Genomic DNA, 57,671 nt, shown 5'->3' with positions numbered 1-57,671 from the left:
ACAAAACGTACTGTGTTGACTTTTTAAGCCATTTAAGTTCTTTTTTTGTATATGTGTTAGCAATATTAGAAAAATCAATATCGTTTACATCACCATTGATAACAAGAGCAGTTTTTTGTGAATGGTTAACAATAAAAATATCTGAAAGACCATCTCCGTTATGATCAAAAACAACAACATTAGCAGCTAAGTTATTCCATAGGTGTCCATTAACAATATCAGGTAATGTGATCTCGTTTTCGACCAAATATTGCGTATTCTCATCAATTATTTGACCAAAGACGATTAAAGAAGGAGTCTGTTCAGAAAGGCTTTGAAGGAATAAGTCAGGGACTTTATCTCCATTAAAGTCACCATGAAGATAATGGTATTGCTTATCTTCCCATGTCATGTTCTCTGTAGCGGATACATTTATTGCACACATAAGCATGCACAACATACTGAGTATGTGTTTTTTCATAGATCAACATCCTTGTCAGTCTTTTTAAGAAAATATCATTACAACTATAAGTCAATAATTAACAAAAAGACAACATTTTGATAACAAAAAACTTATGATTTACATTTTAACAATAAATCTAGAGGTTAATGATTGATTCTCTTCGAATAATCCACCTGGATTTGCATCTTCAAATCAATAGGCTCAGAGCATTTAGCATTTTATCGCAATTATGTCTTGTTTCATCTAAGCTGAATGTTATGGAATATTTATATCAGTTTTTCTTCTTCACGGCCGAGGCTTTACTTGTTGGCCTATTTATTATTACGCTTTTTCAATTACGTAATAAATTTGGTATCGCGACGCTTTATATCTCTTTAGGGGTATTTCAGCATATGCAGTCAACCTTAGCGTCTTTCCTCTATTTCGAATTATTGCCAGGCTTTTTTGTCAGCCCTGGCTCTGCAGTCCTTTTTACCGCAGGTCTTTTTGCTATTTTACTTATTTACATTAAAGAAGATGCGGAAGAATCACGTAACTTAGTGTACGGGTTGATATTTGCCAACATAACGTTAAGTTTGTTTACTTTGTTAATTGGAGCCCATGTTGCCGGAACTCCACCTCCCGTGGTGGCAGACGTTCCGTTGGAGTTTTTTATTTATCAGCCTAGAGTGTTATTTTTGGGCACCATAGTATTAGTATTGGATGTCTTTTTAGTAATTCTCAGTTATGAATATCTCGGCCGCTATATAAAACAATTATTTATCCGAATATATTCGACCATGGCTTTTGTTTTAATTTTCGACAGCATTTTATTTATCAGTTTAGCCTTTTATGAACATCCCCAATATTTGTCGATTTTACAAGCCTCATTGATCGGTAAATTATTAGTCTCAGCGCTTTATTCATTATTGTTGTATGTTTTTTTAAAATTTGAAACGCAGCGCTCATTATTTAATGAACGGTCAGGTCACGATTTTAAAGATATGTTTACCTTTCTAACTTACCGTCAAAAGTATGAGCAATTGCGTGAAAAAGCGTTAAGAGATCCATTAACCGGTTTATATAACCGCGGTTATTTAAATGAGTACCTTCCCCAAGAAATTGCTATGGCGACTAGAGCTTGTCGCCCCATGGCTTTATTAATGATTGATATAGATCATTTTAAATTAGTGAATGATACGCACGGGCATCAAGCCGGTGATAAAATTTTAGAATTTGTTGCTCTTGTCATGACAAAAACAGCAAGAGATATGGACGTGGTTTGTCGATATGGAGGGGAAGAGTTCACTATAATTTTACCAGAGACCAATAAAAATAAAGCCAAGGCTTTTGGCGGTCGTTTACAAGAAAATTTAGTGATGCTTTTTCCTCAATTTATTCACGAACTTCCTTGTATCGTCACCTTAACCATTGGCGTTTGTATTGTGCCAGATGAAGCTAGTAATATGAACGATGCTTTAGCTTATGCAGATAAACGTTTATATAACGGAAAATTATCTGGCCGAAACTGTGTAGTGGTTGACGATGACACCTCGGCCGATCCCAATAAAAAAACCATTGATGCTCATTAATTTATACTGGGCATCAGCACAATAAAAAATTTTCCACTATTATCATTTGAATTTCTTAAATGATAACTACAATTGCTCCGAATTCTTTGATGACGTTAGAGAAGCTTGTATTATCGAAATCCATCCCAATTTAATCAGTATAAAAATTTATTAAGGACAGCTTAAAATGGCGCTAATTGCCGAACAAATTGCACAAGAATTAAACGTAAAACCTCAACAAATTAATGCGGCAATTAATTTACTTGATGATGGCGCAACGGTTCCCTTTATTGCACGTTATCGAAAAGAAGCCACGCAAGGGTTAGACGACAATCATTTACGTCATCTTGATCAACGCCTTCGCTATTTACGTGATTTAGCAGACCGTAAAAAAGTTATCTTATTAAATATTGAACAACAAAGTAAATTAACGCCTTCGTTAGCGAATGAGATTAATCAAGCTGACAATAAAACCCGACTTGAAGATTTATACTTACCTTATCGTCCGAAAAGACGCACTAAAGGCCAAATTGCCATTGAAGCAGGTATAGAGCCACTGGCCAACAACCTATACAACAATTGGCAGTTATTGCCAGAAAAAGAAGCCAGTGCATATATTAATGCCGAAGCAGGTTTTGCCGATGTTAAAGCCGTGCTTGAAGGGGCAAGTTATATCCTTATTGAACGGTTTGCCGAAGACGCAAACTTATTACAAAAATTACGAAAACACCTGCTCAAGCAAGCGCACTTAACCAGTACGGTTGCAAAAGGGAAACAACAAGAAGGATTAAAATATAAAGACTATTTTGATTTTTCAGAACGCTTAAATAAAGTACCTTCACATCGTGCACTTGCTATGTTTCGTGGGCGCAATGAAAACATTCTACAGTTAAGTTTAGTAGTTGACCCAAACAACGAAGCAAGTAGCTTTTCCAGTGCAGAACAAATCATTTTTGAACATTATAATTTTAGGCTTACAGGACAAAATGCGGCGGATTTTCTCACGAAAACGATTCGATTAGCATGGAAAGCTAAATTAAGTGTGCATTTAGAAACCGAATTATTAGGACAATTACGAGAGCGCGCCGAAGCTGAAGCAATTAAGGTTTTTGCTACTAATCTATCTGACTTGTTAATGGCTGCACCTGCTGGCGCAAAAACAACGTTAGGCTTAGATCCAGGTTTAAGAACCGGCTGTAAAATTGCCATTGTCGACAGCACAGGAAAATTACTACACACCACCACTATTTTTCCTCATGCACCGCAAAATCACTGGGATAAATCATCGCGTACATTAGTAAATTTATGTCAACAATACAACGTTGAATTAATTGCCATTGGTAATGGTACAGGCTCAAGAGAAAGTGACACTTTAGTGGCTGAAGTGATTCAAAGCCTTGAAAAAGATAAACCACAAAAAATGATCGTCAGTGAAGCGGGCGCTTCAGTTTATTCGGCATCAGAACTTGCTGCTGACGAGTTTCCTGACTTAGATGTTTCTTTACGCGGGGCAGTATCTATTGCTCGAAGGCTACAAGATCCGTTAGCAGAATTAGTAAAAATCGATCCAAAAGCTATTGGTGTCGGACAATATCAGCACGATGTCAATCAAAGTCAATTAAGCCAAATGCTTGATAATGTGATTGAAAATTGTGTTAACAATGTTGGGGTTGATTTAAACAATGCCTCAGCCGCTTTATTAGCACGAGTTTCCGGATTAAATAAAACCATGGCTCAAAATGTTGTGGCATATCGCGATGAACATGGCAGATTTAACAATCGCAAAACCTTAAAAAAAGTGGCGCGTTTAGGACCAAAAGCCTATGAACAAGCGGCAGGTTTTTTACGTATTACCGATGGCGATAATCCGTTAGACAGTTCAGGCGTTCACCCAGAAACTTATCCCGTGGTGGAAAAAATAATTCAACAGTTACAAAGTGATATTCACTCATTAATGGGCGATAAAACGCAATTAAATAAGCTAAGTATCAACGAACTTATCGACGAAAACTTTGGTGAATTAACCATAAAAGACATTGTTAGTGAACTTGAAAAACCGGGCCGTGATCCTCGCCCTGAATTTAAAACGGCGCAATTTAAAGAAGGGATTAACACCATTAACGACCTTAAAGTCGGTATGGTATTAGAAGGGGTTATCTCAAATGTTGCTAACTTTGGCGCTTTTGTTGATTTAGGTGTCCATCAAGACGGTTTAGTACATATTTCAGCGTTAACCGATAAGTTTGTCAGTGACCCACGAGAAATCGTAAAAACCGGTGAAATTGTTAAAGTTAAAGTGATTGAAGTTGACCCTGCACGTAAACGCATTAGCTTAACGATGCGGTTAAATGATGCTATTTTATCTTCAACAGAAAAACAACAAACTCAGCATAAACCTCAGGCTAATCCCACCAAGAAGCCTCAAAAAAATAGTACTAACAAGCCAAATAGAAATAAGCCTAAACCTGTAGAAAATGCAGCCATGGGTAATGCCTTTGCTGACGCTTTTGCGAAGTTAAAAAAATAACACTATTTTGAAAGGCAAACTTGGTTTTTGCCTTTTTGCTTCGCGACATAAAGGGCGCGATCGGCTAAATTTATCATTGGCTCAAGTGCTCTTAATGATAAAGGCTCACCTTGAAAGTAATTTTCGGTTGAGCCGGCAACCCCAAAGCTAGCCGTTATTGACAAAGGTAGTTTAATCACTTGAATTTCGAGCATCTCAATTGCGGATCTAATACGTTCAGCTTGCAAATACGCCTGTTTTTCAGTGGTTTCAGGCAAAAATAGAATAAATTCTTCTCCACCCCAACGTGCAAAAACATCACCTTTTCGTGCCGTTTCTTTTAAACATTGTGCAACTTTTACTAACACTTTATCGCCGATTTCGTGGCCATATTGATCATTAAATCTTTTGAAAAAATCGATATCTAGTAACACTATGGCCGCATCTCTTCTCGTACGAATAATCCCTTGCCAAATAGGTTGTGTTAATTCCTGAAAGCCACGTCGATTATTCAATTGAGTCAACGCATCAGTACGAGCGTAGGTTTCTGCGATCATTTTATCAAGCTTTGCCATACGAAATTGTCTCGCTAAAATAACCGCCAATAAAATAGCCTCAAATGCCATACCCAGTTCAATCGCTTTAAACGTATATCCATTGTAAGGCACTAAAAAACCTGCAACAGCAAGAGTAGATATAGTAATACAAATGGCGGCGGTTACAGATGATAAAATAAAAATGACAGCAAATGGTTTATTTGCCAAGAGCGCTCTAATACCCATTGCAATAAATAGCACTGCAAAACATGTGTTTAGCAAAAAAGCTAACACCATGGAAAAGAACAATTGATCAAACACAAAGCCGATAACCATGCCAACAGGAATAACAATAGTTATACGCACCACAAATTGATCGAGTTTTAGGGCATAAAATTTTGTTTTGAGTAATAAACGAGCAAAGTGCAACCCTGCAACGCTATATGTGATCATTAAAAAGATATCGAGCCAGTCCTGAAAATAAGGACCAAAATCGTAAGTAATAACTGTGTGTAATTGGCCGGTATATGAAAGGCTATTTAACACAAAGCCAAAAAGGTACAAGCTATATAAACCGTATTCTTTTTGCCGAATAAAGACAAATAGCACTAAGTTATATAAAGCCAGTGCCAACATTATTCCGTATAAAAGCCCATATTGAAAACTACTGGTGATATCTCTTTCAATCGCTTTTTTTACCGAACTAAAGTGAACCGGTATGGCTAAAGGTCCTTTGGTTGCAATACGAATATACACCTCAGTTTTACCTTGGTTGAAATGATGTTCAAAAGCATAAAAACGATAAGGCATAGGCCTTTGCGAATAAGGATAAGCATCACCACCTGCTATATGTTTTATGACTTTTCCATCCTGTACTAACCACGTATCAATAACGTCAAGCCACGGTGTTTCAATGGACAGTCGATACAGTTCAGCCAAATCATTAGTATTATTTACCGCAAAATTCATCCATACAGGCGCGACATTAATGCCAAGCGAAATTGAATGGCTTGAGCCTTTTTTAGTCATGGATGAACGAAATTTTTGTTTAGCTTCATCAAGGGTTAACTGCCCATTTAACTCTTGAAAATATTGAAGGTGTTTACCTAATGTACCTTGTTTAAAATCCGGTAACGTTAAGGTTTCCGCACTAACAAAACCGCTAATGCTAAAAATAGCAAAGATGAATAAATGGCGTATAAACATAAAAGGAAAAGACAAATACCAGTGAAAGATGCCACTGAGATAGTGAAAGGAATGCGGGTACAATTTCAACATAGTTAAATGAAAAACCTTAGATTTCAAGTAAAATTAATAATACCCAATCCATGGTCATTGAGTTATGTTCTAGTGCTCTATACGTAAACAATGTTATTTTAACATAAATAACATAATCACTGAAAAATGAACATTTCTACAATACACTGACAATATTAAAGTTAAGGGAAATTATGAGCGAAAATGAAAAATTAAGTTATGTGGAGTTTCCTGCAAAGGATTTACAAGCAACTAAGCAGTTTTTCAGCCAAGCCTTTCAATGGTCGTTTGTAGATTATGGTCCTGACTATACTTCTTTTAGCAATCAAGGGCTTGATGGCGGGTTTTATCGCTCAGAGCTAAAATCAACCACAGCAAGTGGTTCAGCTTTACTGGTGCTAATGAGCGAAAATCTAGAACAAACTCAGCAAAATGTCGAAAATGCTGGCGGTAAAATATCCCAAGCTATCTTTAGTTTTCCCGGTGGGCGACGTTTTCATTTTATTGAGCCAAGCGGTAATGAATTAGCCGTTTGGTCGTTAGTCAATGATTAATCTAAAACGCAGGTTTGCTTTAATTTTCTGCTGAAAACTTAGCTTCTAATTCAGCAATTTTTGTTTCTAATTGGGCTATTTTTTCACGCGTTTTTAATAACACCTGCGTTTGCACATCAAATTCTTCTCGCGAAACGACATCTAATTGTGAAAGTTTGCGCTGTAATACCGTTTTTGTTTTATCTTCAAAATCTGCCGCAATATTTTTCAAACCAGGAGGTATAGCGTCTGTAACTTGCTTAGCAATATCTTCAATTTTTTTAGCATTAATCATTATTTTAACCTGTCAATAACCTATCGGGCTATTGTAATACAAATAACCGTTTTGCCAACGTCTAATTCACTATACGATATATATACCCAAACCACCTCAAGATGCTAGTTTCAAGATTCCTCAAAGGGCTAATTTAGAAGCGCTTTATGCTGCGCTATTGATTTTAACAAGGGAAAAACCATGCTTTTCAATCAATGCCTTGCCTAAAGACGTTTCTAATTTCAGCTGAATCCTAAATCTTGAGGTAGCTTGGGTATAGTAAACAAGGTAAAATCACCGCCCTTTATATTTCATCATTTAAATTTAATAAACATAATGAAACTTAACCCCGGACAAAATGAAGCAGTAAAATATGTCAGTGGCCCTTGCCTTGTATTAGCCGGTGCCGGAAGTGGAAAAACAGGGGTTATTTGCCAAAAAATTGCTTATCTTATCCAAAAGTGCGATTACAAGGCTCGAAACATTGCCGCCGTGACCTTTACGAATAAAGCCGCACGAGAAATGAAAGAACGTGTGGTTAACATGTTAGACAAAGCACTCACTCGAGGCTTAACCGTTTCAACGTTTCATTCATTAGGATTAGATATTGTTCGCAAAGAAATTAAAACCTTAGGTTACAAACCTGGTTTCACCCTCTTTGATGATCAAGACACTTTGGCTTTATTAAAAGAGCTCACCCAAGACGAGTTAGACGGCGATAAAGATTTACTGAACAAATTGCAAAGCATGATTTCAAATTGGAAGAATGATTTATTACTTCCAGATAGCGCGATCAAATTGGCAAGCGATGCTGACACTAAAATGTATGCTGAATTTTATGCTATGTATCAAAAGCATATGAAAGCATATAACGCGCTAGATTTTGACGATTTAATTTTGATCCCAACGTTATTATTGAAAAATTTCCCTGAGGTAAAAGCACGTTGGCAGCAAAAAATACAATATATGTTGGTTGATGAATATCAAGATACCAATGCCAGCCAATATGAATTAGTCAAACTTATCACCGGTGAAAAAGGTTTATTGACTGTGGTTGGTGATGATGACCAATCTATATACTCTTGGCGTGGCGCAAAGCCACAAAACTTAGTGCTTTTAGGGGAAGATTTTCCACAGCTAAAATTAATCAAACTCGAACAAAACTACCGCTCAAGTGGTCGAATTTTAAAATGTGCCAATATTTTAATTGCCAATAATCCACATGTTTATGATAAAGCCTTATTTAGTGAATTAAATTATGGGGTTGAGTTACGCGTTGTACAAACAAAAAATGAAGATCATGAAGTAGAAAGAGTGGTAGGTGAACTCATAGGCCATCGCTTTTTAAACCGTTCTAAATTTAAAGATTACGCCATACTATATCGCGGCAATCATCAATCACGTTTGCTTGAAAAAGCATTAATGACAAACCGGATCCCTTATAAAATCAGCGGTGGTACCTCGTTTTTCTCACGCTCTGAAATAAAAGACATGATGGCCTTTTTACGTGTATTGGTGAACCCTGATGACGATAACGCTTTTCTACGAATCGTCAATGTTCCCCGTCGTGAAATAGGGCCAACTACCTTAGAAAAACTCGGTAGTTACGCAAATATGCGACAAATCAGTATGTTTGCAGCCAGTTTTGAATTAGGGCTTGAACAACATCTTCAAGGTCGAGGTCTAGCTGCTGTACAACGTTTTACGCAATGGATTGTTGAAACCGCAGACCATGCTGAACGTGGCGACACTCCTGCTGTTTTACGCGCGATGGTACGCGAGATTAACTATGAAGATTGGCTGTACGATAATTCTCCCAGTGCAAAAGCAGCAGAAATGCGCATGAAAAATGTCACACAATTGTTTAGTTGGGTGCAACAAATGCTTGAAGGAGATGAAGACGAAGATCCGATGACCCTAGCTCAAGTCGTCACACGATTAACCTTGCGTGACATGATGGAGCGCAATGAAGATGAAGAAGAAAGTGATCAAGTACAGTTAATGACCTTACATGCTTCAAAAGGCTTAGAGTTCCCTTTTGTTTTTTTAATCGGTATGGAAGAAGGTTTACTACCACATCAAACCAGTATCGATGAAGGCAATGTAGAAGAAGAACGTCGACTTGCCTATGTTGGGATCACTCGAGCGCAGCGTGAATTGATTTTTACGTATGCTCGTGAACGCCGACAGTTTGGTGAAATTGCTCGCACCGAAGCCAGTAGATTTTTACATGAACTTCCGCAAGATGATTTAAAATGGGAGTTGAGCCAAGTGAAAAAAAGCCAAGAACAAAAAGAACAAACGGCAAAAATGGGCGTAGCAAATTTACGAGAAATGTTAAAAAACAAACCTAAGTAATCGCGATGTTTAAATTGTCTTTAGTTGGTTTTAGTTGATTTTAATGGCTTCGAATTAGGACGTTAGCCCTAATATCATCGTTTCCATAAAAACAATAAAGCCCTTAAGGTTATTGCTGTTCCAAGCTCGTTTAACTTGAGCATCTTGAGAGTTAATATAAGTAGTTAACCTTTTGTAACTGCCCGGCTGGAAATTTTCACAACATTTTTTAACAACTTTATGCATTTCGCCTTTGCCGCGAATGCTCTCTCTAAAAATAGTCGCATAGTTTGTCACTAAAGGTGTCAACAACACCACAGACTCATTATCAGTACGTTCTGATTGTGCTGCGGTAAATCGAGCATGAATAAAGTCTTCATTTTTTTGCGCCACAACCGCAAAAGCATCAATCATCATCTTTGATTCTTTTTTAATTTGACTGGCTTCTTTTTTTACCGCTTTTAATTCCGCGATTAATTTTTCAGAACGAAAATAATAATAGACACTGATAACAACAAAAAGCACGATAATCGCTAAACTAAATAACATCATTACACCTAATTTTTATAGCTACTATACTCAGCTCGGGTTGATTCACTCAACCGAGATAAAAAGATATAAGGGTCAATATCTTGAGCACTTGGGGATTGATAATCATAACCAATTTTAATGGTAAACTCACCTAAGTTAGCAAAAAACTGCACCTTTAATGCCTCGGTTAACTGCCCAAAAAGCTCTTTCAAATATTGGCTATCTTGATGTGGACATAAAAATAAATATTCGCCCTGATTAATCAACCCAACTTGGTCAAACTCCCCGCGATATTCATTGACTAACGTTGAAATAGTGCGTGACACTTCCGCGATCACTCGTTTATTAAATTGAAACTCTAACTCTTGCCAATTATCAATTGAAAAATAACCAACCATTAACGGATATTCATATTTTCGGGCCATTTTAAAATGTTGCTGATAAAACTTTTTGGTTTGCGAAGGACTCGCCAAATAATCTAACGGCTTTTCAACCTCGTCATACTGCTGATTTAATCTTAATGCTCGTGCTCTAAACCCTAAAAACAACAATAAACAAAACAATAATCCGACGATAGAAATTAAGAAAACGATCATATTCTTTTGTTGCTGATATTTTTGCGTAAACTGATTTTTTAAATCGGTTTCTTCCGCCATACCAAGCGATAAGTCACGGCGTTTTTCTGATTCTAGTTTCTCGGCATTCATAGTGTTAAAGAGTTTTTGCTTAGAAAAACTAAATTTGTTTAACAACTCAGTGTATTTACGTTGTGCTGTGAAGGCTTTTTCGAATAATTGCTTGTTATGATACATAGTGGCTAATAATGCATATAATTCAATTTGTTCATGCGTTAATTCTACGCGATCAGCAACCAGTTCAGCTTCTTTCAAATACTGAAACGCAATGTCATCTTTTTTGAGTAATTGACTCGCTTTCGCTAAATAAATCAGGGTTGTTAAATAAGGTAAAGATAAATTTTGGCCATGAAATAGCGTTTTGGCTTTTAACAGTTGCTCGAGTGATTCTTCCGCTTTATTTTGCCGAAACAATACCTGTCCTAAGCCCATTTTTCCATAAGCAACTTTAATGGGTGCCTGTTTCTTTTCAGCCAAGGTAATAGCTTTCCAAAACCCATGATGAGCATCATCTAAACGCCCTAAACTCAAGTAAGATCTAGCTAAATCGGTATAGGTACTTTCAATATTATTGACTTTCGACAAATCGTATCTAAGTTTCAAAATTCGATTATACAAGGTCACGGAGGTTTGATAATCGCCCGTATAAAAATAGGCACTAGCTAACACATTTAAGACAGCGAGGTGGTCAGAAAATTCTTGATGCTGGGTTAGATATTGTTTGACTCGTTCTAGATCAGAAAACGCTTGTTGATGATTCAAGTTTAAAGCATTGGTCATTGAACGATAACTTAAAGCTTGCACTAAAAATTTAGGGTTGTTTAATTGTGTCGCTAGATTGACTGACTCTTCCGCCATTTGTTGCGCTTGTTTAAACTTGCCACGAAAGTAATAACCTGAGGTTATTTTCAATATTAACGTCAACCGTAACGTGACATCAATATTAGTTAAACTTTCGCCATCAAGCGAAAACTGCATGGCGCGAGATAAGTCTCCTTTATTTGTTGCGGCATCAGCTAATAAGCTAAACACTTTACCAACGGTATTGTTATCATAAAACGTTCTATTTTGAATAATATCCTGAGACAGTTGCACGACTTCATCGTTATCTAAAAGTTCAGGGTCGATTAAAAACAAGCGCTCTACTTTCGCAATATTCTGCTCAATATCGGTTAAATTTTCATCCGCCGCATAGCTTTTGACCACAATACCAAGCTGGAGTAACAAAAAAAATAATAATAATTTTTTTACAGACATGTAGGAATTTTTCTCGTTTTTCAATCAGTTAAAAAATATTTTTTTACGCCTTATGCTTCTGATCAAGCAATATCAATGATAAAGGTTTACAAGCAAACTTCATAGCTTATAATGTTTTCAGAGCTTCTAAAGCTCGATAAGGGCAAATCTAGCGAAAGCTAGAGACGCAAAGTTACCGGTCTAAAGGGAAACCTATGATAGCGGAACTACCAAATTTAGATATAGTGGGGGCTTGTCTATATTTAGCAGACTCTATCTATTTCCTGCTGTGTACTTTGCGTGCTTCCCTTGTCCCTTACTTATTTACCGTCCTTAGGTAACTCTTTCTCAGTAATATATTGGTTTATCACTTGTTCCAACATAGATAACGGCATTGAACCATTTTTTAGTACTTCGTCATGAAACTCTCGTAAGTCGAATGCGACACCTAAAGTGTCTTCGGCTTTTTTACGCAGTCTTTTAATGGTAAGTTCACCAATTTTGTACGAAAGTGCCTGACCTGGCCATGAAATGTAGCGATCTATTTCGGTTTTTACATTATGTAATGATAAAGCCGTATTATCAGCTAAAAATGACATTGCACGATCTCGACTCCAATTTTTGCTATGCATACCTGTATCAACCACTAATCGACACGCTCGCCACATTTCATAAGTGAGGCGGCCAAAGTCGCTATAAGGGTCTTGATAAAAACCGGCTTCAATACCTAAAAATTCAGAATATAACCCCCAGCCTTCGCCAAAAGCAGAAATATAAGTACTGTTTCGAAATTCCGGCACATTTTTCATTTCCTTGGCCAAAGAACCTTGTAAATGATGACCTGGAACTGCTTCATGTAAAGTTAGTGCTTCAAGTACATAAAGCGGACGACGGTCTAAACGGTATGTATTGACCCAGTAATTACCCGGCTGATCTTCTCTTGAAGGTCCAGCGTAACGACCCGTTGTATATTTAGGGGCAATGCTTGCAGGTACAGCCATAACACCATAGGGTGTGCGAGGTAATTTTTTAAATAATTGCGGTAATTTAGCGTCCATTTTTTTTGCGATAAATGACGCTTCTTTCAATAACTCTTCTGGCGTTGTTGCATAAAACTGAGGATCGGTACGTAAAAACTCAACAAAACTAGCAAAATCACCTTGATAACCTACATTGCGAATGATTTGTTCCATTTCAGCTCGAATGCGCGCGACTTCTTCCAGACCCTTTTGATGAATCTCATCCGCAGACATAGTTAACGTCGTGTAATGTTCGACCCTATTTTTATAATAATTATCACCATTGGGCAGTGAATTTGCTGCAATGTTTTGACGACCATTGGGTTGATAAACATTCACCATATAATCATAGAATTTCTGATAACTAGTGTTGACTTTTTCGCGGATAATTTGCTGAGCTTGCGCTCTTAAATCAGCCTTAAGGCTTGCGGTAAAATGATCAGGCATTTTTTTAAAAGGTTGGTAAAACTCACTCTCTGTCACATCCTGTTTAATATAAGCTTTAATAGATTCTTCAAAACCAATAAGTACTACGGCCGGTTGGGTAATACCTTCTTTGATACCCAAATCCATCCACGCCATTTGCTGATCAAAATATGTTGGCAGAGCAGCCATGCGCTTTAAGTAATCTTGATAATCTTGCTCAACTTTAAATTGTACACGGCTACGTATCCAACTGATCCCCACATGAAATCCGGACTCTGCAGTGAGCGGCATGTAATGTTCTTTATTGACATAACTATCTAATTGATTTTTTATTTTATAGGCCAGAACTGACCAATTAATTTGATCACTTTGAGTCAAACTCTCACGATTAATTTTTAATAATTTTTGATAAATCTTTTTCTTACCTTGGTAGTTTTTTAATAACACTTGCGGAGAAAGATCAGGCAAACGCGCATTATTATCCGCAACACCCGGTTGGCTAAATGGGCTCAATGTTTTTTGATATTGATGATATTCATTAATCACTTCGCGAAGCGCTAAACTGTTCCATCGGCTAGTATCTTTTGGTAATTGACCACAAGCGGTTAATAGGAAAAGGCAAAAAAAAGAGATCAGATATTTCATTATTATTGTTCAAAGTAAAATTATGACTCCACTTTATCAAAAATTTTCCCTGATGAAAGCTCAAGTTTCAGAATATAAATTTGAAAATATGTACAATAATGCAAAAAAAATGCATTTATTAACAAAATATTAATAATTATTGGGAAATTACTATAGAAGTTTATATAAAATTACTAGAGAATAACCTTAATAACAATAATAAAACTGTAGTATGAAATAGAGGTTTGGCAGTAGTGAAGCATCATGACACCATTGAACAAGCAGATCAAAAGCTCGCCTTAGCTATCAAACAATTACAGCTTTGGCATTTACCTGCCACGCCAATAAATTATGCCGTTGGTTACGAGTTTGTTAATAAAAAAAATTCCGCGCTAATCTCTCAAATAAAACAACATTTAAGTCTTGGTAAAAAACTCGATAATTATTTTATTAATGAAATTTTTCAGCTGCATGTCTTAGGGCAAGGAAGTTTTAGAGACGATATTATCACCGATATCGATGAGTTAATTACCGATGTTCAAAGCAGTAATCAACATTCGGTAAAATATGCCAACGGTTTAATTGAAAAGATTGACGACAGTGTTACTCATTTAAAATCGAATAATCGCCAAAAAATCAACCATGCTATCCAGCAAATTGAAAATGCCTCAAAATCATTTAAGCAAAAGCAACAACAGCTCGCGAAGCAATTATTGATTTCGAAAAAACAATCATTGTCTTTGCAAAGTGAATTAGAAGAAGTCAAAAAAGAAATATACCTTGACCCACTGACTGGCTTATTTAACCGTAAAGCATTAAGCAAACATTTAGATCAATGGACCACTGAAGACCCCCATAAGCATGTCGCCGCTATTGTTGTCAGTGTTGATAAATTAGCACATGTAAACGAGAAGTTTGGTAATTTAATCAGCGATGTACTTCTGTCAAAAATTGCCAATAAAGTTGGAAGTTATGTTGGTGAAAGTGGCTTGCCTATTCGCTCTGGGCAAGATGAGTTTTTAATTTTATTACCGGAAGTTGAACGCACCGTGGCAGGTGAAATAGCGGAGAAGATACGTCAAGGTGTTGAAAAATTACGCTTTGTAAGCAGTAAATCAGGTATAAGACTCCCACAAATGACAGTCTCTCTAGGCGTAAATGATTTTAAAGTTTCTCAAAACGCTCAAACGGTGATCAATTATACCCGAAGTTTAGTCACTGATATGCAACGAAGTGGCGCTAATGCGGTGATGGTTTCTCACTAAAACTAGCGAGTTCAGCAATTAAAGCCGTTATATTATTCTCTGAAAATACCCGCACACCATGTTGTCTTAATAACTTAGTTGTAACTCCCTCTCCACTCATTTTTTCTTGCGTAAATGTGCCATCATAAATCGTGGTACTTCCACAAGAAGGGCTTGATTCTTTTAACAGTGCAAATCGAATATGATGTTGTTGGCAAAGGGTTAAAGCACGTTGTGCACCTTTGTTAAATTGTGCTGAAACATCAACACCATCACAAGTTAAGATACGTTGACTCTTAGCTTGAATTTCAGCGGGCTGTCTTGGTACAGGCAAACCGCCCGCAATTTCAGGACAAAAACTGACGACTTGTTTGTTGTGTATCCAGCTCAATAAGCTTTGATTTAACAACTGTTGGCTCGTACCGTCGTACCGTACTTTTTCACCGAGAAAACACGCACTCACTAATATTTTTATCATATTATTTCAGATTCATTAACTGATACAATTTGGCTAATAATGCCGCACTATCATGCTCAGGGCATTCTATCCAAATAGATTGACTGTAGCATTCAAAGTTTAATGTAAAATCATGTTGCTGCCATTTAAATCTTACGGATGCTAAATCAGCCCCTTGCGAGTATTCTACTTTTTGTAAAATGACATATTGCTGAAAATATCGCTCAACCATTGATGTTAAGTCGTCTTGTGACCAATCATAGTGGCAGTCTACAATAATCGCTGTCGAAGTGATTGCTTTACAGGTAAATGTTATATTCACGTAATTGCTTGTCCAATATCAATAAACTTGCTTTTTCCCGCATATAATACAAAAAAACTTAAGACAGTTTCGCTCTTTTCTCATATAATCGAGAAAGAGCTATAAAAATTTTAAATTGACTAAGAGAGATAACGTTATGAAAAAACTTACTTTGGCTATTGCAGCTACAGTGATGATTGCGTCTCCTGCATTTGCTGGTGATGTGGATGCTGGAAAAGCTAAATCAGGTACGTGTGCGGCCTGTCATGGCGCAGCAGGTATTTCAGCAATTCCTATGTACCCTAACTTAGCGGGTCAGAAAGAAGTTTATATTGCTAAACAATTAAAAGACTTCAAAGCAGGCAAACGTAAAGATCCAGTGATGGGTGCGATGGCAATGCCTTTATCTGATGACGATATTGCTAACCTTGCTGCTTACTACTCTAGCTTAAAATAATTGCTCTTGTTAAGTTCAAGAAAAGCGTTCTTTTGAACGCTTTTTTTATGCTCAACTGTTTAATCATTTCGTATTGAGATTCATGAATTAAGCGCTTAATTTACATGTTCTTTGATTAAGGCTAAAAAAGGCTGACCGTATCTTGATAATTTCGTATCACCAATGCCGTTAATATTTAACATTTCATGGCTTGTCACTGGTTGATATTTGGCAAGCTCAGATAACGTTGCATCGTTAAATACAATATAAGGTGGAATATCTTCTGCATCGGCAATTTCTTTTCTCAAGGTACGTAACTTGGCAAAGAGCTTACGATCATAGTTCGATGTTTCTGCCGTTTTACGCCAATAACTCGCTTTTTGTAGACGAGGAGTGGCGAGCAACAAAGGTTGCTCACCTTTTAAGATAGAGTGAGATGCTTGGGTTAAACAAAGGGCAGAGTGGTTAGCGATGTCTTGCTGTAAAAACCCAAGATGAATGAGTTGTCGAATAATCGCATGCCAATAACTCAATGTTTTATCTTTACCAATCCCAAAGGTTGATACTTTATCGTGGCCTTGTTGCTTAATTTTTTCTGTTAATTGTCCGCGTAACACACTAATTGTGTGCTCAACACCACCTTGTTGGTTTATACGATAAACGCATGACAACACTTTTTGGGCCGCTTCAAGACCATCAAATTGACTTGGAGGATCTAAACAGATGTCACAATTTCCACAACCCGTTTGCGTGTATTCGGCAAAATAATTTAATACTAATTGTCTCCGACACGTTTGTGCTTCTATAAAGCCGGTAACTGCACTAAAACGTTGTATTTCAACATGCCTTCGTTGCAGATTTTCCCCTTGCTCAATGCGCTTATTAATTCGTTGCGCATCATTTTCATCATAGAGAAATAGCGCTTCTGCAGGTAAACCATCTCGCCCAGCTCGACCAATTTCTTGGTAATAAGACTCTAATGTTCTAGGTGGTTCAAAATGAATAACAAAACGAACATTTAATTTATTGATCCCTAAGCCAAAAGCAACCGTGGCAATCACCACTTGAATATTGTCTTTGGCAAAACTTTCTTGCACAGTGTTTCTTATTTCAACTTCCATGCCCGCATGATATGCGGCGCAACTTATCCCTGCCTCAGCCACTGATTTCGCCAGCTTTTCTACTTGCCAGCGACTATTGCAATATATGATGCCAGAGTCATTTTTTCGTTTTTTTACATAACTGATAATTTGCTGCGTTCCTTGAAATTTATCTGCCATGGTTAACCGAATATTGGGGCGATCAAAACTATCTAAGTGTATATAAGGGTCAGTTAAATTTAATTGTTGTAGTATATCTTTCCGAGTAGTGACATCTGCCGTTGCGGTTAAGGCAAGTACAGGTATATCAGGAAATTGCTCTTTGATAATATTTAATCGCGTATAAGCGGGTCGAAAATCATGGCCCCATTGTGAAATACAATGTGCTTCATCAATGGCAAATAATTGAATCGGTAAACTATGCAAACCTTGCATAAAGTAATAATTACTTAAACGCTCAGGAGCTATGTAGAGAAGTTGAATTTCGCCAGCTGCTAACTGTTGAAAAATTTGATTAATATCGCTTTGCTCAAGACTTGAATTAACATAGGCGGCGCTAATTCCTTGTCGTTTAAGCGCATCGACCTGATCTTTCATTAAAGCAATAAGGGGCGAAATAACAATAGTAATACCGGAGAAAATAGTGGCAGGTAATTGATAACATAATGACTTCCCGCCCCCTGTTGGCATTAACACAAGGCTATCTTTACCTTGTAAGACTTGTTGGATAATTTCTTGCTGACCTTTGCGAAAAGAGGTGTAACCAAAATAATGCTTTAGCTTGTCAAGTAACATAGTATCAGGGGAGTTTTGCGCAAGGTTTGTCAACGAAATTTCATCTTCAATTGTAAGTTGCCGTATTTTACCTGAATGAACGAGCAATAAGAAAAATTTATTTCTGATTCATTCAGTGTTATCCTCTGAAGACAACTCATCAGACCAGATAGATTATGGAAAAAAAAGATATTTACCAGCAAATCATAAATTTTTGGAATAATGATATGCCGTTTAATCGTTTACTTGGTTTAGAGATTCAGCAATTCGATAAAGAGCAATCTGAAGTCAGGTTTCTTTGGCAAGATAAACTCATTGGTAACCCGATCCAAAAAATCCTCCACGGTGGTGTAACCGCCACAGTATTAGATATAGCGGGTGGTGTTGTTGCAGCTGCAAATATCATTGAACAATTAGATAATTTATCCCCAGAAAATATTCATTATAATTTACGTAAATTAAGCACCATTGATCTCAGAACTGATTTTTTACTTCCTGGTAAAGGTGAAGTATTTATAGCAACGGCTCGTATTATCAGAAGTGGGAGTAAAGTGGCGGTTGCGCGTATGGAATTACATAATGAAAAAAATGACCATATCGCCTTTGGAACAGGCACTTACATGGTAGGTTAACGACTAAAGTGCACTTTAGTTTACATCTGTTTTATTAAATTATATCAAGATGATAAGTCGTTACGAGTCATCCTCATGTTATCATAAAGATCACTCGCTATTTTTCGATACTTTTTATGAACAACCAACCAAATAACGACACTCGTAACGGTGTACTCAATGCTATAAGCGCTTACTTCCTTTGGGGGTTAGCGCCTATTTATTTTAAGCTTATTAAGGAAGTTTCTCCCGATGAAATCATGATTCATCGCATTGTTTGGTCTTGTCTTTTATTGTTTATTTTCATTCTTGCTTCTAAAAAATTACCTGCTCTTATTACCATTCTTAAACAACCAAAAGTGCTCGTGAAGCTCTCAATCACCGCAACTTTTCTCGCGGTAAATTGGTTCATGTTTATTTGGGCAGTTAATAATGATCATTTATTAGATGCTAGTTTAGGTTATTTTATCAACCCTTTATTTAGCGTGGCTTTAGCCGTGATTTTTTTAGGCGAACGATTACGAAAATGGCAAATAGTTGCGGTGGCATTAGCCATCATTGGAGTATTAATACAATTAATTTACATAGGCTCTTTACCTATAATTTCACTCGCTTTAGCCGGAACTTTTGGAATTTACGGACTATTGCGTAAGAAACTATCGATTGACTCATTTATTGGCTTATTACTTGAGTCGGCTTTAATGTTACCTTTTGCCTTAATTTATTGGCAGTTTTTTGTCAGTAGTGGCACCACGAATATGTTCAACAATAGCGTGTCTTTAAATACATTGCTGATTTTTGCCGGCGTTGTAACCACAGCACCATTATTATGCTTCACGGCGGCTGCGAAACGCTTAACCCTATCAACTGTCGGTTTCTTCCAATATATTGGTCCAAGTATGATGTTTATTCTCGCTATCAGCTATTATCATGAAGCATTAGTGATAGAAAAGTTGATCACCTTCGGCTTTATTTGGACGGCGCTATTTATTTACAGTATTGATTCGTTTAAAGCGCATAAACAAAAGAGAAAATTAGCTGGATTACAAACAGCGAAAGATTGATAGGTATGGATGGGAAAAATCAAGTACTTGATACGATTATCAAAATGATTCAGAGCATTGTGCTCCAGAAAAACTCACGTATTAAATCGTTGTTGTTTATTGGTCAAAAATGACAATTTGATTTCTACCATTTTCTTTGGCGTTATAGAGTGCTAAATCGGCCTGGTTTAGCTGTTCCTCTATACTTAAAACACTATTAAAAATAACACCAACACTCACAGTAACGTTAATTTGATGCGCTTCGTGATTAATTTCGTCAGTTGCAATAGCTTCGCGAAAAGCGTCCAATTGATTATATATTTGCCCTTGATCTGCCCCTGATAATAAAATGACAAACTCCTCTCCGCCAAATCGAGCAAGTGAACATCCGTTAAAATGATTTCTCATTTCATGGGCTAACATTTTTAAAATATGATCGCCGGCTTCATGACCATAGGTATCATTAACTTTTTTAAAATAATCAATGTCTAACATTGCTAAGCCATAAGCCTTTTTTTGTTGCGCAAAGGACTCAAGCGCGCTTTTGGCCTCCTTAAAAAAGGCGCGTCTATTTGGCAGATCTGTTAAATAGTCGGTATTGGCTGCTTTACGAATTCTTTCAATATTGTGTAAATTTTCAATATGTTGTGTTATTCGACAATAAAATTCTTCAGGACAGAATGGTTTACGAATAAAATCATCAGCACCGTTTTTAATAATGCGAGCCGAATAATTAACGTTATCAGCCCCTGATATGCCTATTACCGACATTTGATCACGGTTATACCGCTTTCTTATTTCATTGGTCAGTTCAATACCATCCATGTTCGGCATTTCAAGGTCAGTGATCACCATTTTAATATCATTATGGTTTTTTATGATTTCAAGCGCTTGTTCACCGCCTTCAGCCACATAGACAGTAAAATTACGTCTTTTTAATAACTCATGGATATGATTTCTTGCCGTCCGAGAATCATCAACAACTAGCACGCCTATGCCAATGTTGGCACTTTGCCAATATAAAATACGCTTTAAATACATAAAAGCTTGGCTATTTTCTTTAGGGATATAATCTATAACAGGCTGAGCAAGAATTTTTTGGCGAGTTTCATCATCCATTCTGCCGGTCATCACAACACCAGGAATACCATGAGAAAGTATCGATTCGATCGCCTCACCATTTTCAGCATCTGGCAGGGCATAATCAATTGTAGCGGCAAAGAACTCTGTTTTACTTTGCAAAAGTTTTTTCACTTCAGCGTGACTTACCGCAACGGTGACGATATAGCCTAGCGACTCACCAATTTTTTTAATGATACTGACAATGGCTTTACTATCTTCAACCACTAAAAGATTTTTTGACATACTACCTACATATTTTTATAACGCTTGTAAATTAGCATAGGCTACTACTAACCATTTGCTACCTACTTCAGCAAAATTTACTTGAATGCGGCTTTGTGCACCATTGCCTTCATAATTTAATACCACACCTTCACCAAACTTTTGATGTAAAACCGACTGCCCTAACTTAAAGCCTGAATTATCAAAAGACTCTAATGTAATTGTATTCGCAAATCGTCCGGTACTTGCAGGTCGAGATACTTGGCTTTGCAGTCGTATTTCATCAACACATTCACTTGGTAATTCACGTAAAAATCGACTAGGTTTATGATACTTTTCTTGCCCATATAAACGACGACTTTCTGCATGACATAAATATAGCTTTTCCATTGCCCGTGTCATACCAACATAACATAAGCGTCGCTCTTCTTCTAATCGACCAATTTCTTCTACCGATTGCTGCGAAGGAAACATGCCTTCTTCAAGGCCAGCAATAAACACCAACTTAAACTCTAAGCCTTTCGCTGAATGCATAGTCATCAGTTGTACGGCAGGTTCATAATCATCGGCTTGCGACTCTCCTGACTCTAGCGCTGCATGCGTTAAAAATCCAGTTAACTGGCTTTGCTCATCTTCTAGTTCAGGATCCATTTCAAACGTTTGACAAGCCGTGACTAACTCATTTAAGTTTTCAATTCTCGCTTCAGCACGTTCGCCTTTTTCAGCTTGATACATAGCTTTTAAACCACTGTGCTGAATAACAAAGTTTGCCTGTTGGTCTAAATCCAGATTACCAGAATCATCTTCCAATTGATCAATTAAGTCGACAAAGGTTTGAATAACTTTAGCACTACGACCTTTTAATTCGTTGTTTTGTAACATGGTTTGACATGCCTGCCACAACGTCACTTCAAGACTACGCGCGGCGTCTCTCACTAAGGCAACCGTAGTATTACCAATACCACGCGTTGGTGTGTTAATAATTCGTTCAAAAGCCGCATCGTCATCTCGGTTATTGATCAAGCGTAAATAAGCCAAGGCATCTTTAATTTCTTGGCGTTCGAAAAATCGCAAACCACCGTAAATTCGATAAGGTAATTTCGCTTGTAATAAAGCTTCTTCTAATAAACGCGATTGAGCATTACTGCGATATAAAATGGCCACATCATCTAAAGAATCATCACTGGATGATAAATCTCGTTTTAACCATTCAGTAATTCTACCGGAGATAAAACGTGCTTCATCTATTTCATTAAAGGCGGTGTACACTGAAATTTTTTCGCCAGCATCGTCTTTCGTCCATAAATCTTTGCCTAATCGGCCATTATTATTGGCAATTAACTGATTAGCTGCGGTTAAAATATTTGCTGTAGAACGATAATTTTGTTCCAACCTGATCGTTTGAGCATTTTCAAATTCTTTTAAAAAACGCTGAATATTTTCAATTTTTGCACCACGCCAGCCATAAATAGACTGATCATCGTCACCGACAATCATGACTTTACTTTGCTCGCGGCCCAGCATATTTAGCCACGCATATTGAATCGCATTAGTATCTTGAAATTCATCCACTAACACGTGTGAAAAACGCTGTTGATAATGCTGTAATAGTGCAGGGTTATTTAGCCATAATTCGTGCGCTCGCAATAAAAGTTCAGCAAAGTCGACTAAACCCGCTCGATCACATGCGTCTTGGTAACCTTGATAAACTTTTACAAAGGTTTCTTCTGTCGGATCATAATGGGTTTCAATATGTTTGGGACGTAATCCTTCATCTTTTTTACCGTTGATATACCATTGCATTTGTTTGGCAGGCCAACGCTTTTCATCTAAGTTTAACGCACGAATAATTCGTTTCACTAACCTAAGTTGATCATCAGAATCTAAAACTTGAAACGATTGAGGCAAGTTTGCTTCTTGAAAATGCATTCGCAGTAAACGATGCGCTAATCCATGGAAAGTTCCAATCCACATGCCATGAATATTACCGCCGACAGTTTGTTCAACCCTAGCACGCATTTCAGCCGCGGCTTTGTTGGTAAAAGTTACCGCTAAAATACTGTGAGGAGAAGCATGTTCAACTTTCATCAACCATGCAATTCTTTGTACTAAAACACGAGTTTTACCACTGCCAGCGCCCGCTAAAACCAACATATTTTGCAAAGGAGCAGCAACAACATCACGTTGCTTGTCGTTTAATGCATCAAGTAATTCTGATACGTCCATAAGGTAAAAACTCGAAATAAAAAATTAAAAGAAAGTAAGGTAATTATATACTGGTTATCAGTCGCTGTAATTCAACAACATCAGTTAATTCCATAGTCGGTAAAGCAGTTATTGGCTGTCCCACATCATAACTAGACACCCAAGCCGTTTGACAGCCAAAACGTATAGCGCCATAGACATCATTGACACCGCAATCCCCCACATGTAACAACTGAGCGGGTTGAATATTAAATTGCTGACAAGTACGTTGAAACATATCAGCGTCTGGCTTTTGTTTTAACTGCAACCCTTGATGTGCACCTGCATGATAAATCGCATCAAAATACTGATGAATACCAATGGCCTTAGTATCGACATTGCCATTACTTATCGCAATGATAGGCCACTGTTTTTTCAATTGTTTAAGTAAATGATGAACAGGCTCAGGCACGGTAAAATTACTGCGCTGCTTTACAAAATAGCTTAATGCTTGTTCTGCCATGTTCATCGCGACGGTTGATGAAAACCCTAATGATTGAATACCTAAATAATAACTTTGTAAGCGTAATGCCCCAACATCATGAGATAATGTTGCGTCTAAATTGAGTGCTTGCGTTCGAAAAGTGTACCAAAAATGATAATCATACTCGCCATTCGGGTGATCCGGTAATTGATGTGCAAAGTACCTGATCATTTTAGCATCAGTTGCCATCATCACAGGAAAATTACTGTATAGCGTATCATCTAAATCAAAACTGATCGCTTTAATGGGGGTGAGTCGACGATAAAAACGCATTGCAATAATAAGCAGCTTTAGGCTACAAATAGATGTTGATACAGTAACTTAGCTACCAATTTTCTAAACTGGCTTAATAATAAGGTATCCATTCTCGGATCAAAATGCTCTGCGTCTTTACTGCTTATCGCTAAAAAGCCAATTACTTGTTGATGATGCACAAGCTTGATCAAAACCACTGAGCCTTCACATTGCTCTGAAAACACTAATTCTTGTTCACTTTGTTGGATACGCCCGAAATAATACTCATCTTTCGTTAAGCGATTTTGTAAGACCCCGCCACAATCTTTATTAATTAAACAACTGTGCGCTAGTGTGACTGGTTGATTAAGCCATAATTTAAAATCAGATAAAGATAGTAACTCAGTTGTGGCTTGATATAAGCAATCAAGCAATTCATCAGCAGAATGACAATCTAACAAGCGCAAATATAGATCACTATACAAGGCAAATAATTGTTCATTCTGGTTAGCAATTGCCATTAATTGGGTTATTTCTTCTTCTAAACCATGCACTTTTTGACGAAGTTGCTGTTGTTGACGCTCAACCAAAGACACTGTCCCTCGTTGATTATCATGTAAACGCAAACTGGTCACTAATTGTGGCTGACGATTAAAAAACTCAGGATTTTCTTCTAAAAAGCTGACAATAATATCGTCTGACAAGGTGATTTCTTCGGTTTGCAGTAGTTGTTGATTTGCTAACATTTCTGCGGTGACTGCTTGTTCTTTTTCGTTACTCATAATTGTATCTGTCCATCAAAAACATGTACGGCAGGCCCGGTCATCTTCACGGGGTTTCCTGGTCCTTTCCAATAAATACGTAATTTTCCGCCTGGTAGTTCTACGGTCACTTGCTTGGCTAATTTTTTCTGAACTTGGCCGATGACCACCGCGGCACAAGCGCCACTGCCACAAGCTAAAGTTTCGGCCGCACCACGTTCATAAACGCGTAATTTGACATATTCAGGCGAAACCACCTCCATAAAACCAACATTAACCCCTTTAGGAAAACGTTCATGAATAGTTAATTTCGCTCCTAACTCGTTCACTGGCGCGGTCAACACGTCGTCAACGGTTAAAACACAATGGGGATTTCCCATTGAAACGGCACCACAAAGTACCGTATCTTCTTCACTGCGAAGAATATAAGTGCCTTCTACTTTTTGAGCAGAAAATGGGATTTTCGCTGGTTCAAACTGAGGAACAGGCATAGTCACGGTAACGTTACCATCGCGTTCAATAAATAATGTCATTTTACCCGCATGTGTAGACACACGAATTTTATTACGATTGATTAAGCCTTTCATTCGAACAAAACGAGCAAAACAACGAGCGCCATTGCCACACTGGCTCACTTCACTACCGTCTGCATTAAAAATACGGTAATGAAAGTCTAAATCGGGATCATATGGCGGCTCAACCACTAATAATTGGTCGAAACCAATGCCAAAGTTTCTATCCGCCAATTGACGGATTTGATCATTGGGTAAATAAACATTTTGGGTAACATTATCTAACACTAAAAAGTCGTTACCTAAACCCTGCATTTTCGAAAAATTTACTAACATTTACTATTCTCATTCACCACTCATTTAGAGGGTTAAGGCAATACGTTTTCACCTTGCCATAAGCTTTCAAGGGATTCACGTTGACGGATAACATACGAGTTTTCGCCATCAACCATAATTTCTGCAGCACGTGGTCGACTGTTGTAATTAGAGCTCATAGTAAAACCATAAGCACCTGAAGAACGAATCGCTAATAAGTCGCCTGCTTCAATTGCTAGTTCACGCGCTTTTCCTAAAAAGTCACCGGTTTCACACACTGGACCAACAATGTCATAAATCTTAGGTGCCACTTTCGATTGTGTTTTAACGGGAATAATCTTTTGCCATGCTTGATAGAGCGAAGGACGAATTAAATCATTCATGGCTCCGTCAACAATTGCAAAATGGCGATCTTGATTGGTTTTTAAAAACTCAACTTCTGTCACTAATATGCCTGCATTGGCCATAATTGCACGACCAGGCTCATAGATCAGAGAAATATCTCGTCCTTCAAGTTTACTTGCAATGGCTTTGGCATATTCATTAGGATGAGGAGGTTGTTCATCATCGTAACAAACCCCTAAACCGCCACCCACATCAATATGTGAAAGTTTGATCCCTTGTTCAGCTAAGTTATCAACCAGCAAAAGTACGCGGTCTAACGCGTCTAAAAATGGCTGTATTTCTGTTAATTGCGAACCAATATGGCTATCAATACCTTTAACAACAATATGTGAATACTCAGCAGCTTTTGCATAAATTTTATAGGCATCCTCAATACTGACACCAAACTTATTTTCTTTTAAGCCTGTTGAAATATAAGGATGAGTGCCTGCGTCAACGTCTGGGTTTACCCGTAATGAAATGGGTGCTTTTTTACCTAATTGCTTCGCCACGGCTTGAATTCGGTCAAGTTCAGCTTCTGACTCAACATTAAAACAATGAATGTTTTTTTCTAACGCGTATGCAATTTCATCTGATTTTTTACCAACACCAGAAAACACCACTTTACTCGCATCGCCCCCCGCTTGCAGAACTCTCGCTAACTCACCTTTAGAAACAATGTCAAATCCAGAACCCAACCGAGCCATTACATTTAAGACCGCTAAATTACTGTTGGCTTTTACGGCATAACACACTAAATGAGGGCGATCGCCAGCCGCTTGGTCAAAAGCATGCCAATGACGTTCTATGGTTGCACGTGAGTATATATATAAAGGCGTGCCGTGTGTTTTCGCTAAATCGGTAACGCTACACTCTTCGGCATATAACTGATTTTCGTTATAATTAAAAAAATCCACAACTACGGTTCCTGTTGATCGGTTGGACGGTTTTGGCTACTGGGTTCTGATGAACTATTCGCTTGTTTTTCAGAGGGTTGATATAATGGCCCAGACATACCACAACCGGATATATTCGCCAAAATCAATAAACAACCGAAAATAATTGAATTTTGTTTACGCATTTTTTGATTAATTCGATTTTTTTCCCATGATAGACGTTTTATAATCCAATGACTATAGATTACAAGCTAAACCAAACTTATCGATAAAGTTTTTCTCAAAAGGGCGAATAAATGAACGATTCACAGTATAACATCATGGCCGAAGACTTATTATTAGCACTTGAAGAGGCTATTGAAGATTGTGGTGTCGACATTGACTATGAAGGTGTTGGCGGCATGTTAACCTTAACCTTTAAAAACGCATCTAAAATCATCATTAACAAACAAGCACCATTACATGAAATATGGGTGGCAACGAAATTTAATGGTCACCATTTTCACTTTGAAAATGACCAGTGGATAGATAAACGTGGTGGTGATGAATTTTGGTCATTTATCTCGCAAGCTGTCAGCACCCAAGCAGAAGCTCAATTAACGCTTAACGCAGAATAAGTAGGAAAAAACATGACTCAAACAACGGTACGAATTGCCACCCGTAAAAGTGCGCTAGCGTTATGGCAAGCTGAATATGTTAAAGCCAAACTCGAACACTTTCATCCTGATATTCAAGTTGAATTAGTGCCAATGACCACAAAAGGTGATGTGATTTTAGACACGCCTTTAGCGAAAGTTGGTGGTAAAGGGTTATTTGTTAAAGAGCTTGAAGTAGCCATGTTAGAAAATCGTGCCGATATTGCCGTGCATTCAATGAAAGATGTACCTGTGGAGTTTCCTGACGGCTTAGGCTTAGAAGTAATTTGCCCGCGTGAAGACCCACGTGATGCCTTTATTTCAAACACAATTAACAGTTTTGATGAATTACCCCAAGGCGCGATAGTTGGTACTTCGAGTTTACGTCGCCAATGTCAAATTAAAGCCTTACGTCCTGATCTAGACATTCGTGATTTACGCGGCAATGTAAATACCCGTTTAGCGAAATTAGATAAGGGTGATTACGATGCCATTATTTTAGCAGCAGCAGGCATGATCCGCTTAAAAATGCCTGAGCGTATTCAAGAATTTATTGAACCTGAAGTCATGCTACCTGCTAATGGGCAAGGTGCGGTGGGTATTGAGTGTCGAACCAATGATCAAACAATCAAAGCATTGCTTGCGCCGCTCGGCTGTGAAACAACTCGCATTCGGGTTCTGGCTGAACGTGCGATGAACCGTGCTTTAGAAGGTGGTTGCCAAGTACCCATTGGCAGTTATGCCGTCATAGATAACAAGCAAGTGTATTTACGTGGTTTAGTCGGCGCGGTAGATGGGTCAAAAATCATCACGGATAATGTTACGGGAGATATTGCTGACGCAGAACAACTCGGCCTGACACTTGCTGAAAAATTATTAGCGCAAGGTGCTGATGTAATTTTAAAACAGGTTTACGAGCAGCAGTAAATGTCAAAACCGTTCAAGGTAGCGATCACAAGACCACAACAACAAGGCCTAGCATTACAAGATGCGCTTAATGAGGTTGGTATATCTTCTTTATGCCAACCGCTATTCACTTATCGCCTAAATACCACTCAGTTAGCCATTGCTGAGCAAGTTGAAAAACTTCAACCGAGCATAGTTATTTTTATCAGTGCAGCGGCCGTTGAATATGCCAATCAAGCATTTTCGTTATCATCTTGGATTAATAGTAAGCAGTTGATAGTCGCCGTTGGTAAAAAAACTTTAACGGCATTAACCACGTTAGGTATTCAAGCGATTTGCCCTGAACTACATAACAGTGAAGGTATTTTAGCTTTACCTCAATTTATCCCAGCTCAGATCAAGCAAAACCATAAAAATATTTTAATTGTTCGAGGTGATGGTGGGCGTGAATTTCTTGCTGAACAACTCTGTATTAGAGGCGCTGATGTCGAATACTTAGAGAGTTACCGACGCGAATGGTTAGCACTTTCTTCACAAGACCTTGACCTTTGGCAACAGGAAAATATTAATACTATTATTATTACTAGTAACGATTTATTAAAACGTGTAGTAGAATTAATAGACGTTACCGATAATTACTGGCAAAACACATGCTTATGGCTAGTAGTAAGTGAACGTATCGCACATACCGCCAAGCAACTAGGTTTAAAAAATATTGTTAACGCGCACAGTGCAAATAATCAAACAATTATCTCAACCTTGCTGAACATGGAATCAAAGAATGACTGACACTAATAAACCTAAAGACAGTGAAAATTCAGCAACAGCGTCATCATCGCCTTCTGATGAGAGTACGCAAGATAAATTAGCTAAAATTGCTGCAAGTCTCAACCAAACCACTGACTCTACCAACGTAGACTCAGCTTCAAGTTCTGTATCCGACAAACGTTCAAGCGCAGCACCAAAACACAGCTCAACTTCAACGGCTACTAGAAAAATGAAAGCAACTCAAACGTTCGAAAATAAAACATCTAAAACCGCAATTGTTGCTTTATTAATCGCAATAATCGCCATCATAGGGGTTGGGGGTGTACATTATTTACATGACAAGCAAAATAAACAACAAAGTGATGCTATTGCCCAACAATTAATTACTCTGAACACTGCTAGCGAACAACGTATTAATCAATTGATTTCAGAACAAAAATCAGCCATTGAAGCACAAGTAAATAATCAACTTAGCGCCATTACCGAGCAAAGCGAAGACCGCATTACACAATTAACAACACAACTCGAGGCACTGAAACAAAATCAACCAAGCGATTGGTTAATTCATGAAGCGGAATATTTAATTCGTATTGCAAGTAGAACTATCTGGTTAGAGCATGACACAACGGCAGCCATCAATTTATTACAAGATGCCGATGCTCGCATTAAAGAATTAAATAATCCTGAGTTTTTACCGATTCGACAGCTTATTCGAGAAGACACTGTCGCTTTAAAACTGATGCCCGCCTTAGAAACTGAAGAAGTGATCTTGTCATTATTAGCTTTGACCAAACAAATTCCACAATTAAGTTTTGCGATGGCAACAATTCCAGACAGCAACAATCAAGAGCAAAGTTTAGAGTTATCTGAAAATACTGCTGATTGGCAAAGTAATCTATCGAAAACTTGGCAAAGATTTTTAGCCGATTTTATTACCGTTCGTCGCAGAGAAGGTAATGTTGAACCTTTAATGTCAGCAAAAAATCAACAACATTTGAAAGAAAATTTAGCGTTAAAACTACAACAAGCGCAATGGGCTGCTAGTGAAGAAAAGTCCTTATTATTCACTGAAACATTAGCAGATATCTCACAATGGTTGAGTGATTATTTTGATTTGGGGCACCTTGAAACCGCAAAATTTTATCAAAACATTCAACTGCTCAAAGATAAAACTATCAGTTATGATTACCCAACCAAGTTAAGTGCTTTGGGTGCCATTCGTCACATTATTGCAAATAAGTCGCAAACAACCGTTTTAGAAAATGTGATTGAAGAAAATTCAACAAATAGCCCTCAACAAACCACCATTTCTGAAGAGGGAGCAAAGGAGACTCTTCCTGAGAAACCTGTCAAGAAAGATAATATACAACCAAGTCAGCAAGCTCCTAAAACGCAAAAAGAAACTCAGCAAAAAACTATTTTAGAGGATGCCTAATGAAACGGATTATCCTACTTATAATTTTATTTTTTGCTGCGATTGCCATTAGCCCTATGCTAATAGGTGAAAAGGGTTACATTTTAATCGCGCTTGGCAACCTAACAATTGAATCTACGGTTGTGACAGCAACCTTAATGCTAGTCACGCTATTTATTATCTTGCTTATCATCATTAGAGTCATACGAGGCGGGTTTAATTTAAGCCTAGGCGCATGGAATAAATTTGCTTTTGCCAGCCAACGTAGAGCGTTACGAAACTTAAAGAAGGGCATTGCGGCCTATATTCTTGGTGATCATCAACAAGCAGAGCATTTATTGGTAAAAAGTGCCGAGCCAAGCCACTTTGAACAAATTGCCTATTTATTAGCAGCCAGTGCCGCTAATAAACAAGGTTTAACAACCAACACAAAGCACTATCTCGCTCAATTAGCGGACAATCAAGAAAACCTTAAAGATGTTGGCCTAGAATCTGTGTTAGTGACTATTCAGCTATTGATTGACAATGAAGAGTACGGCCAAGCTCGTCAGTTAATTGATAACCATCATAAACATATTGGTCATGATGATAGATTACTCGCCCAAGAAATTACCTTGAGTTTGATTGAAAATCGCTTTAGTTATGTCGTGGAACAATTAATTGCTGCAAGAAAAAGTAAAACCATCACAAATGACACGATTGAACAATGGGAAGCCACTGCATTTTTTGGTGTCTTTAATGAACAAATACAGCAACAAAATAGTGAAGCACTCAATACCTATTGGAACAATCTCGGCAGAAAAATAAAACAGCGCGAGCAAGTAGTTTTTGCCTATTGCCGTGTATTAGCAGAAAACCAAATTACTCAGCCATTAAGTAAAATTTTGCTACCGGTTATCAAAAAAGGGGCGAATGAAAAGCTATTAAAGCAAATGCGCAGTTTACCTTTAACTTCGTCAGATGAATTAATACAAGCGGTTCAAAAGCATTTACATCATGATCAACACAATGCGCAATGGTTAAGTTGTTTAGCGCATTTAGCCGCAAATTCACAACAATGGTCCATGGCTGAAAAAGCGTTTAATTCACTGGTACATTTAGCAGGTGAGCAATATGATAGGGTTGATTTAATTACCTTTGCTCACGTGCTTGAAAAGCAAAATGAGTTAACAAAAGCAATTGAAGTGTTGAATAAGTTAGTGGTTGAACACCACTAACTTATTTTCTTTTTTAGCGATATTAAAAATAACGAAAACTCTTATTTAATAAACACTTAATCATCATTAAATGATAAATAGTTAAACGGCTATTAAATAAGAGTCTTGCTTGCTTTTTCCTTTGTGTTTGTCGTTACGCTGGAAAGAACCTTTACCTTTTTTCGCTTTCACAACTTGTAACTTGTACATTTTAGACGTCACGATTGCGGCTAAAAAATTATCGTTAATAGAACCACGTCCAATGTCTGCTTGACTCGTTGGCGTAGATTTTTTACTACGTTTACTTTTACTCATTCTATTTTTCCTGTTTTGAACATTATATTGTTAAATCATCAATCCCCATAAACCAAACTAGCTCGCTTTCTTATCTCTTCAATAAGTTTATCGGTAGCAATAACGGCTTTGCTATCACTAGAGACTAGATCTGCGGCATTGGTTACTACAAAAATCGCGGTATTATTTTGTGGTCGAATAACGGCTTTTGCTAACCACATTGTATTACTACCACTATGTATTAGTACACCATCATTGATCCCCCAGCCTAACGAATAGCCTGTGCCGCTAGTATCTTGGTGCAACACTGCAAACATTTCCGCACTAAGAAAACCGTGAACACTTTCTCCTCTTGCGCCCGTTAAATGTGCCGATAGATAACGTGCCATATCAGTTAAGCTTGCATGCACAGTTCCTGCTGGGCCAATAACGGGTGGATTATCTGCTATTTCACTGTCGGATACCATAACCGCTTGCCAACTATTTCCTGATTGGCTATGGCCAACTGGCTGTTGAAAGTCACCTTCAATATCAGGCGCACCAAACCCGGTATTTGTCATATTGAGTGGTTGAAAAACATAATTATTTATTAGCAATTCCCAACTTTGCCCTGTAAGTTTTTCCATCATCGCACCCGCCACCATATAACTTAAATTACTATAGTGAAATTCTCCTCGAGCATTATTTGGCTGAAGCATTAATGCTTCTTCAACCATCTTTTGTCGTTGAATAGTGATCTCGTCATTATCTTGATAGTAATTGGCAAGGCTCGGTAAATTTTCTTCAAAACCTGCGGTATGTGAAAGTAACTCAGAAAGCTTTACCGATAAATACTGCGATTGCATGCTGTCAGACAATTCAGGATATACTTCTGCAATCGTGGTATGCCATTGTATGATATTTTCTTGAACTAACTTAGCGGCCAGTGTTGATGTCATCGATTTAGTCAGCGAGCCAACATGCCACTTATCTTCGATTGTCACTTCGTTATCACTTGTGATTGCTCTGCGACCACTCACACCAAGCTCTATTATTTCACCATCGTAAATTAATACTCCTGCTAATGCAGGTAAATTTGATTCAATACGCAAATATTCAATAATTTCGGTTAAGCGACCATCACCTGCTTCACCGGTTGCAGGTACTTGTAAAACGGGCGCGTTATCTATGTTATTCCCTACATTAGTACTCTTACTACTGCCACCACCGCAGCCAGAAACTGACACTAGTCCGAGGAAAAGCAACAAGGTGCTAAACGTTAATCGTTGTTTTGACATTGGCGTATTAAACATTAACTTTTTGCGCTCTCTTTTGGCTTGGTTTAAAAAGTAATCCAGATTAAATGAAAAACCACCTAATAAAGGTGGCTTAAAATATTACATGTTGCTTCTATTAAATATAGGCAAAAGCATCGCCATACATATGATTGATGTTTGCACCGCGGGCAATAAAATCATCACGAACCGCACCTACCATATCGAAACGGCCGGCAATATAAATATCATAATCACCTAAGTTATCAATATCTTTCATGACCACTTTATGCACCATACCAATTCGACCTTGCCAATCATCATGAGGTGTTTCAACAACCGGATTAAATTTCCCGTGAGCTAATTGCTCAATAGTTGCTGCAGTTTTCTCTAATTCATAGCAGGCACTTGGATCACGTAAGCCCCAATACACTAGAATTTCTTTTGTCGATTTTTGCTTAGCCAAATATTCAAACATTGATTTAATATACGAAAAGCCTGTACCACCAGCAATCAATAAAGCAGGTCGCTCACTTTCCGTTTTCAATGCCGCATTTCCAAGAGGTATTTCAATGGTTACTTGAGAATTTTCTTTTATAAACTCAATTACTTGCATTGGATAACTATCAGCGCCAAAAGCACCGATTTGTAATTCAATCAGATCATCACCAGGCGAACTTGCAATGGAAAAGGGTCTTTTGTCTTCATCACTCATGACAAAATTCAAATATTGTCCCGGTAAAAAGTCAACTTGTTCGGCGGGCTTTAATAATATTTTATAAACATACTCAGTTAATGCCGTAATTGACTGAACCTGACACTGTATTTCTTTCATTTATTAACCTATATATCACAGTTTTACACTGTTAAATTTAAATATTTACGTTACTCAAAAATATTGAGTTCATTCCAAAGTTCATCGACTTCACTTTTAACGCTCTCGTCCATTACTATGGGTTCGCCCCATTCTCGAGTGGTCTCACCTGGCCATTTATTGGTTGCATCCATCCCCATTTTTGACCCAAGTCCTGAAACCGGTGAAGCAAAATCTAAGTAATCAATCGGGGTATTTTCAATTAATACAGTATCTCTACTAGGATCCATTCGAGTAGTCATCGCCCAGATAACGTCTTTCCAATCACGCGCATTAACATCGTCATCACAAACGATAACAAACTTAGTATACATAAATTGACGAAGGAAAGACCAAACGCCCATCATGACTCTTTTCGCATGACCAGCATATTGTTTCTTAATAGTCACCACCGCTAATCGATAAGAGCAGCCTTCTGGTGGCAAATAAAAATCCTGAATTTCTGGAAATTGTTTCTGCAAAATTGGGACAAATACTTCGTTAAGTGCAACACCTAAAATGGCCGGCTCATCAGGCGGTCGTCCGGTATAAGTACTGTGATAAATAGGGTCTTTTCGTTGGGTGATATGCGTTACAGTCATCACAGGAAAATTATCAACTTCATTATAATAACCGGTATGATCGCCGTATGGACCTTCAGGTGCCATTTCATTTGGATCAATATAACCTTCTAAAATAATTTCAGCCGTAGCTGGCACTTCTAAATCATTACTTATACATTTCGCGACTTCTGTTTTAGCTCCACGCAATAAACCTGCAAAAGCATATTCTGAAAGCGTATCCGGTACTGGCGTAACCGCCCCTAAAATAGTGGCAGGATCAGCACCTAAAGCAACAGAAACTGGATAATTTTTACCGGGATTTTCTTTTTTAAACTCTTGAAAGTCTAATGCACCGCCACGATGAGACAACCAACGCATGATAATTTTATTCTTAGCAATTAATTGTTGACGATAAATACCTAAATTTTGGCGTTCTTTATGAGGACCACGTGTTACCGTTAACCCCCAAGTAATAAGAGGAGCAACATCACCTGGCCAACAATTTTGAATCGGCAGCTGAGTTAAATCAACGTCATCACCGCTAAAAACGTGTTGCTGGCATAGCGGCTTTTTAATGACTTTTACCGGCATATTTAGCACTTGCTTATACAAAGGCAACTTATCCATCGCATCGCGAAAACCTTTGGGAGGCTCAGGCTCTTTTAACGTGGCAAGCAGCTTACCAACATCTCGTAGAGCATTTACATCTTCTTGCCCCATAGCTAAAGCAACTCGTTCTGGCGTACCAAATAGATTCGTTAAAACTGGTATTTTGCTTGGCTCGCCATGCTCATTTACTGGGTTTTCAAATAGCAATGCCGGACCTTCTTGCCGTAAGGTTCGATCACTGATCTCTGTCATTACTAAATGAGTAGATATTGGCTGCGTAATGCGCTTTAACTGACCCAATTTTTCAAGTTGGGCGATAAAATCTCTTAAATCACTGTATTTCATTATCGTTTTTACTGAGAAATTTTTCGTTATTATACTGATATGTACATTAAAGACATCATTATTAAAGAAACTTACGGGGACTTACTCAGCAGAGCGCTGCATAACTGTTTGATAAGCTTTTGTTATTTTATCAACAACTTCATTTTCAGTTTGCTTACTTAATGCAAAATATAGCGACGTTGAAAGCTGCTCTAAATGATAAAACGGTTTTATCGCTTGGCAGTCTACTTTCAAATGCAAACAAGACAATTGAAAACTAGAGTAATTCGACGGGAATAGATCTATTCGCCCTAATTTCAACATATTAATACTTTGTGATGGCTTACTGACTAAATATAAATTGTTAAATCCTTGCGAGATTAAGTACTGCTCAGTCGCGCTGCCGCGTATAACACCAATTTTATACTTCTTTAGTGACGCTAACGTAACCGGTGACGTTAACTGCAAAGACTCCATCCCTACCAAATAGTAATTTAAACGTAATACACTACCGATCCATTGAAACGACTCTTCTCGCTGGGGCGTTCGGGCTAATGAATATATCAAGGTATTTGGTTGAGTTAAGGCAACATTATAGGCTCTCGCCCATGGCAGCACTTCAATAGAATACGGAATTTCCGCTTCATCAAGCACTGATTTAACTAATTCAGTAGAAGGACCAAGCACTTTGCCATTTTCAAGATACTGAATAGGAAAAGAATCTTCTGTTACAACTCTTAATTGTACTTCAGGGTGCTCAGTTGCCTGCGAAAGTGGTTCTTGGGCGTATGAAAAACCAGCTGTTAATTGAACGAGAAACAGGAAAATACCACTTAGAAAGTTCCGTATCATGTAAATTACCGCCGATTAGGGTTAAAAAAGGGGCATTCTATAATATCTGCAAACGATTGTCGTATGAAAAATGCACGAATTTTGCCCACTATATCTACCTCAAGTTTATATTGAAATAGATACGTTTAATAAAAGCATAGGGGTAATTTTGAAATTGACAACATTCTTAAGCAATAAAAAAGCGCTAGTCTTGCAACTAACGCTTTAAAATAAAGACAAGGATTAAAACGGATTATTTACGCTTCATCGAATCAAAGAAGTCATTATTCGTTTTAGTCATGGCAAGTTTATCAATCATAAACTCCATGGCATCAATTTCACCCATCTCATGGACAATTTTACGCAATATCCACATTTTTTGCAGCTCATCTGGCTTCGTTAATTTCTCTTCGCGACGTGTGCCACTACGGTTAAAATGAATAGCAGGGAAAACACGTTTCTCAGCAATTTTACGAGAAAGGTGTAATTCCATGTTACCGGTACCTTTAAATTCTTCGTAAATCACTTCATCCATTTTAGAGCCAGTATCAACTAAGGCAGTTGCGATAATCGTTAAGCTACCACCTTCTTCAATGTTACGTGCTGCACCAAAGAAACGTTTTGGACGATGCAATGCATTAGCATCAACACCACCCGTCAATATTTTACCCGATGAAGGGATCACCGTATTATATGCACGCGCTAAACGTGTTATTGAATCAAGTAAAATAACAACATCTTTTTTATGTTCAACTAAACGTTTAGCTTTTTCAATTACCATTTCAGCCACTTGAACGTGACGGTTTGCAGGTTCATCAAAAGTTGAAGCAACCACTTCACCTTTAACCAAACGTTGCATCTCTGTAACTTCTTCAGGACGTTCATCAATCAGCAATACCATTAACTCACATTCTGGGTGGTTATAAGCAATACTTTGCGCGATATTTTGTAAGAGAAGCGTTTTACCTGCTTTCGGGGGCGCAACAATTAAACCACGTTGACCTTTACCAATAGGAGAAGCTAAATCTAATACACGAGCCGTAATATCTTCAGTAGAACCGTTGCCGCGTTCCATGGTGACTCGTTGATCAGGATGAATTGGTGTTAAGTTTTCGAAAAGGATTTTATTGCGAGAGTTTTCAGGTTTATCAAAGTTAACTTCATTAACTTTCAGTAAGGCAAAATATCGTTCGCCATCTTTAGGCGGTCGAATCTTGCCATGAATCGTATCACCCGTTCGCATACTAAAACGACGAATTTGGCTTGGCGATACATAAATGTCATCCGGGCCGGCTAAATATGAAGAATCTGCTGATCGTAAAAAGCCAAAACCATCTTGAAGGATTTCAAGAACACCACCACCAAAGATATCTTCGCCACTTTTAGCATGCGCTTTTAAAATAGCAAAAATTATATCTTGCTTACGATTTCGAGCAAGATGCTCAAGTTTCATTGATTCAGCTAATTTTACAAGTTCACTGATGGATTTTTCTTTGAGTTCGGTAAGATTCATATTAGAGGTTCTTAGATGTTTAACGTTGTTTGATTTTGCCAATTTGGCATTGTGTTAATGGATAGAGTTTGAATTTAGAAATGTTATTTTCCGTTGAGGTATAAAGTTAGCACTAAATTCTCAGGAGGTAAAGTAACAAAAATTATCTCTGCTTATATTTAAGGTTAAGCAAAAGTCGGGTAACAAAAAGGCTCGCATTGTACGAGCCTTTTTATCGTTATAAGTTGTTATCGATAAACTCTTTTAATTGAGTTTTTGATAATGCACCCACTTTAGTATCAGCTACCGCACCGTCTTTAAACAATAATAGCGTTGGAATACCACGAATACCATATTTAGGTGGTGTAGCATCATTTTGATCTATGTTTAATTTACCAACAGTCACTTGACCTGCATATTCTTCTGCAATGTCATTTAGTAAAGGCGCGATCATTTTACATGGACCACACCATTCAGCCCAAAAATCAACCAAAACTAAGCCTGATGCGGTTAATACATCAGCTTCAAAGCTGTCATCTGATAACTGAATAATTTTATCGCTCATTTTTCTCTCCGTTAATGGTGGCATTTATCGCCAAACTGATCAGGATTATACCCGCAACAAAATGAATTACCAATACTCTTGTATTTTTCAAGCCATCATGGCCAAATTAAGTGTTTTTTTTCACGTTAAAAACGGCTATTGTTAAAAATTATACCATCGTATTATCGAGACAGTATTTATTAACTAGATAACCTGTTAAGCTAAGCGCCATGAATAATACACACTTATCAGATACAAAGTTCACAGAGCTTAATTTAGCGCCTCAAGTCGTTGCTGGATTAAATGCCATGGGCTTTGCACAATGCACAACCATACAAGCAAAATCTTTACCCGTATTACTTGAAGGCAAAGATATCGCCGGGCAAGCACAAACAGGTGAAGGTAAAACCATTGCCTTTTTAGCGGCAACCTTTCATCACTTATTACAAAAACCAGCGAAAGTTGAAAAACAGCCAAGAGCGTTAATAATGGCACCTACCCGTGAGCTTGCCATACAAATTCATCGTGACGCGCTAGAAATGGCGAAAAGTACCGGACTTCGCTTAGGCGTTGTTTATGGTGGTGAAGGCTACGACAGCCAACGTCAAGAACTGGAAGCGGGTGTTGACATTTTAATTGGTACCTGTGGTCGATTACTCGATTATATGAAACAGGGCATTTATAACTTAAGTAATATTGAAGTGGTCGTCTTAGATGAAGCGGACCGTATGTTTGACTTAGGTTTTATTAAAGATATCCGTTACATGTTTAATCGCATGCCAGCAGCAACCGACCGTTTAAGTATGTTGTTTTCTGCAACCTTATCATTTCGGGTCAAAGAACTTGCTTTTGAACACATGAACGACCCCGTTAGTGTTGAAGTTGAGCCTGAGCAAAAAACCAATCTACGTATCTCTGAAGAGCTTTTTTATCCTTCTAACGAAGATAAAATGAATTTACTGCAAACGCTAATTGAAGAAGACTGGCCAGACAAAGCCATCATTTTTGCCAATACCAAACATAGTTGTGAAAATATTCATGCGCATTTAGCTGCAGATAATGTCCGAGTTGGCCTATTAACAGGCGATGTAGTCCAAAAACGTCGTTTAAAAATATTAGAACAATTTACCAATGGACAGCTTGATGTTTTAGTGGCAACAGACGTCGCAGCTCGTGGTTTGCATATTCCACAAGTCACTCATGTCTTCAATTATGATTTACCGGATGACTGCGAAGATTATGTTCACCGTATTGGTCGTACCGGTCGTGCAGGTGCAACCGGGCATGCAATTAGTTTTGCTTGTGAAGAATATGTCTTTAATTTGCCTGCTATTGAAACTTATATCGAGCATACATTACCGGTCAGTAAATATGATCATGAATCATTAATCACTGACTTTCCTAAACCTAAGCCTCGCCAACGTCGCCATAAACCACATAATAGTGGTAGAACAGGTGGCAATCGCAATCGTAGATAACATTTAGGTGTAGTGTTGATCAGCAATAACTCTGCCAGTTCACCTTTGTATGCCATCATAGATTTAGGCTCAAACAGCTTTCATATGATGATCACCCGACAACTTGCTGATAGTGTGCAAGTTGTCGATAAGGTTAAAAGAAAAGTCCGTTTAGCAGCAGGGCTAAACAGTGATAATATTTTAAGTGAAGAAGCGATGGCTCGCGGCTTAGAATGCTTAAGTTTTTTTGCTGAACGTCTACAAGATATCCCCACTGAAAATGTTCGTATTGTCGCAACCGCCACGCTTCGACTCGCGCAAAATAGTCAACAATTCATCAATCGCGCTAACAAAGTACTTGGTCAAGAAGTTAGGCTGATTTCAGGTGAACAAGAAGCGGAATTAATTTATCTCGGTGTAGCACATACCAGTTGCTGCCAAGAAAAACGTTTTGTCATTGATATCGGTGGCGCAAGTACCGAACTTATTGTCGGTACGGCTCTTAAACCGACAAAAATATGTAGTCTGGATATAGGTTGTGTCACCTTTAATCGTCAATATTTTTCCGATGGTTTACTCACGCAAGCAAACTTTAACCAAGCCATTCTTGCGGCGAAAGAAGTCTTATCGCCATTAATAGCACCTTATTCATCGATAGGCTGGCAATCGGTTTTAGGCGGTTCAGGTACTATGCAAGCCTTAGCTGAAGTATTACTGTTTCAAAATAGACCCAGCATTATTTCTTATAACTTTCTGAAAGAAATTCAACAGCAACTGATTGAAAATCAGTCTGTCCAGCATATTAATATTGCGGGGTTAACCAGTGAAAGAACGCCGGTGATTGCCAGCGGTTTGTCGATATTAATTGCCATTTTTGAAAGCTTTGCCATTGAACAGTTACAGCTTTCTAGTGGCGCGTTACGAGAAGGTTTGCTTTATGAAATGCTGCCTTGTAATAAAAAAGTTAGTATCAGAAAACGTACCACACGTTCATTAATGCATAGATATCATGTTGACGAGCAACACGCGTATCGCGTCAAAGCTCAAGTTAAATCTCTTTTTCAAAGCTTATCTTCTGCATGGCAGTTAGATAAAGATAATAGTTATGAGTTACTACTAACGAGCTGTGACTTACATGAGATAGGTTTATTATTAGAATTTAAACATCACCAAAAACATAGTGCCTATATTATTGAAAATGCTGAATTACCCGGCTTTGATCAAGCAGATAGACAATTGCTTAAAGCGTTTGTCAAACTCTATAAAGGTGATATTGATATCAGCTTATTAAAACAATCGGTCACTGACAATCAAACCGCCGGCTACTTATTGGTGATATTGCGCTTATCAATTATTTTATGTCGCTTAAGAAAAGACGATGTATTACCGCATTACCAATCATCTGTGGACGTAAATAACACGATAAATTTATGCTTACCAAAAGATTGGCTAGCTGAGCACCCTTTAATTGCGGATGAACTTGTTTCGGAAGAAAAACACTTAGCCACCTTAGGGCTAAGTGTGAATATTCAATGTAATATTTAAGCCAAAAACAGCCTTGTTTTCATTAGGACAGAAATGCTTGATAAGCTTCATTATCTGTTTCTTCCTGCCATTGATAACCCAAGTCTTTTAAATGATTAAAAAAGTCTAGCTGTTCGTCATTTTCTACTTCAAAGCCTGCTAACACTTGACCGAATGCGGCACCATGATTTCGATAATGAAATAAACTGATATTCCAATGTTCACCTAACGTATCTAGAAATTTCTCCAACGCTCCTGGATATTCAGGAAACTGAAAGCGAAAAATTCGTTCTTGGCTATTGGTCGGATTTAACCCACCGATCATATATCTAACATGTAATTTTGCTAATTCGTTTTCGGTTAAATCAGTCGCCTGATAGGTCTGTTGAGACAACGAAGTTAATAGCTGATCTCGTTCTTGCTCGCCACCCGTTCTAACACCAACAAATATATTGGCGCTATTTTCTTTATTTTGAGCTGTGTGGCGATAATTAAATTCAGTGATCACTCGACCATTCAACGCATGACAGAATTTTCGGAAACTGCCTTTTTCTTCAGGAATAGTCACGGCTAATACCGCTTCTTTTTGCTCGCCTAATTCACAACGCTCTGAAACATAGCGTAAGGTATGAAAATTCATGTTAGCACCAGATAGAATCGCCACTAACGATTCATCGCCGGTACTGGTTTTACAATATTTTTGTAATCCTGCTAATGATAACGCGCCTGCAGGTTCGGCAATGACACGAGTCTGTTCAAAAATATCTTTTATCGACGCACAAATTTCATCCGTATTTACCGTGATCACTTCATCACAATATTGTTGAATTAACTCAAAGGTATGTTTGCCAATGCGTTTTACTGCAACGCCATCAGCAAATAGGCCAACTTGCGCTAAATCGACAGGCTGCCCTGCCAACATTGCGGCTTGTAAACAAGCAGAATCTTCCGCTTCAACGCCAATCACTTTAATATTCGGTTGCAATTGCTTGAGATAAACAGCCATTCCAGCAAGTAATCCGCCGCCGCCTACAGGTACAAATACCACATCTGTTTTCGGTTGTTGTTGCAGCAATTCTTTCGCAACTGTACCTTGCCCAGCGATCACATCCTTATCATCAAATGGATGAATAATGGTTTTATTTTCACGCTCAGCATACTCAATTGAAGCCGCTTGTGCTTCATTAAAGCTTTTACCAACTAAACGAACGTCCGCGCCAAAACGGCGAACGTTATCCACCTTAATATCTGGCGTAGTAATCGGCATAACTATGGTCGCTTTAATGCCTAACTTATGGGCAGCTAGTGCTAAACCTTGTGCATGATTACCCGCAGACGCAGCAATCACGCCATGAATACATTGTGCTTCTTGCAAATTCGCTAGTTTATTATAGGCACCACGTAACTTAAAAGAATGAACCGGTTGTTGATCTTCTCTTTTTAAGAAAATTTGGTTTCCTAAACGAGAAGATAATTTGGTTAAAGGCGTTAAATCTGTTTCAACCGCGACATCATAGACAGGGGCTAATAAAATACGGCGAAGGTATTCGAGTCCTTCGCCTTGCATTGTTTGACTTTCAGCTTCAGTCATTCGACTCTTCACCATCAAGTAAGGCACGATTACGCACCGCACCTTTATCGGCACTGGTGGCTAACATTGCATAGTTTTTAAGTGCATAACTAATTGGACGTTCACGGTTAACCGGCTTCCAAGCATCCTTACCTTTGGCATTCATCGCTGCACGACGAGCTGCTAGCTCTTCATCAGAAACCGCCAATTTAATGGAGCGATTAGGAATATCAATTTCAATAATATCGCCTTGTTCAACTAAACCAATAGTACCGCCACTGCCAGCTTCCGGAGACACATGACCAATGGATAAACCTGAAGTTCCACCAGAAAAGCGTCCATCCGTTAATAGTGCACAGGCTTTTCCTAAACCCATAGATTTTAAATAAGTGGTGGGATAAAGCATTTCTTGCATACCTGGCCCACCTTTAGGACCTTCGTATCGAATTACGACTACCTCACCAGCAACCACTTTACCGTCTAAAATACCGGCAACAGCAGCATCTTGGCTTTCAAAAATATGAGCAGGTCCAGTGAAAGTTAAGTTGTCATCACTCACTCCGGCAGTTTTCACCACACAACCATCAACCGCTATATTCCCAGAAAGTACCGCTAAGCCACCTTCCGTAGAGAACGCATTATCAATATTGCGAATACAACCATTTTCACGATCGTCATCTAAGGTATCCCAACGACAATCTTGACTGAAGGCTTTAGTTGTACGAATGCCTGCCGGGCCAGCACGATAGAATTTTTTCACGTCTTCATCGTCAGTGACTTTAATATCGTATTGAGCAATAACATCAGCAAGTGAAGTGCCCAAAATATTCGGTACGTCAGTATTTAACAGGTTAGCACGTGCCAACTCACCTAAAATACCAATTACGCCACCCGCGCGATGCACATCTTCCATATGATACTTTGGCGTAGACGGCGCAACTTTACACAGTTGTGGCACGATGCGAGATAATTTATCCATGTCTTCCATGGTGTAATCTACTTCAGCTTCTTGCGCAGTGGCTAATAAATGTAAGATAGTATTGGTTGAACCACCCATAGCAATATCTAAGCACATGGCATTGTGTAACGCTTCTTTACTTGCAATATTACGAGGTAAGGCTGACTCGTCGTTATCTTGGTAATAACGTTTGGTTAATTCAACAATTTGCTTACCTGCTTTTAAGAATAACTGCTCACGGTCGGCATGCGTTGCTAACATAGAGCCGTTGCCAGGTAAGGCTAAACCTAACGCTTCAGCTAAACAATTCATTGAATTTGCCGTGAACATTCCTGAACAAGAACCACAAGTTGGGCATGCAGATCGTTCAACTTTATCTGAATCTTCATCGGTAACTGTTGGATCTGCGCCTTTGATCATCGCATCGACTAAATCGAGTTTAATAATTTGATCAGAAAGCTTAGTTTTACCTGCTTCCATCGGGCCACCTGAAACAAAAATAACCGGAATGTTTATACGCATTGCCGCCATTAACATGCCCGGAGTAATTTTGTCACAGTTTGAAATACACACCATGGCATCAGCACAGTGAGCATTAACCATGTATTCAACTGAATCAGCAATTAAATCACGAGAAGGTAAGCTGTAAAGCATACCGCTGTGACCCATCGCGATTCCGTCGTCTACCGCTATGGTATTAAATTCTTTTGCAACGCCGCCAGCTTCTTCAATAGCGCCTGCGACAAGCTGGCCCATATCTTTAAGATGTACATGACCTGGAACAAATTGAGTAAATGAATTCACAACCGCAATAATTGGTTTGCCGAAATCGCCATCCGTCATCCCAGTAGCGCGCCATAATGCACGAGCACCCGCCATATTACGGCCTTGAGTAGAAGTTGCAGATCTTAATTTAGGCATGATTTGTATCCCGATTGATATAGTTGATAAATTTTATTTTGAAAATAGCGATAAACTGCTTTCGAAATAAAACTCATGTTTTACGGTAAATTTTGTCACTCGATTTTTTAAACGGTTCACGTGCATAGCATAATATCGCTAAACACGTGAACGCTATGGTTTGACGTTATTTAACAGCGTCTAACCAGCCTTCTGGAATTTCAGTAGAACCATCAAAAATACCAAAAAATGCTTGTTGAATCGCTTGAGTAATTGGTCCTCGAGAACCTGTACCAACAGCAATACCGTCAACGGTTTTAACCGGCACAACTTCAGTTGCGGTACCAGTCATAAAAAACTCATCCGCTAAGTATAAAGACTCACGAGAAATGGGTTCTTCACGTACTTCATAACCTAGGTTTCTTGCAAGTTGCATCACGGTGTCACGTGTTAAACCTGGAAGTATTGAAGCGGTACTAAATGGTGTGTAAATAACGCCATTTCGCACTAAAAATAAGTTTTGACCCGCCCCTTCACTAACCATGTTATTAATATCTAAAGCAATGCCTTCTGTATAACCGTGGCGACCAGCTTCCATAGAGATCAATTGTGAAGATAAGTAATTACCACCCGCTTTAGCTGCAGTTGGCATAGTGTTTGGAGCTAAACGATTCCAACTTGAAACGCCAACATCAACACCATTTTCAATCGCATCTGCGCCTAAATAAGCTTCCCAGCTAAATGCAGCAACCATTAAATCCGCTTGTGCATCTGTTGGTGGACGTAACCCCATACCTACATCACCAAGAAACGCGAGTGGTCTTAAATAAGCAGAATCTAAATTATTTTCTGCTACGGCATCTTTACACGCCTGGACAACTTCTTCATGCGTGTAAGGAATATTCATACGATATACTTTCGCCGAATCAAATAAGCGTTTGATGTGTTCTTCTAGACGAAAAATACAAGTACCTTTATGGGTTTTATATGCACGGATCCCTTCAAATACAGAAGAACCGTAATGTAACGCATGGCTCATTACATGAACTGTTGCGTTTTTCCAAGGCATGAGTTCACCGTTAAACCAGATGAGTTCAGCATTTACTTTTGCCATTTTAATTTCCTAATTTATATTTCTATGAGAATACTTTGCGATTTAGCTGAAAATATTCTTTTTTATTTTTTAAGTGCGTGTTTTCAACGCAAGTATTATAACGTGTAAATCAATAAATTACTGCGCTACTACGTCGTCTATTTTTACTTCTTTGATATCGATCAGTTTATTAATTTGATCCACCAAAAGTGTGATAGAACGCTCACTTCTTACCATTAAGATAATGGTACCTATGTTAGTACCTGTATTGACCTTGGCATTGATGCCATCAATTAAAAAACCACGATAGCGTGCAACTTGCAATATACGCTCTAACACCACCTGCTTATCATCAGCTTTGATGGTTAATTGATATTGATTCATTAGATACTCTCCATCATTTGATCATTAGCAGTATTGGGTGGCACTAAAGGCCAAACGTTATCTTGCGCATCTATTTTGACTTGCAATAAATAGGGTCCGTCATGGTCAAGCATTTCTTCTACAGCAGCAGAGACTTCACTCTTTTTGGTTATTTGTTTTGCTTTTATATCAAAAGCCGTCGCTAACATAATAAAATCAGGATTATCAGAAAGATCCGTTTCACTTAAACGACCATTAAAAAATAAATCTTGCCACTGTCGGACCATACCTAGCTTGGCATTATCAATCAGTAATATTTTCACGGGTAATTGAAAACGTTTTATCGTTGATAATTCTTGTACATTCATCATAAATGAACCATCACCTGAAACAGCGATAATACAATCGGTAGGTCGACTCACTTGTGCGCCAATTGCCGCAGGGATACCAAAGCCCATGGTTCCCATACCACCACTGGTTAAGAAATTGCTCGGATCATTAAAAAGCATATGCTGAGCAGCCCACATTTGATGCTGACCTACATCCGTGGTGACACAAGCATTTTTCGGCATTTTATCGCTGATTTCTTTCAATACTGCTGGCGCAAAAATATTTTCGCCTGGATGATCATATCGCCAAGCGTAATCTTGCTTCATTTTTTGGCATTCTTGTTGCCAGTCGACGATTGAAAGTGGAATAGCTAACGCTGGTAAGTTAATTTTTAAATCACCTAAGATGGCAGCATCAGCCGCTCTGCGTTTATTAATTTCCGCAGTATCAATATCAAAATGGATAATTTTTGCATGTGGCGCAAATTCATTTAATTTACCTGTTACACGGTCATCAAAACGTGCACCAACAGCGATTAATAAATCACATTCTTGTACGGCAATATTAGATGCTTTCGTGCCATGCATGCCAAGCATTCCGAGATAATTTTCATCCTCAGGGTCAATAGCTCCTAGCCCTTTTAACGTGGAAACACTAGGAATTTTTGTTGTTTGAGAAAATGCTCGTAATTCGTCGATAGCGTTTGCCATTCCAACGCCGCCACCAACATACAAAACAGGCTTTTTGGCTTTACTCAATAATGCAATAGCACTACCAACATTGGCTGGCGGTAATTTCACTTTATTGCGCAATTGAGAAAAATCATCAAGGCTATTTGTTACTTCTGCTAATTGAACATCTTTAGGAATATCAACTAAAACTGGCCCCTGACGGCCTTCAAGAGCAATTGCAAAGGCTTTATGCAACACCTTAGGTAAATCATTCACATCAGTCACTTGAAAAGAATGTTTAGTACAGGCTAATGACAAACCAAATACATCAATTTCTTGGAAAGCATCAGAGCCCATAGCTGAAGTAGGCACTTGACCCGTTATTGCAACAATTGGGATAGAATCAGCTAAAGCATCAGCAAGACCTGTGATCAGGTTAGTAGCACCAGGGCCAGAAGTTGCTAAACATACCCCTACTTTTCCAGATGCTCGTGCATAACCAACCGCAGAAAAAGCAGCTCCTTGTTCATGACGACAGAGAAAATGTTGCACGTCACTGTCATACAACGCATCATAAATTGGCATAATGGCTCCACCAGGGTAACCAAAAACATGCTCAACACCATGCTGTTGCAAAACATTGAATAAAACTGAACCGCCTGTTTGTTTTTTCTCGGTTGTCATTTGCTTAGTAAAACTATTCAACAATTATTCACCTTAATCGTTTGATAAAAATGATAAAAGTTAACTAGTATTCTCCTTTATTAAAAAATTATTGTGCTGATTTACTTCGTTATTTGAAATGTCACTATTTGCATTTCCAATTAAGCAAAAACCCCTCGGTCCTTTCGGAGCGAGGGGTTTGTTAATACTCTTAGCTTTATTTTAGCTCAACAAACGACCTCGCAGTGATTGAATAATCACGACGACGAGAATGTTAATAATGACTGAGCTAAATGTTTGCATGTTTATTCATTAAACCTAAATAAAACTAATAAATTTGTTGGCGATTTCCAGCCTATTTAAATTAGTACCATAGCTCTAATTCATTGTGCAAGCTTTTTTACTGACCTTTTTATTATGCTATTAAATTTTTTGTTATATGAGCGCCTAATTTAACGCGTTTCTACTCGCAAAAAAGTAAATCTATAACTACACTTCGAAAACCTAAGGATGATAAATAAATGGATTTATATGTCACTTGCCTGTGTTTTCTCTCGTGCGCGTGTGGGTTTAGAGTCACCGCTAGTTACCGTTGAAGTTCATTTAGCCAACGGATTACCCGCCTTTAATATTGTTGGTTTACCTGAAACCACAGTGCGTGAAGCAAAAGATCGCGTGCGTAGCGCCATCATCAATTGCGGATATGAATTTCCTGCTAAACGCATCACCATTAATTTAGCGCCCGCTGATTTACCCAAAGAGGGTGGCCGGTTTGACTTGCCGATTGCGGTTGGCATTTTAGCCGCATCAGAACAAATCCCACACCAAGAATTATTAAACTATGAATTTGCCGGTGAACTCGCCCTTTCAGGTGAATTACGCGAAGTAATTGGCGAGATCCCCATGGCGATGGCATGCGAGAAAAGTCATCGAACGTTAATCATACCCGCACAAAACGCAGAGCAAGCAAGTTGGGTGAAGGGCGCGAAAATCTTTGCCCTTAGCCATTTAACCCAATTGTATCCACATTTGTTAAAACAACAATCTTTACCTATGGTTACCGCAAAAACACCCCAGCAAAATAATAAACAATCTACCTTAGATATTTGTGATGTTATTGGTCAGCCATTAGCCAAAAGAGCGCTAGAGATTGCCGCTTCTGGTGGACATAATTTAATGTTTATTGGCCCGCCAGGCACGGGAAAAACCATGTTAGCCAGCCGATTACCAGGCATTTTACCCCCCATGACAGAAGACGAGGCTTTAGAAGTTGCTGCCATTCAATCCATCAGCCAGCAAGTGATCAATGAACAATCTTGGCAAACACGTCCCTTTCGTGCGCCCCACCATACCGCCTCTTCTGCCGCTTTAGTCGGTGGAGGCAGTCAACCACAACCTGGAGAAATTTCGTTAGCACATCATGGCGTGTTATTTCTTGATGAATTGCCTGAGTTTGAACGAAAAGTTTTAGATGTATTACGCGAGCCTTTAGAATCAGGGGAAGTGACCATTTCCCGTGCTTTGCATAAACAAACCTACCCAGCAAAATTTCAACTCGTCGCGGCGATGAACCCGAGTCCAACAGGGTTTTATAATGATCGTCGTAGTACGCCCGAGCAAGTGTTGCGCTATTTAAATCGTTTATCTGGGCCGTTTCTTGATCGCATTGATATTCAAATTGAAGTCACCCGCTTACCGAAAGGCATGTGGAGTAAAAATTCTGAAACCAATGAAACCACAGCCAAAATAAGACAACGCGTGAAAAAATGCCGTGACATTCAATTGCAAAGGCAAGGAAAACCCAATGCACAATTAGCCAGTGCGGAAGTGCGAAAATTTTGCGGTTTATCAGAAGAAGACAATGAATTTTTAGAATTAGCCGTTGAAAAACTTGGATTATCAACACGCGCGCATCATAAAATTTTAAAGATTTCTCGCACGCTGGCTGATCTTGAAGGAGATGAAAATATTCATCGTCAACAACTTATCGAAGCATTGTCGTATCGAGCGATGGATAGAATATTACGTCACCTTAGCGAAGCAGTTTCCGTGTAAAAATGCTAATTGGTGTTTGCAATGGCGGCTAAAAATGCTTGGATCAGTGCATGCTCTTTGTTTTGATTTAATGAGCAAATGCCTAATTCAAAGGGTTCTATTTCACCAACATTTGCCAAGTACTGTACGCGATCTTTAACCGGACTGTTTTCCACCACCACATAGGGTGCCACTCCTACACCACAACCTAAAGCGACCATACTAACCAAGGCTTCGTGCCCTGATACCGTCGCATAAATATTAGGTTTACCTTGTTGACGTCGACGGAACCAATAATCAAAGCGCTTTCGAGCAACACCGTGCTCCGGCAAGATCATCGGCACTTCATGCCAAGGTATCGTTTTATTTTTTACTAACTGCTGCACTTGGCAAGTCATGGTTGGCGCAATCACTGATAATGGAATTTTCGCCAGAGGCTGAAAATGAAACAGTCGAGAGATATTTTCAGGTTTTACCGCAATAGCCAAATCAACCGATTGTTGTTGCACTTGCTCAAAAGCATCAGCGGCATCACCGGTAGTTAACATAATTTCGACTAATGGATGTTGTTGTCTGAAACGCTCTAGCAGTGGAGGCAAATGACTATAAGCGGCAGTAACGGAACAATAAATATGAAGTTTTCCTTGCAACTGCTCTTGCTTTTGATTCAAGGAAAGTTGTAATAATTGCCACTGTTCAAGTTGCTGCTCAGCGTATTGTTGAAACTGTTTTCCAGACTCAGTTAAAACGACAGTACGGTTGTCTCGATGAAGCAACGAAGTCCCCACTTCATCTTCAAGCCTTTGAATTGCACGACTCAAGGTTGAAGTACTTACATGGTTTGCTTCTGCTGTTCTGCCAAAATGTAAATTTTGCGCAAGGTGAACAAACATTTTTAGTGATTTAAGATCCATCAAACACCCATTTTAGTACATTAAAAACTATATCGTTGCGTTTTTTGCAACGTAATGATGCAAATATATCATTTTAAGCAACATAAGTCTTGCGCTATCATCGCCCCATCGTCAGAGATCGCTGACAACGAAATTAACTTTATTGGCCAAACATTTCGAACAGAACTGCCAAACGCCAGTGAAAAGGAATCAAAATGAGCAACTATTTTAATACATTAAGTTTACGTGAAAAATTAGCCCAATTAGGCAAATGTCGTTTTATGAAACGTGAAGAATTCAGCGATGGCTGTAACTTTATTAAAGATTGGAACATTGTCATCGTCGGTTGTGGTGCTCAAGGTTTAAACCAAGGTTTAAACATGCGCGATTCAGGTTTAAATATTTCATATGCTTTACGTGACGCAGCAATTGCAGAGAAACGTCAATCTTGGCAGTGGGCCACAGAGAACGGCTTTACCGTTGGTACGTATGAAGAATTAATTCCACAAGCTGATTTAGTTTTAAACTTAACGCCTGATAAACAGCATACTTCTGCAGTAACGGCTGTTATGCCTCACATGAAGCAAGGTTCAACGTTAGCTTATTCGCACGGTTTCAACATTGTTGAAGAAGGCATGCAAATTCGTTCAGATATCACGGTTGTAATGGTTGCACCTAAATGTCCGGGTACTGAAGTACGTGAAGAATACAAGCGTGGATTTGGTGTTCCAACACTTATCGCTGTTCACCCAGAAAATGATCCGCAAGGTAATGGTTTAGCCATTGCTAAAGCATACGCTTCAGCAACAGGTGGTGACCGCGCAGGTGTACTTGAATCCTCTTTCATCGCTGAAGTTAAATCAGACTTAATGGGCGAGCAAACCATTTTATGCGGCATGTTACAAACCGCTGCTGTTTTAGGTCACAAGCAATTAGTGGCACAAGGAATTGATGCAGCTTACGCTCGTAAGTTATTACAATACGGCATTGAAACCGTTACTGAAGGCTTAAAACACGGTGGCATCACTAACATGATGGATCGCTTATCAAACCCTGCAAAAATTAAAGCGTTTGATATGTCAGAAGAATTAAAAGTTATTTTACGCCCATTATTTGAAAAACACATGGACGATATCATCGAAGGTCACTTCTCTGCCACTATGATGGAAGACTGGGCGAACGATGATGCTAACTTATTAAAATGGCGTGAAGAAACCGCTGAGTCTTCTTTTGAACAAGCACCAGATTGTGACGTAGAAATTACTGAGCAAGAATATTACGACAAAGGTATTTTCGTTGTTGCTATGGTCAAAGCTGGTGTTGAATTAGCATTTGAAGCGATGGTTGCAGCCGGTATTATTGAAGAGTCTGCTTACTACGAATCACTTCATGAAACACCATTAATTGCTAACTGTATCGCCCGTAACAAGTTATACGAAATGAACGTTGTTATCTCGGATACCGCTGAATACGGTAACTACTTATTTACGCACGCTGCGCAACCATTATTGGCTGAATACGCGAGTAAATTAACCCTTGAAGAATTAGGCGAAGGCTTAAAAGAAAGCTCAAACGGTGTTGATAACGTTCGTTTAATTGAAGTTAACGAAGCAATTCGCAGTCACGGTGTAGAAAGCGTTGGTAAAACATTACGTGGTTACATGACTGATATGAAGCGTATTGTTGAATCAAATCTTTAATTTATCTTTAAAGAATAGTTAGAAGATAAGCACTTTCTCGGCCTGACATTATTGTTGAAAATAATGAGTTAGGCCAAAAGCCGATATTAGTACTCTCTGGCGCTGATATCGGTTTTTTATTGCCAGAAATTTAATCATTAGGAATTTAACATGTCACAATTTAACAATGTAACCGTAGACGTAGCTGCCAATGTGTATTTTGACGGTAACGTGACCAGTAGAAAAGTAACATTTGCCGACGGTAGCTTTAAAACATTAGGTATTATGATGGCGGGTGAATATGAATTTGGCACCGAAGCTGCGGAGTTGATGGAAATAACCGCTGGTGATATTTCCATTTTATTACCCAATAGTGACGAATGGTTAGATATTCAAGGTGGCCAGTCTTTTAACGTACCGGCCAATGCAAGCTTTAAGGTTAAAGTGAGATCATTAACTGATTATTGTTGCTCTTACCTTTAATCATGAAATTTATATTCGGTGAGAAGCGCTAAATATAGCGATAGATCTCACCGGAATAATGCTGAAAAACCAGAGTTTACTCGCTTACGACTATATTTCGACCCTCGGCCTTTGCTTGATACAGTAAATTATCGGCTTGTGCGATTGCCTCATCAAGACTATTTTGTCCCAAACAATTGACCACACCAATACTAACCGTTAATTCAATAGGTGAAATTTCCGCTAAATAAGCATCCATAGAATCAAATCCATGACAGAGAAATTGCACAAATTAACCAATTCGCTGTGACGAGAGTACCTCATTAAGTTATGATCATCATCCTAAAATAACGTTTTAAATAAATATCATGAAATTAACCAAAACGACGCAAAAACTTGATAATAATATCTGTAAGGCATTAACCATTGCTTGCGAAAACTCATTACATAAAATTGCAGGTTTTAGTTGGTTAACGCATCGAGCAAATTATACAAATTTCCCCGCCAGCCTCATTGTTACTTGTGTGTTTGAAACTGAAAATGATATTGAAGAAATGAAAGCAAAAAACCTCGCGACAGCCTTTCAGCAAGATATTCAAAAACAATTACTTAAAATTGGCGTTATAGTAAAAAATGTTAATCAGTGTATTCATTTTGACAGTGAAGAAGCTTGCGAAAAGCATCATCAAGGACAATGGAGCGAGCGATTAAAATTAAAGACCACCAAACAAAAGCCTAATATTAATAATCGTCGTATGCATTAATTGTTGAGAATTGATCAGAAAAAACACATGAAAACAGCCAATAAATATTGTATGTATTTTGCTGGGTTACGTTAAATATTGGCGTGCAATGTTAATGTAAATATTCGTTATAATTTTTTACCGAGTCTTTTTTCAATTTGTTTCTTTTCCCAGTCTGCTCCAAAAAAAGTAAACACTTCAAAAACACTCAAGCCGTGAGACAGAACACCAATGCCCCACCCAAAAGCAACCCACCATGCCCAAATGTAGCCGGGACTAATAAAATAATTAATCACAAACAAAAGTATTATCACAACCGAGTAGTTTATTAGGTGTGTGTAAAAACTTTTAATATCTTTAACGTGTTCAATAACTTCAATTTCATGATCACTAAGCTGCTCTGTTTTTGTCGGTGTCATAGTATTTCCCTCTTGTAGTTCAGATAATGGAATATCAAAAACAGCCGCTAAAGATTTTAATGATTCTAATCCTGCATTTTGTCCTCGTTCAATGCGTTGAATAGTTCGGATACTTAAGCCACTAAACTGTGAAAGTTGCTCTTGTGACCAACCATGTTTCAACCTTAATTTACGAACGATCATTTTTTATCCTTAACCAGTTGTTCTACATTTACTATGAACAAATTTAATTCTATTTGTTACGTCACGAAGGCGACAAACACATGACACCCCAATAAAAATAAGGCATTCAAACGGAAGATGTTACCGCCACACAATCTAGATTAATAGAAAATCAGCAGTTTAACTATTAATAATTGCCATAATAGCTTTACATTTACTCTCGATGATAACGCATGATTATCATTACATGGGATGACACCAGCGAGAAAAATGATAAAGTATCTCCAAATCGTCGTAAGAAATTAAAACCTTGATTTTAGTTTCATCAATCAGCAACGCAGAAATATCAACAATACAATGACAGCTTGCTAATCAAATAATCCAAGGAACAAAATGAGTACTAAGAATTTTGCTGACTTACAGCGCATGGTCATGATTTCAAATGAAGAGTTTTTACTTGATAACCCGCAAAGTAAAACAGAAGTAGGATTACAAACCGCCATTCGAGAAGAGGGTTTTATGGCTGACGGAGTCGTTATTGATCAACCTTCAACATCAAAAAGAATCGTTTTTCATATGCATGACAATCACCCAGGTGTTGTAGGTTATGCGTCAGGTTTTTCTGATCGCGCCAGCAACACTGAAATGCAATCGATTGAATTAGATAAAGTCAGCATTGCATTTATCAAAGAGCAAATGAAAAACCACTTCTAATTTAAGCTGTATGTCACTGAAGTAGTGTATCGACATTAAAAATGTGCAGTCAATCAAGATGATTGCTGCACGTTTTGATAAAAAGTAATAGCTGTTTAACTTGATGAAGTTAAAGCTAAACTAATGCTTTTGCCAAAAAATCCACCAACAACCTAATTTTTGGTGATAAATGGCGATTTTGAGGATAAACCGCCCAAACGCCTTCATCAGCAACTCGAAAGTTATCTAAAAACGAAATTAGTTCACCCGTTTGTAAATAATTTTCAACATAATAATCAGGTAATTGTACGATCCCCAAGCCTTTTAAGGCGGCATCAACTAAGCCTGGTCCACTATTGTATCTTAATCGGCCATTCACACGCAGATTACGCTCTTTGCCTGATTCGTTAAAACGCCAATAATCAATAGTACCTAATAAACAGTTGTGTTTTGTCAGCTCTGATAATGTATGAGGAATGCCAAATTGCTGCAAATACTTAGGTGATGCACAAACATAATTTGTTCTCTTACTGAGCTTTTTTGCCATCATAGAAGAGTCACTTAACTTACCAAGGCGAATGGCTAAATCGTAACTTTCTTCCACGAGATCAACCTGTTGATTACTCAAATATGCGGTTATTTCTACATCGCGATATTGCAACATAAAATCATTTAATAAAGGCAATATTTGCTGTTCGCCATAAGTCACTGGAGCGGAGAGTTTTATTTTACCTTGTGGTTTAGATTGTAAATTTGTGATGGCTCGTTCTGCTTCAGCTAGCCCATCAAGCACACTACGACAATGCTGATAAAAAACACGCCCTTCTTCGGTTAATGAGACTTTACGCGTTGTTCTATAAAAGAGTTTTATATTCAGCCGCTTTTCTAATGCGCTTATTTGGCGACTGACTTGTGCGGTAGAAATTGCCATTTTTTTCGAAGCTTGCGTGAAGCTTTCATTTTCGGCCACGTAAACAAATTCACTAATGCCTTCCCACTGCATAGATTATTACCTATATGTAAAAGTTATTTGCATAATCACTATATTATCATTAATTGAGAAAAAGTTATGATGACTGCAAGTAATAAATTTTAATCTAAAATCACGACAGAACTTTTGTCGTGTTACGACTATATTTAACAAAGAATCTTTAACGGCTATTAGCAACAGTAAACATGCATGAACAGGTATCAATAAATAAGTGAGCACAAAACTTTGCCATGTCGTTACAAACTAAAAAAATTTACAAACAGTACTCAATAAGCCGAATAACAAGTTAAATTGTTACAAAGCAATGTCATTAATAACCATAAAACACAGTTGGTATTTATTTTTTACCAATTATTTATGATGAAAAGCACAAGTGAGAATTTACATGACTGACCAATTTATTAAATCAAAAGCCGCAATAGCTTGGGGTCCAAAACAAGCATTATCAATTGAAGAAGTAGACGTAATGCTCCCCAAAAAAGGCGAAGTGTTAGTGAAAGTGATAGCTTCGGGGGTTTGCCATACCGACGCTTTTACATTATCAGGTGAAGATCCTGAAGGTATCTTTCCAGCCATTTTAGGTCACGAAGGTGGTGGTATTGTTGAGCAAGTGGGTGAAGGAGTTACTAGCGTACAAGTGGGTGATCATGTGATCCCTTTATACACACCTGAGTGTGGCGAATGTAAGTTTTGTTTATCTGGCAAAACTAATTTATGTCAAAAAATTCGCGAAACCCAAGGTAAAGGCTTAATGCCCGACGGCACGACTCGTTTTTATAAAGACGGTCAGCCAATTTATCATTATATGGGCTGTTCTACGTTCTCAGAATATACCGTATTGCCTGAGATATCATTAGCGAAAGTTAATAAAGAAGCGCCATTAGAAGAAGTTTGTTTACTGGGCTGTGGCGTAACAACAGGAATGGGTGCGGTAATGAATACCGCCAAAGTTGAAGAAGGGGCAACAGTTGCTATCTTCGGTTTAGGGGGCATTGGTTTATCTGCGGTTATCGGGGCAACAATGGCAAAAGCTAGCCGAATTATTGCTATTGATATTAACGAAAGTAAGTTTGATCTAGCGAAAAAATTAGGCGCAACCGACTGTATTAACCCAAGAAACTTCGACAAACCAATTCAGGATGTCATTGTTGAACTAACCGACGGTGGAGTTGATTACTCATTTGAATGTGTCGGCAACGTAAACTTGATGCGTTCGGCATTAGAATGCTGCCATAAAGGGTGGGGCGAATCTGTTATTATTGGCGTAGCAGGTGCTGGACAAGAAATATCTACCCGACCTTTTCAATTAGTAACAGGGCGTGTGTGGCGCGGCACCGC

At 38.3% G+C, this 57,671-nt stretch carries 53 protein-coding genes and 1 riboswitch (2 of these 54 cut by a window edge); of the genes, 21 read left to right on the top strand and 32 right to left on the bottom strand.

Annotated elements, in window-relative coordinates:
• Window positions 1-460: part of an FG-GAP repeat domain-containing protein coding region (locus ABXH06_RS12910; protein ID WP_311584917.1), annotated on the bottom strand (this coding region is incomplete at its 3' end). The annotated region extends 1,555 nt beyond the left edge of the window; the window shows 460 of its 2,015 annotated nt.
• A 239-nt stretch (window positions 461-699) separates the two neighbouring features.
• Between ABXH06_RS12910 and ABXH06_RS12905 the strand changes: the two genes are divergently transcribed.
• A complete protein-coding gene (locus ABXH06_RS12905; protein ID WP_353518501.1) occupies window positions 700-2,013 on the top strand; it encodes a diguanylate cyclase in 1,314 nt (437 codons plus the stop codon).
• 166 nt (window positions 2,014-2,179) lie between these two features.
• Entirely contained in the window at window positions 2,180-4,519 is a 2,340-nt protein-coding gene (locus tag ABXH06_RS12900; protein ID WP_353518500.1) for a Tex family protein, read from the top strand.
• Between the two features lie 2 nt (window positions 4,520-4,521).
• On the opposite strand, the gene ABXH06_RS12895 is transcribed toward ABXH06_RS12900, so the two are convergent.
• Window positions 4,522-6,312, bottom strand: a complete 1,791-nt coding sequence (locus tag ABXH06_RS12895; RefSeq protein ID WP_353518499.1) for a sensor domain-containing diguanylate cyclase — start codon at window positions 6,310-6,312, stop codon at window positions 4,522-4,524.
• Window positions 6,313-6,485: 173 nt separating this feature from the next.
• Here ABXH06_RS12895 and ABXH06_RS12890 point away from each other — a divergent pair, with 173 nt between their 5' ends.
• Window positions 6,486-6,845: a VOC family protein gene (locus ABXH06_RS12890; protein WP_353518498.1), complete on the top strand. Its 360-nt coding sequence runs from the start codon at window positions 6,486-6,488 to the stop codon at window positions 6,843-6,845.
• 19 nt (window positions 6,846-6,864) lie between these two features.
• On the opposite strand, the gene ubiK is transcribed toward ABXH06_RS12890, so the two are convergent.
• Window positions 6,865-7,119, bottom strand: coding sequence for a ubiquinone biosynthesis accessory factor UbiK (ubiK, locus tag ABXH06_RS12885; RefSeq protein ID WP_311584932.1), 255 nt, complete (start codon window positions 7,117-7,119; stop codon window positions 6,865-6,867).
• 315 nt (window positions 7,120-7,434) lie between these two features.
• Between ubiK and rep the strand changes: the two genes are divergently transcribed.
• The gene (gene rep, locus ABXH06_RS12880; protein WP_353518497.1) at window positions 7,435-9,456 is read left to right on the top strand and encodes a DNA helicase Rep; all 2,022 of its coding nucleotides are present in this window, start codon (window positions 7,435-7,437) and stop codon (window positions 9,454-9,456) included.
• Between the two features lie 54 nt (window positions 9,457-9,510).
• Here the strand turns inward: rep and ABXH06_RS12875 are convergent, their stop codons facing one another.
• From ABXH06_RS12875 to ABXH06_RS12865, 3 genes are all read right to left on the bottom strand, one after another.
• Complete coding sequence (locus ABXH06_RS12875) at window positions 9,511-9,987, bottom strand: hypothetical protein (protein ID WP_311584939.1); 477 nt, start codon at window positions 9,985-9,987, stop codon at window positions 9,511-9,513.
• Window positions 9,988-9,992: 5 nt separating this feature from the next.
• The gene (locus ABXH06_RS12870) at window positions 9,993-11,858 is read right to left on the bottom strand and encodes a tetratricopeptide repeat protein (protein WP_353518496.1); all 1,866 of its coding nucleotides are present in this window, start codon (window positions 11,856-11,858) and stop codon (window positions 9,993-9,995) included.
• 131 nt (window positions 11,859-11,989) lie between these two features.
• A riboswitch (cyclic di-GMP riboswitch) is annotated at window positions 11,990-12,072 on the top strand.
• A gap of 85 nt (window positions 12,073-12,157) precedes the next feature.
• Complete coding sequence (locus tag ABXH06_RS12865) at window positions 12,158-13,927, bottom strand: DUF885 domain-containing protein (protein WP_353518495.1); 1,770 nt, start codon at window positions 13,925-13,927, stop codon at window positions 12,158-12,160.
• Window positions 13,928-14,160: 233 nt separating this feature from the next.
• On the opposite strand from ABXH06_RS12865, the gene ABXH06_RS12860 reads away from it, so the two are divergent.
• Window positions 14,161-15,171, top strand: a complete 1,011-nt coding sequence (locus tag ABXH06_RS12860; protein WP_353518494.1) for a GGDEF domain-containing protein — start codon at window positions 14,161-14,163, stop codon at window positions 15,169-15,171.
• Here the strand turns inward: ABXH06_RS12860 and ABXH06_RS12855 are convergent.
• On the bottom strand, window positions 15,146-15,628 hold the full coding sequence (locus ABXH06_RS12855) for a 2-thiouracil desulfurase family protein (protein WP_353518493.1): 483 nt from the start codon (window positions 15,626-15,628) through the stop codon (window positions 15,146-15,148). The two genes, ABXH06_RS12860 and ABXH06_RS12855, sit on opposite strands and share 26 nt — an antisense overlap.
• Window position 15,629: 1 nt before the next feature.
• Complete coding sequence (locus tag ABXH06_RS12850; RefSeq protein WP_353518492.1) at window positions 15,630-15,929, bottom strand: DUF3630 family protein; 300 nt, start codon at window positions 15,927-15,929, stop codon at window positions 15,630-15,632.
• A 136-nt stretch (window positions 15,930-16,065) separates the two neighbouring features.
• Between ABXH06_RS12850 and ABXH06_RS12845 the strand changes: the two genes are divergently transcribed.
• On the top strand, window positions 16,066-16,365 hold the full coding sequence (locus tag ABXH06_RS12845; RefSeq protein WP_311584958.1) for a c-type cytochrome: 300 nt from the start codon (window positions 16,066-16,068) through the stop codon (window positions 16,363-16,365).
• 95 nt (window positions 16,366-16,460) lie between these two features.
• Here ABXH06_RS12845 and recQ read toward each other — a convergent pair whose 3' ends face one another.
• Window positions 16,461-18,239, bottom strand: coding sequence for a DNA helicase RecQ (gene recQ, locus ABXH06_RS12840; protein ID WP_311585094.1), 1,779 nt, complete (start codon window positions 18,237-18,239; stop codon window positions 16,461-16,463).
• 155 nt (window positions 18,240-18,394) lie between these two features.
• Here recQ and ABXH06_RS12835 point away from each other — a divergent pair, with 155 nt between their 5' ends.
• Together ABXH06_RS12835 and rarD are read left to right on the top strand one after the other, a co-directional pair.
• Entirely contained in the window at window positions 18,395-18,850 is a 456-nt protein-coding gene (locus ABXH06_RS12835; protein ID WP_311584961.1) for a thioesterase family protein, read from the top strand.
• 116 nt (window positions 18,851-18,966) lie between these two features.
• Window positions 18,967-19,893, top strand: a complete 927-nt coding sequence (rarD, locus tag ABXH06_RS12830; RefSeq protein ID WP_353518491.1) for an EamA family transporter RarD — start codon at window positions 18,967-18,969, stop codon at window positions 19,891-19,893.
• A 96-nt stretch (window positions 19,894-19,989) separates the two neighbouring features.
• On the opposite strand, the gene ABXH06_RS12825 is transcribed toward rarD, so the two are convergent.
• The 7 genes from ABXH06_RS12825 to ABXH06_RS12795 are packed head-to-tail and all read right to left on the bottom strand — an operon-like array spanning window position 19,990 to window position 27,231.
• Window positions 19,990-21,237, bottom strand: a complete 1,248-nt coding sequence (locus tag ABXH06_RS12825; protein ID WP_353518490.1) for a diguanylate cyclase — start codon at window positions 21,235-21,237, stop codon at window positions 19,990-19,992.
• 15 nt (window positions 21,238-21,252) lie between these two features.
• A complete protein-coding gene (gene uvrD, locus ABXH06_RS12820) occupies window positions 21,253-23,442 on the bottom strand; it encodes a DNA helicase II (protein WP_353518489.1) in 2,190 nt (729 codons plus the stop codon).
• Window positions 23,443-23,485: 43 nt separating this feature from the next.
• Window positions 23,486-24,217 carry an HAD-IA family hydrolase gene (locus ABXH06_RS12815; protein ID WP_353518488.1) on the bottom strand — a complete coding sequence of 244 codons (732 nt, stop codon included), beginning with the start codon at window positions 24,215-24,217 and terminating at the stop codon, window positions 23,486-23,488.
• 17 nt (window positions 24,218-24,234) lie between these two features.
• Window positions 24,235-24,960 carry a DUF484 family protein gene (locus ABXH06_RS12810; protein ID WP_353518487.1) on the bottom strand — a complete coding sequence of 242 codons (726 nt, stop codon included), beginning with the start codon at window positions 24,958-24,960 and terminating at the stop codon, window positions 24,235-24,237.
• Window positions 24,957-25,787, bottom strand: a complete 831-nt coding sequence (dapF, locus tag ABXH06_RS12805) for a diaminopimelate epimerase (protein WP_311584979.1) — start codon at window positions 25,785-25,787, stop codon at window positions 24,957-24,959. The genes ABXH06_RS12810 and dapF overlap by 4 nt, the downstream gene beginning before the upstream one ends.
• A gap of 32 nt (window positions 25,788-25,819) precedes the next feature.
• The gene (lysA, locus tag ABXH06_RS12800) at window positions 25,820-27,067 is read right to left on the bottom strand and encodes a diaminopimelate decarboxylase (RefSeq protein ID WP_353518486.1); all 1,248 of its coding nucleotides are present in this window, start codon (window positions 27,065-27,067) and stop codon (window positions 25,820-25,822) included.
• Between the two features lie 2 nt (window positions 27,068-27,069).
• Window positions 27,070-27,231 (bottom strand): LptM family lipoprotein, encoded by a 162-nt coding sequence (locus tag ABXH06_RS12795; RefSeq protein ID WP_311584985.1) that lies wholly within the window; start codon window positions 27,229-27,231, stop codon window positions 27,070-27,072.
• Window positions 27,232-27,342: 111 nt separating this feature from the next.
• On the opposite strand from ABXH06_RS12795, the gene cyaY reads away from it, so the two are divergent.
• The 5 genes from cyaY to ABXH06_RS12770 are packed head-to-tail and all read left to right on the top strand — an operon-like array spanning window position 27,343 to window position 31,986.
• A complete protein-coding gene (cyaY, locus tag ABXH06_RS12790) occupies window positions 27,343-27,663 on the top strand; it encodes an iron donor protein CyaY (RefSeq protein WP_311584988.1) in 321 nt (106 codons plus the stop codon).
• Between the two features lie 12 nt (window positions 27,664-27,675).
• The gene (gene hemC, locus ABXH06_RS12785) at window positions 27,676-28,608 is read left to right on the top strand and encodes a hydroxymethylbilane synthase (protein ID WP_311584994.1); all 933 of its coding nucleotides are present in this window, start codon (window positions 27,676-27,678) and stop codon (window positions 28,606-28,608) included.
• Window positions 28,609-29,376: a uroporphyrinogen-III synthase gene (locus ABXH06_RS12780; RefSeq protein WP_353518485.1), complete on the top strand. Its 768-nt coding sequence runs from the start codon at window positions 28,609-28,611 to the stop codon at window positions 29,374-29,376. It abuts the gene before it with no gap.
• Window positions 29,369-30,790, top strand: coding sequence for a uroporphyrinogen-III C-methyltransferase (locus ABXH06_RS12775; protein ID WP_353518484.1), 1,422 nt, complete (start codon window positions 29,369-29,371; stop codon window positions 30,788-30,790). The genes ABXH06_RS12780 and ABXH06_RS12775 overlap by 8 nt, the downstream gene beginning before the upstream one ends.
• Window positions 30,790-31,986, top strand: coding sequence for a heme biosynthesis HemY N-terminal domain-containing protein (locus ABXH06_RS12770; RefSeq protein ID WP_353518483.1), 1,197 nt, complete (start codon window positions 30,790-30,792; stop codon window positions 31,984-31,986). Before ABXH06_RS12775 ends, ABXH06_RS12770 begins: the two co-directional genes overlap by 1 nt.
• An 81-nt stretch (window positions 31,987-32,067) precedes the next feature.
• On the opposite strand, the gene arfA is transcribed toward ABXH06_RS12770, so the two are convergent.
• From arfA to trxA, 7 genes are all read right to left on the bottom strand, one after another.
• Entirely contained in the window at window positions 32,068-32,280 is a 213-nt protein-coding gene (arfA, locus tag ABXH06_RS12765) for an alternative ribosome rescue factor ArfA (protein WP_311585015.1), read from the bottom strand.
• A 38-nt stretch (window positions 32,281-32,318) separates the two neighbouring features.
• Window positions 32,319-33,551, bottom strand: a complete 1,233-nt coding sequence (locus tag ABXH06_RS12760; RefSeq protein WP_353518482.1) for a serine hydrolase domain-containing protein — start codon at window positions 33,549-33,551, stop codon at window positions 32,319-32,321.
• A 100-nt stretch (window positions 33,552-33,651) separates the two neighbouring features.
• Window positions 33,652-34,347: an NAD(P)H-flavin reductase gene (fre, locus tag ABXH06_RS12755; protein WP_353518481.1), complete on the bottom strand. Its 696-nt coding sequence runs from the start codon at window positions 34,345-34,347 to the stop codon at window positions 33,652-33,654.
• A 50-nt stretch (window positions 34,348-34,397) separates the two neighbouring features.
• Window positions 34,398-35,882: a 4-hydroxy-3-polyprenylbenzoate decarboxylase gene (ubiD, locus tag ABXH06_RS12750; protein ID WP_353518480.1), complete on the bottom strand. Its 1,485-nt coding sequence runs from the start codon at window positions 35,880-35,882 to the stop codon at window positions 34,398-34,400.
• Window positions 35,883-35,963: 81 nt separating this feature from the next.
• Complete coding sequence (locus ABXH06_RS12745; RefSeq protein WP_311585028.1) at window positions 35,964-36,713, bottom strand: substrate-binding periplasmic protein; 750 nt, start codon at window positions 36,711-36,713, stop codon at window positions 35,964-35,966.
• A gap of 232 nt (window positions 36,714-36,945) precedes the next feature.
• A complete protein-coding gene (gene rho / locus ABXH06_RS12740) occupies window positions 36,946-38,205 on the bottom strand; it encodes a transcription termination factor Rho (RefSeq protein ID WP_311585032.1) in 1,260 nt (419 codons plus the stop codon).
• Window positions 38,206-38,422: 217 nt separating this feature from the next.
• Window positions 38,423-38,749, bottom strand: coding sequence for a thioredoxin TrxA (gene trxA, locus ABXH06_RS12735; RefSeq protein ID WP_311585035.1), 327 nt, complete (start codon window positions 38,747-38,749; stop codon window positions 38,423-38,425).
• A 209-nt stretch (window positions 38,750-38,958) separates the two neighbouring features.
• Between trxA and rhlB the strand changes: the two genes are divergently transcribed.
• Both rhlB and ABXH06_RS12725 read left to right on the top strand, forming a co-directional pair.
• Window positions 38,959-40,206: an ATP-dependent RNA helicase RhlB gene (rhlB, locus tag ABXH06_RS12730; protein ID WP_353518479.1), complete on the top strand. Its 1,248-nt coding sequence runs from the start codon at window positions 38,959-38,961 to the stop codon at window positions 40,204-40,206.
• A gap of 15 nt (window positions 40,207-40,221) precedes the next feature.
• Window positions 40,222-41,730 carry a Ppx/GppA phosphatase family protein gene (locus tag ABXH06_RS12725; protein WP_353518478.1) on the top strand — a complete coding sequence of 503 codons (1,509 nt, stop codon included), beginning with the start codon at window positions 40,222-40,224 and terminating at the stop codon, window positions 41,728-41,730.
• 22 nt (window positions 41,731-41,752) lie between these two features.
• On the opposite strand, the gene ilvA is transcribed toward ABXH06_RS12725, so the two are convergent.
• The 5 genes from ilvA to ilvG all read right to left on the bottom strand — a co-directional run bounded on the left by ilvA (window position 41,753) and on the right by ilvG (window position 48,278).
• Window positions 41,753-43,300, bottom strand: coding sequence for a threonine ammonia-lyase, biosynthetic (gene ilvA / locus ABXH06_RS12720; RefSeq protein ID WP_353518477.1), 1,548 nt, complete (start codon window positions 43,298-43,300; stop codon window positions 41,753-41,755).
• Window positions 43,293-45,158 (bottom strand): dihydroxy-acid dehydratase, encoded by a 1,866-nt coding sequence (gene ilvD, locus ABXH06_RS12715; RefSeq protein ID WP_311585047.1) that lies wholly within the window; start codon window positions 45,156-45,158, stop codon window positions 43,293-43,295. The genes ilvA and ilvD overlap by 8 nt, the downstream gene beginning before the upstream one ends.
• 166 nt (window positions 45,159-45,324) lie before the next feature.
• Window positions 45,325-46,251, bottom strand: coding sequence for a branched-chain amino acid transaminase (locus ABXH06_RS12710; RefSeq protein ID WP_311585050.1), 927 nt, complete (start codon window positions 46,249-46,251; stop codon window positions 45,325-45,327).
• A gap of 117 nt (window positions 46,252-46,368) precedes the next feature.
• Window positions 46,369-46,614 carry an acetolactate synthase 2 small subunit gene (gene ilvM / locus ABXH06_RS12705; protein WP_311585053.1) on the bottom strand — a complete coding sequence of 82 codons (246 nt, stop codon included), beginning with the start codon at window positions 46,612-46,614 and terminating at the stop codon, window positions 46,369-46,371.
• A complete protein-coding gene (ilvG, locus tag ABXH06_RS12700) occupies window positions 46,614-48,278 on the bottom strand; it encodes an acetolactate synthase 2 catalytic subunit (RefSeq protein ID WP_353518504.1) in 1,665 nt (554 codons plus the stop codon). Before ilvG ends, ilvM begins: the two co-directional genes overlap by 1 nt.
• Window positions 48,279-48,788: 510 nt before the next feature.
• On the opposite strand from ilvG, the gene ABXH06_RS12695 reads away from it, so the two are divergent.
• A complete protein-coding gene (locus ABXH06_RS12695) occupies window positions 48,789-50,312 on the top strand; it encodes a YifB family Mg chelatase-like AAA ATPase (protein ID WP_353518476.1) in 1,524 nt (507 codons plus the stop codon).
• A gap of 5 nt (window positions 50,313-50,317) precedes the next feature.
• On the opposite strand, the gene ilvY is transcribed toward ABXH06_RS12695, so the two are convergent.
• Complete coding sequence (ilvY, locus tag ABXH06_RS12690; protein WP_353518475.1) at window positions 50,318-51,205, bottom strand: HTH-type transcriptional activator IlvY; 888 nt, start codon at window positions 51,203-51,205, stop codon at window positions 50,318-50,320.
• Between the two features lie 194 nt (window positions 51,206-51,399).
• Between ilvY and ilvC the strand changes: the two genes are divergently transcribed.
• Both ilvC and ppnP read left to right on the top strand, forming a co-directional pair.
• Window positions 51,400-52,884: a ketol-acid reductoisomerase gene (gene ilvC / locus ABXH06_RS12685; RefSeq protein WP_353518474.1), complete on the top strand. Its 1,485-nt coding sequence runs from the start codon at window positions 51,400-51,402 to the stop codon at window positions 52,882-52,884.
• Window positions 52,885-53,034: 150 nt separating this feature from the next.
• Complete coding sequence (ppnP, locus tag ABXH06_RS12680) at window positions 53,035-53,346, top strand: pyrimidine/purine nucleoside phosphorylase (RefSeq protein WP_311585064.1); 312 nt, start codon at window positions 53,035-53,037, stop codon at window positions 53,344-53,346.
• Window positions 53,347-53,422: 76 nt separating this feature from the next.
• On the opposite strand, the gene ABXH06_RS12675 is transcribed toward ppnP, so the two are convergent.
• Window positions 53,423-53,614 (bottom strand): diguanylate cyclase domain-containing protein, encoded by a 192-nt coding sequence (locus ABXH06_RS12675; protein WP_353518473.1) that lies wholly within the window; start codon window positions 53,612-53,614, stop codon window positions 53,423-53,425.
• A 79-nt stretch (window positions 53,615-53,693) separates the two neighbouring features.
• Between ABXH06_RS12675 and ABXH06_RS12670 the strand changes: the two genes are divergently transcribed.
• Window positions 53,694-54,089, top strand: coding sequence for a Fis family transcriptional regulator (locus ABXH06_RS12670; RefSeq protein WP_311585070.1), 396 nt, complete (start codon window positions 53,694-53,696; stop codon window positions 54,087-54,089).
• Between the two features lie 107 nt (window positions 54,090-54,196).
• Here ABXH06_RS12670 and ABXH06_RS12665 read toward each other — a convergent pair whose 3' ends face one another.
• Complete coding sequence (locus tag ABXH06_RS12665; RefSeq protein WP_311585073.1) at window positions 54,197-54,670, bottom strand: 2TM domain-containing protein; 474 nt, start codon at window positions 54,668-54,670, stop codon at window positions 54,197-54,199.
• Window positions 54,671-55,042: 372 nt separating this feature from the next.
• Here ABXH06_RS12665 and ABXH06_RS12660 point away from each other — a divergent pair, with 372 nt between their 5' ends.
• Window positions 55,043-55,363: a hypothetical protein gene (locus ABXH06_RS12660; RefSeq protein WP_353518472.1), complete on the top strand. Its 321-nt coding sequence runs from the start codon at window positions 55,043-55,045 to the stop codon at window positions 55,361-55,363.
• 115 nt (window positions 55,364-55,478) lie between these two features.
• Here the strand turns inward: ABXH06_RS12660 and ABXH06_RS12655 are convergent, their stop codons facing one another.
• Entirely contained in the window at window positions 55,479-56,345 is an 867-nt protein-coding gene (locus ABXH06_RS12655; RefSeq protein WP_311585080.1) for a LysR family transcriptional regulator, read from the bottom strand.
• Between the two features lie 373 nt (window positions 56,346-56,718).
• On the opposite strand from ABXH06_RS12655, the gene ABXH06_RS12650 reads away from it, so the two are divergent.
• Window positions 56,719-57,671 carry the 5' portion of an S-(hydroxymethyl)glutathione dehydrogenase/class III alcohol dehydrogenase gene (locus ABXH06_RS12650; RefSeq protein ID WP_353518471.1) on the top strand. The gene runs 178 nt beyond the window's last position, so 953 of the gene's 1,131 nt are visible here — the first part of the coding sequence; its start codon is at window positions 56,719-56,721; its stop codon lies beyond the right edge, outside the window.

This window comes from Thalassotalea sp. SU-HH00458, assembly GCF_040362795.1.
GTDB classification, from domain to species: domain Bacteria; phylum Pseudomonadota; class Gammaproteobacteria; order Enterobacterales; family Alteromonadaceae; genus Thalassotalea_H; species Thalassotalea_H castellviae.
Note: the sequence above shows the minus strand (reverse complement) of the source record. Positions and strands in the feature narration are given on the sequence as shown.

Coding starts and splice junctions, on each gene's coding strand:
- ABXH06_RS12905 (WP_353518501.1), top strand. CDS start 700: ATGGAATATTTATATCAGTTTTTCTTCTTCACGGCCGAGGCTTTACTT.
- ABXH06_RS12900 (WP_353518500.1), top strand. CDS start 2,180: ATGGCGCTAATTGCCGAACAAATTGCACAAGAATTAAACGTAAAACCT.
- ABXH06_RS12895 (WP_353518499.1), bottom strand. CDS start 6,312: ATGTTGAAATTGTACCCGCATTCCTTTCACTATCTCAGTGGCATCTTT.
- ABXH06_RS12890 (WP_353518498.1), top strand. CDS start 6,486: ATGAGCGAAAATGAAAAATTAAGTTATGTGGAGTTTCCTGCAAAGGAT.
- ubiK (WP_311584932.1), bottom strand. CDS start 7,119: ATGATTAATGCTAAAAAAATTGAAGATATTGCTAAGCAAGTTACAGAC.
- rep (WP_353518497.1), top strand. CDS start 7,435: ATGAAACTTAACCCCGGACAAAATGAAGCAGTAAAATATGTCAGTGGC.
- ABXH06_RS12875 (WP_311584939.1), bottom strand. CDS start 9,987: ATGATGTTATTTAGTTTAGCGATTATCGTGCTTTTTGTTGTTATCAGT.
- ABXH06_RS12870 (WP_353518496.1), bottom strand. CDS start 11,858: ATGTCTGTAAAAAAATTATTATTATTTTTTTTGTTACTCCAGCTTGGT.
- ABXH06_RS12865 (WP_353518495.1), bottom strand. CDS start 13,927: ATGAAATATCTGATCTCTTTTTTTTGCCTTTTCCTATTAACCGCTTGT.
- ABXH06_RS12855 (WP_353518493.1), bottom strand. CDS start 15,628: ATGATAAAAATATTAGTGAGTGCGTGTTTTCTCGGTGAAAAAGTACGG.
- ABXH06_RS12845 (WP_311584958.1), top strand. CDS start 16,066: ATGAAAAAACTTACTTTGGCTATTGCAGCTACAGTGATGATTGCGTCT.
- recQ (WP_311585094.1), bottom strand. CDS start 18,239: ATGTTACTTGACAAGCTAAAGCATTATTTTGGTTACACCTCTTTTCGC.
- ABXH06_RS12835 (WP_311584961.1), top strand. CDS start 18,395: ATGGAAAAAAAAGATATTTACCAGCAAATCATAAATTTTTGGAATAAT.
- rarD (WP_353518491.1), top strand. CDS start 18,967: ATGAACAACCAACCAAATAACGACACTCGTAACGGTGTACTCAATGCT.
- ABXH06_RS12825 (WP_353518490.1), bottom strand. CDS start 21,237: ATGTCAAAAAATCTTTTAGTGGTTGAAGATAGTAAAGCCATTGTCAGT.
- uvrD (WP_353518489.1), bottom strand. CDS start 23,442: ATGGACGTATCAGAATTACTTGATGCATTAAACGACAAGCAACGTGAT.
- ABXH06_RS12815 (WP_353518488.1), bottom strand. CDS start 24,217: ATGCGTTTTTATCGTCGACTCACCCCCATTAAAGCGATCAGTTTTGAT.
- ABXH06_RS12810 (WP_353518487.1), bottom strand. CDS start 24,960: ATGAGTAACGAAAAAGAACAAGCAGTCACCGCAGAAATGTTAGCAAAT.
- dapF (WP_311584979.1), bottom strand. CDS start 25,787: ATGTTAGTAAATTTTTCGAAAATGCAGGGTTTAGGTAACGACTTTTTA.
- ABXH06_RS12795 (WP_311584985.1), bottom strand. CDS start 27,231: ATGCGTAAACAAAATTCAATTATTTTCGGTTGTTTATTGATTTTGGCG.
- cyaY (WP_311584988.1), top strand. CDS start 27,343: ATGAACGATTCACAGTATAACATCATGGCCGAAGACTTATTATTAGCA.
- hemC (WP_311584994.1), top strand. CDS start 27,676: ATGACTCAAACAACGGTACGAATTGCCACCCGTAAAAGTGCGCTAGCG.
- ABXH06_RS12780 (WP_353518485.1), top strand. CDS start 28,609: ATGTCAAAACCGTTCAAGGTAGCGATCACAAGACCACAACAACAAGGC.
- ABXH06_RS12775 (WP_353518484.1), top strand. CDS start 29,369: ATGACTGACACTAATAAACCTAAAGACAGTGAAAATTCAGCAACAGCG.
- ABXH06_RS12770 (WP_353518483.1), top strand. CDS start 30,790: ATGAAACGGATTATCCTACTTATAATTTTATTTTTTGCTGCGATTGCC.
- arfA (WP_311585015.1), bottom strand. CDS start 32,280: ATGAGTAAAAGTAAACGTAGTAAAAAATCTACGCCAACGAGTCAAGCA.
- ABXH06_RS12760 (WP_353518482.1), bottom strand. CDS start 33,551: ATGTTTAATACGCCAATGTCAAAACAACGATTAACGTTTAGCACCTTG.
- fre (WP_353518481.1), bottom strand. CDS start 34,347: ATGAAAGAAATACAGTGTCAGGTTCAGTCAATTACGGCATTAACTGAG.
- ubiD (WP_353518480.1), bottom strand. CDS start 35,882: ATGAAATACAGTGATTTAAGAGATTTTATCGCCCAACTTGAAAAATTG.
- ABXH06_RS12745 (WP_311585028.1), bottom strand. CDS start 36,713: ATGATACGGAACTTTCTAAGTGGTATTTTCCTGTTTCTCGTTCAATTA.
- rho (WP_311585032.1), bottom strand. CDS start 38,205: ATGAATCTTACCGAACTCAAAGAAAAATCCATCAGTGAACTTGTAAAA.
- trxA (WP_311585035.1), bottom strand. CDS start 38,749: ATGAGCGATAAAATTATTCAGTTATCAGATGACAGCTTTGAAGCTGAT.
- rhlB (WP_353518479.1), top strand. CDS start 38,959: ATGAATAATACACACTTATCAGATACAAAGTTCACAGAGCTTAATTTA.
- ilvA (WP_353518477.1), bottom strand. CDS start 43,300: ATGACTGAAGCTGAAAGTCAAACAATGCAAGGCGAAGGACTCGAATAC.
- ilvD (WP_311585047.1), bottom strand. CDS start 45,158: ATGCCTAAATTAAGATCTGCAACTTCTACTCAAGGCCGTAATATGGCG.
- ABXH06_RS12710 (WP_311585050.1), bottom strand. CDS start 46,251: ATGGCAAAAGTAAATGCTGAACTCATCTGGTTTAACGGTGAACTCATG.
- ilvM (WP_311585053.1), bottom strand. CDS start 46,614: ATGAATCAATATCAATTAACCATCAAAGCTGATGATAAGCAGGTGGTG.
- ilvG (WP_353518504.1), bottom strand. CDS start 48,278: ATGACAACCGAGAAAAAACAAACAGGCGGTTCAGTTTTATTCAATGTT.
- ABXH06_RS12695 (WP_353518476.1), top strand. CDS start 48,789: ATGTCACTTGCCTGTGTTTTCTCTCGTGCGCGTGTGGGTTTAGAGTCA.
- ilvY (WP_353518475.1), bottom strand. CDS start 51,205: ATGGATCTTAAATCACTAAAAATGTTTGTTCACCTTGCGCAAAATTTA.
- ilvC (WP_353518474.1), top strand. CDS start 51,400: ATGAGCAACTATTTTAATACATTAAGTTTACGTGAAAAATTAGCCCAA.
- ppnP (WP_311585064.1), top strand. CDS start 53,035: ATGTCACAATTTAACAATGTAACCGTAGACGTAGCTGCCAATGTGTAT.
- ABXH06_RS12670 (WP_311585070.1), top strand. CDS start 53,694: ATGAAATTAACCAAAACGACGCAAAAACTTGATAATAATATCTGTAAG.
- ABXH06_RS12665 (WP_311585073.1), bottom strand. CDS start 54,670: ATGATCGTTCGTAAATTAAGGTTGAAACATGGTTGGTCACAAGAGCAA.
- ABXH06_RS12660 (WP_353518472.1), top strand. CDS start 55,043: ATGAGTACTAAGAATTTTGCTGACTTACAGCGCATGGTCATGATTTCA.
- ABXH06_RS12655 (WP_311585080.1), bottom strand. CDS start 56,345: ATGCAGTGGGAAGGCATTAGTGAATTTGTTTACGTGGCCGAAAATGAA.